Annotated in this window: 43 protein-coding genes and 1 pseudogene (1 of these 44 cut by a window edge); 24 read left to right on the top strand and 20 right to left on the bottom strand. The window is 62.5% G+C overall.

The genetic code is table 11. The features are described 5' to 3' along the window. Positions 1 to 102: 102 nt before the first annotated feature. The gene (locus RPMA_RS11340) at positions 103 to 1188 is read left to right on the top strand and encodes an NAD(P)/FAD-dependent oxidoreductase (RefSeq protein WP_211912897.1); all 1086 of its coding nucleotides are present in this window, start codon (positions 103 to 105) and stop codon (positions 1186 to 1188) included. Positions 1189 to 1215: 27 nt separating this feature from the next. On the opposite strand, the gene RPMA_RS11335 is transcribed toward RPMA_RS11340, so the two are convergent. Continuing rightward, entirely contained in the window at positions 1216 to 3405 is a 2190-nt protein-coding gene (locus RPMA_RS11335; RefSeq protein WP_211912896.1) for a patatin-like phospholipase domain-containing protein, read from the bottom strand. Between the two features lie 246 nt (positions 3406 to 3651). Between RPMA_RS11335 and RPMA_RS11330 the strand changes: the two genes are divergently transcribed. The 4 genes from RPMA_RS11330 to RPMA_RS11315 are packed head-to-tail and all read left to right on the top strand — an operon-like array spanning position 3652 to position 9642. Then, complete coding sequence (locus RPMA_RS11330; protein WP_211912895.1) at positions 3652 to 4509, top strand: FAD binding domain-containing protein; 858 nt, start codon at positions 3652 to 3654, stop codon at positions 4507 to 4509. Next, positions 4506 to 6857: a xanthine dehydrogenase family protein molybdopterin-binding subunit gene (locus RPMA_RS11325; RefSeq protein WP_211912894.1), complete on the top strand. Its 2352-nt coding sequence runs from the start codon at positions 4506 to 4508 to the stop codon at positions 6855 to 6857. The genes RPMA_RS11330 and RPMA_RS11325 overlap by 4 nt, the downstream gene beginning before the upstream one ends. Beyond that, positions 6854 to 7333: a (2Fe-2S)-binding protein gene (locus RPMA_RS11320; protein WP_211912893.1), complete on the top strand. Its 480-nt coding sequence runs from the start codon at positions 6854 to 6856 to the stop codon at positions 7331 to 7333. Before RPMA_RS11325 ends, RPMA_RS11320 begins: the two co-directional genes overlap by 4 nt. Next, a complete protein-coding gene (locus RPMA_RS11315; RefSeq protein ID WP_249225635.1) occupies positions 7330 to 9642 on the top strand; it encodes a xanthine dehydrogenase family protein molybdopterin-binding subunit in 2313 nt (770 codons plus the stop codon). Before RPMA_RS11320 ends, RPMA_RS11315 begins: the two co-directional genes overlap by 4 nt. On the opposite strand, the gene RPMA_RS11310 is transcribed toward RPMA_RS11315, so the two are convergent. The 8 genes from RPMA_RS11310 to RPMA_RS11275 form a co-directional block, all read right to left on the bottom strand. Beyond that, positions 9639 to 10097, bottom strand: coding sequence for a MarR family winged helix-turn-helix transcriptional regulator (locus RPMA_RS11310; RefSeq protein ID WP_211912892.1), 459 nt, complete (start codon positions 10095 to 10097; stop codon positions 9639 to 9641). The genes RPMA_RS11315 and RPMA_RS11310 overlap by 4 nt on opposite strands. Before the next feature lie 71 nt (positions 10098 to 10168). Continuing rightward, positions 10169 to 10897 (bottom strand): ABC transporter ATP-binding protein, encoded by a 729-nt coding sequence (locus RPMA_RS11305; protein WP_249225634.1) that lies wholly within the window; start codon positions 10895 to 10897, stop codon positions 10169 to 10171. Beyond that, the gene (locus RPMA_RS11300) at positions 10894 to 11661 is read right to left on the bottom strand and encodes an ABC transporter ATP-binding protein (protein WP_211912891.1); all 768 of its coding nucleotides are present in this window, start codon (positions 11659 to 11661) and stop codon (positions 10894 to 10896) included. Before RPMA_RS11300 ends, RPMA_RS11305 begins: the two co-directional genes overlap by 4 nt. Further along, entirely contained in the window at positions 11658 to 13544 is a 1887-nt protein-coding gene (locus RPMA_RS11295; RefSeq protein WP_249225633.1) for an ABC transporter permease, read from the bottom strand. The genes RPMA_RS11300 and RPMA_RS11295 overlap by 4 nt, the downstream gene beginning before the upstream one ends. Positions 13545 to 13771: 227 nt before the next feature. After that, on the bottom strand, positions 13772 to 14983 hold the full coding sequence (locus tag RPMA_RS11290; RefSeq protein ID WP_211912890.1) for an ABC transporter substrate-binding protein: 1212 nt from the start codon (positions 14981 to 14983) through the stop codon (positions 13772 to 13774). Between the two features lie 280 nt (positions 14984 to 15263). Next, the gene (locus RPMA_RS11285; protein WP_211912889.1) at positions 15264 to 16073 is read right to left on the bottom strand and encodes an SDR family NAD(P)-dependent oxidoreductase; all 810 of its coding nucleotides are present in this window, start codon (positions 16071 to 16073) and stop codon (positions 15264 to 15266) included. 49 nt (positions 16074 to 16122) lie between these two features. Further along, positions 16123 to 16911, bottom strand: a complete 789-nt coding sequence (locus tag RPMA_RS11280) for an enoyl-CoA hydratase-related protein (protein ID WP_211912888.1) — start codon at positions 16909 to 16911, stop codon at positions 16123 to 16125. A 4-nt stretch (positions 16912 to 16915) separates the two neighbouring features. Further along, positions 16916 to 17776 carry an alpha/beta fold hydrolase gene (locus tag RPMA_RS11275; protein ID WP_211912887.1) on the bottom strand — a complete coding sequence of 287 codons (861 nt, stop codon included), beginning with the start codon at positions 17774 to 17776 and terminating at the stop codon, positions 16916 to 16918. Positions 17777 to 17976: 200 nt separating this feature from the next. On the opposite strand from RPMA_RS11275, the gene RPMA_RS11270 reads away from it, so the two are divergent. From RPMA_RS11270 to pncB, 4 genes are all read left to right on the top strand, one after another. Next, positions 17977 to 18957, top strand: a complete 981-nt coding sequence (locus tag RPMA_RS11270; protein WP_211912886.1) for an ABC transporter substrate-binding protein — start codon at positions 17977 to 17979, stop codon at positions 18955 to 18957. Then, entirely contained in the window at positions 18947 to 19747 is an 801-nt protein-coding gene (locus RPMA_RS11265; protein WP_211912885.1) for an ABC transporter permease, read from the top strand. The genes RPMA_RS11270 and RPMA_RS11265 overlap by 11 nt, the downstream gene beginning before the upstream one ends. After that, positions 19744 to 20526 carry an ABC transporter ATP-binding protein gene (locus RPMA_RS11260; RefSeq protein WP_211912884.1) on the top strand — a complete coding sequence of 261 codons (783 nt, stop codon included), beginning with the start codon at positions 19744 to 19746 and terminating at the stop codon, positions 20524 to 20526. Before RPMA_RS11265 ends, RPMA_RS11260 begins: the two co-directional genes overlap by 4 nt. A gap of 276 nt (positions 20527 to 20802) precedes the next feature. Beyond that, the gene (pncB, locus tag RPMA_RS11255; protein ID WP_211912883.1) at positions 20803 to 22104 is read left to right on the top strand and encodes a nicotinate phosphoribosyltransferase; all 1302 of its coding nucleotides are present in this window, start codon (positions 20803 to 20805) and stop codon (positions 22102 to 22104) included. A gap of 180 nt (positions 22105 to 22284) precedes the next feature. On the opposite strand, the gene RPMA_RS11250 is transcribed toward pncB, so the two are convergent. After that, a complete protein-coding gene (locus RPMA_RS11250) occupies positions 22285 to 24447 on the bottom strand; it encodes an acetate--CoA ligase family protein (RefSeq protein ID WP_211912882.1) in 2163 nt (720 codons plus the stop codon). 189 nt (positions 24448 to 24636) lie between these two features. Between RPMA_RS11250 and RPMA_RS11245 the strand changes: the two genes are divergently transcribed. From RPMA_RS11245 to RPMA_RS11205, 9 genes are all read left to right on the top strand, one after another. Continuing rightward, entirely contained in the window at positions 24637 to 25368 is a 732-nt protein-coding gene (locus RPMA_RS11245; RefSeq protein ID WP_211912881.1) for a GntR family transcriptional regulator, read from the top strand. A gap of 88 nt (positions 25369 to 25456) precedes the next feature. Next, a complete protein-coding gene (gene oxc / locus RPMA_RS11240) occupies positions 25457 to 27187 on the top strand; it encodes an oxalyl-CoA decarboxylase (RefSeq protein WP_211912880.1) in 1731 nt (576 codons plus the stop codon). A 94-nt stretch (positions 27188 to 27281) separates the two neighbouring features. Continuing rightward, positions 27282 to 28559, top strand: coding sequence for a formyl-CoA transferase (gene frc / locus RPMA_RS11235; protein WP_211912879.1), 1278 nt, complete (start codon positions 27282 to 27284; stop codon positions 28557 to 28559). Positions 28560 to 28885: 326 nt separating this feature from the next. Next, positions 28886 to 29023, top strand: coding sequence for a hypothetical protein (locus tag RPMA_RS11230; protein WP_211912878.1), 138 nt, complete (start codon positions 28886 to 28888; stop codon positions 29021 to 29023). A 497-nt stretch (positions 29024 to 29520) separates the two neighbouring features. Continuing rightward, on the top strand, positions 29521 to 30546 hold the full coding sequence (locus tag RPMA_RS11225) for a Bug family tripartite tricarboxylate transporter substrate binding protein (protein WP_211912877.1): 1026 nt from the start codon (positions 29521 to 29523) through the stop codon (positions 30544 to 30546). Positions 30547 to 30640: 94 nt separating this feature from the next. Next, positions 30641 to 31138 carry a tripartite tricarboxylate transporter TctB family protein gene (locus RPMA_RS11220; RefSeq protein WP_211912876.1) on the top strand — a complete coding sequence of 166 codons (498 nt, stop codon included), beginning with the start codon at positions 30641 to 30643 and terminating at the stop codon, positions 31136 to 31138. A gap of 148 nt (positions 31139 to 31286) precedes the next feature. After that, the gene (locus tag RPMA_RS11215) at positions 31287 to 32792 is read left to right on the top strand and encodes a tripartite tricarboxylate transporter permease (protein ID WP_211912875.1); all 1506 of its coding nucleotides are present in this window, start codon (positions 31287 to 31289) and stop codon (positions 32790 to 32792) included. A 218-nt stretch (positions 32793 to 33010) separates the two neighbouring features. Next, positions 33011 to 34297, top strand: a complete 1287-nt coding sequence (gene oxlT / locus RPMA_RS11210; protein ID WP_211912874.1) for an oxalate/formate MFS antiporter — start codon at positions 33011 to 33013, stop codon at positions 34295 to 34297. Positions 34298 to 34607: 310 nt separating this feature from the next. Then, positions 34608 to 35033 (top strand): CBS domain-containing protein, encoded by a 426-nt coding sequence (locus RPMA_RS11205; RefSeq protein WP_211912873.1) that lies wholly within the window; start codon positions 34608 to 34610, stop codon positions 35031 to 35033. A 12-nt stretch (positions 35034 to 35045) separates the two neighbouring features. Here RPMA_RS11205 and RPMA_RS11200 read toward each other — a convergent pair whose 3' ends face one another. Continuing rightward, entirely contained in the window at positions 35046 to 36041 is a 996-nt protein-coding gene (locus RPMA_RS11200) for an IS110 family RNA-guided transposase (protein WP_249225295.1), read from the bottom strand. Between the two features lie 337 nt (positions 36042 to 36378). Here RPMA_RS11200 and RPMA_RS11195 point away from each other — a divergent pair, with 337 nt between their 5' ends. Next, positions 36379 to 37353: a 2-dehydropantoate 2-reductase gene (locus RPMA_RS11195; protein ID WP_211912872.1), complete on the top strand. Its 975-nt coding sequence runs from the start codon at positions 36379 to 36381 to the stop codon at positions 37351 to 37353. Between the two features lie 108 nt (positions 37354 to 37461). Here the strand turns inward: RPMA_RS11195 and RPMA_RS11190 are convergent, their stop codons facing one another. Next, positions 37462 to 37947 (bottom strand): hypothetical protein, encoded by a 486-nt coding sequence (locus tag RPMA_RS11190; RefSeq protein WP_211912871.1) that lies wholly within the window; start codon positions 37945 to 37947, stop codon positions 37462 to 37464. A 302-nt stretch (positions 37948 to 38249) separates the two neighbouring features. On the opposite strand from RPMA_RS11190, the pseudogene RPMA_RS11185 reads away from it, so the two are divergent. From RPMA_RS11185 to RPMA_RS11170, 4 genes and pseudogenes are all read left to right on the top strand, one after another. Further along, positions 38250 to 39250, top strand: a pseudogene (locus RPMA_RS11185) (NAD(P)H-dependent flavin oxidoreductase). 7 nt (positions 39251 to 39257) lie between these two features. Further along, a complete protein-coding gene (locus RPMA_RS11180; protein WP_211912870.1) occupies positions 39258 to 40226 on the top strand; it encodes a zinc-binding dehydrogenase in 969 nt (322 codons plus the stop codon). A 316-nt stretch (positions 40227 to 40542) separates the two neighbouring features. After that, the gene (locus RPMA_RS11175; RefSeq protein ID WP_211912869.1) at positions 40543 to 42867 is read left to right on the top strand and encodes a PAS domain-containing sensor histidine kinase; all 2325 of its coding nucleotides are present in this window, start codon (positions 40543 to 40545) and stop codon (positions 42865 to 42867) included. A gap of 270 nt (positions 42868 to 43137) precedes the next feature. Next, a complete protein-coding gene (locus tag RPMA_RS11170; protein WP_211912868.1) occupies positions 43138 to 44106 on the top strand; it encodes a Bug family tripartite tricarboxylate transporter substrate binding protein in 969 nt (322 codons plus the stop codon). Between the two features lie 53 nt (positions 44107 to 44159). Here the strand turns inward: RPMA_RS11170 and RPMA_RS11165 are convergent, their stop codons facing one another. From RPMA_RS11165 to RPMA_RS11155, 3 genes are all read right to left on the bottom strand, one after another. Next, positions 44160 to 47123 carry a bifunctional [glutamine synthetase] adenylyltransferase/[glutamine synthetase]-adenylyl-L-tyrosine phosphorylase gene (locus tag RPMA_RS11165; protein ID WP_211912867.1) on the bottom strand — a complete coding sequence of 988 codons (2964 nt, stop codon included), beginning with the start codon at positions 47121 to 47123 and terminating at the stop codon, positions 44160 to 44162. Positions 47124 to 47125: 2 nt separating this feature from the next. Next, a complete protein-coding gene (locus tag RPMA_RS11160) occupies positions 47126 to 48559 on the bottom strand; it encodes a sensor histidine kinase (RefSeq protein ID WP_211912866.1) in 1434 nt (477 codons plus the stop codon). A gap of 132 nt (positions 48560 to 48691) precedes the next feature. Then, positions 48692 to 50263, bottom strand: a complete 1572-nt coding sequence (locus RPMA_RS11155) for a winged helix-turn-helix domain-containing tetratricopeptide repeat protein (RefSeq protein ID WP_211912865.1) — start codon at positions 50261 to 50263, stop codon at positions 48692 to 48694. 146 nt (positions 50264 to 50409) lie between these two features. Here RPMA_RS11155 and RPMA_RS11150 point away from each other — a divergent pair, with 146 nt between their 5' ends. After that, positions 50410 to 51153: an SDR family oxidoreductase gene (locus RPMA_RS11150; protein WP_211912864.1), complete on the top strand. Its 744-nt coding sequence runs from the start codon at positions 50410 to 50412 to the stop codon at positions 51151 to 51153. 102 nt (positions 51154 to 51255) lie between these two features. Here RPMA_RS11150 and RPMA_RS11145 read toward each other — a convergent pair whose 3' ends face one another. From RPMA_RS11145 to RPMA_RS11125, 5 genes are all read right to left on the bottom strand, one after another. Continuing rightward, on the bottom strand, positions 51256 to 51936 hold the full coding sequence (locus RPMA_RS11145) for a winged helix-turn-helix domain-containing protein (protein WP_211912863.1): 681 nt from the start codon (positions 51934 to 51936) through the stop codon (positions 51256 to 51258). A gap of 296 nt (positions 51937 to 52232) precedes the next feature. Further along, positions 52233 to 53822, bottom strand: a complete 1590-nt coding sequence (locus RPMA_RS11140) for a Do family serine endopeptidase (RefSeq protein ID WP_211912862.1) — start codon at positions 53820 to 53822, stop codon at positions 52233 to 52235. A gap of 186 nt (positions 53823 to 54008) precedes the next feature. Further along, on the bottom strand, positions 54009 to 55352 hold the full coding sequence (locus tag RPMA_RS11135) for a methyl-accepting chemotaxis protein (protein ID WP_211912861.1): 1344 nt from the start codon (positions 55350 to 55352) through the stop codon (positions 54009 to 54011). Between the two features lie 145 nt (positions 55353 to 55497). Next, the gene (locus tag RPMA_RS11130) at positions 55498 to 55980 is read right to left on the bottom strand and encodes a cytochrome c-type biogenesis protein (RefSeq protein WP_211912860.1); all 483 of its coding nucleotides are present in this window, start codon (positions 55978 to 55980) and stop codon (positions 55498 to 55500) included. Between the two features lie 4 nt (positions 55981 to 55984). Further along, positions 55985 to 57671: the 3' portion of a heme lyase CcmF/NrfE family subunit gene (locus RPMA_RS11125; protein ID WP_211912859.1), read on the bottom strand. The gene runs 296 nt beyond the window's last position; 1687 of the gene's 1983 nt are visible here — the last part of the coding sequence; its start codon lies off the right edge, out of view; its stop codon occupies positions 55985 to 55987.

Below are 57671 nucleotides of genomic sequence, written 5' to 3'. Positions count from 1 at the left end.
CTCGCCTTGGTTCGCCAATCTCCCCCGCCCCAGCGCCACCCGCTCGCCGAAGACATCCGTTGCGACGCGCTGATCGTCGGATGCGGGATTACCGGCGCATTGATGGCCGAGCGCCTGACGCGACAAGGGCTTGACGTGGTGCTGGTGGACCGCGAATTGCCGGGTCATGGCAGCACGGCGGCGAGTACGTCGATGTTGCTGTGGGAAATCGATCGTTCGCTGAGTGAGCTGACCGGGTTCTACGGTTTCGAACGCGCTGTGCGCGCCTATCGCGCCAGCTTCGAAGCCGTCAGCGGATTGCAGGCTCTTGTGCGCGATCTCGCATTGCCCTGCGACTTCAGGGCAAAGTCATCGCTCTATCTTGCCGCCGGCGAGGATGCGAGCGGGCTCATCACCGAGAATATCCTGCGGACACGCGCGGGGCTGCCCGGCACGTTCCTCGATCATCGCGCGCTACTCGGCGCCTACGCGATCACGCGTGCCGGGGCTATCGTCTCGCCCAACTCCGCTGATTGCGATCCGATGCAGATGGCAATCGGACTGCTGAATGTCGCGCGTGGCCGCGGCGCACGGTTCTTCGAAGCGGAAACTGTCTGCTACGATAGTGCTTCGCAGAGCGTCGGTGTCTCCACGTCCGAAGGGCGGATGATCGAGGCGCGTCATGTGATCCTGGCGACCGGCTATGTGATGCCCGACATCGTGGAGACGACCGTGCAATCACCGTCGTCAAGCTGGGCCATCGCGACCGCTCCGCAACCCGACCGGCTGTGGCGCGACGGTGTGCTGATCTGGGAAGACAGCAAGGATTATCTCTATGCGCGCACCACGCGCGCGGGCCGTATCATTATCGGCGGCGAGGACAGCAACACGGTGATCGAGCCGGATGCGCGTGATGCCGAGATCCCCGCCAAAGCGGCCCGTCTCCAGCAACGACTGGCGGCGCTGTGGCCCCGCGCGGATTTGACGATCACCCATCGCTGGGCCGGCACGTTCGACACTACGCGCGACGGGCTTCCGCTGATCGGCCCCGTGCCCGGTCATCCCAACCTGTTCGCCGCTTATGGATATGGCGGCAACGGGATTACGTTCAGCTATATGGCAGCGCAATTGCTCGGCGACCTCATCGCCGGACAGCGGTCACCGCTGCTCGACGATTTCGCCATCGACCGCGATCCACCCTCGGCCTGACGTGTCCTTGGCTGCAGGACGGATGACCTAGAGCGGATCCGGCAGATCGGCAGCTCCCGACCGCGGATCATTGTCGATGCTCGGACGCAAACGACTTCGCATGGTCGGCCATGGCGCCGAACCGCCTTTGGTCCTCTCCGAGCCGTGTCTCGGCAGATCGAAAGTCGCATTCGCATTCCGGCGGGTCTGCTCCGCCATCGAGAGGGCAAGCGTCTCCAGATCCTTTGTCACGCTCACATAATAAGGCCTGGCTTCGCGTGGCGCCGGATACCCGATCTTCCCGCCATCATCGCCATCGATGATGCGCGTGATCGACGGCTTGCCGCGCGCCTGCGCTGCGTCGTCCGACGAACGTCGGGAACGGGCAAACCGTCGCGACAGGTCTTCGAAGGACGCCATGAAATTACGATAGCGCACCCATCGGTGATTGGTGAACATCTCTTCGTTCGGCGAGCCAGTTTCGGGATCTGTCTCCCGTTCCGGATCGAAGCGTGCCGAGATGAGCAGTCCTGCCGCGCGCCCGCGGAAATCCAGATCGGAAATCACGGATGCGGGCATATCGAGATTGAGCCCACCCTCGTTTTCACGCAGGGCAATATTGACCACGCGATCGCGGACACCCGGCGCCATCAGAAGCTGGTTGTCGCTCCAAAAACGCGCCGTATTCAGCAGCGCTGAAAAGAACGAACCGATACCGGCACCCGGCGCCCGGTCGAATGCGGTGAAAAGCGCCGGCACGACCTTGTTGCCCTTGGGCATCGATACATAGTCCCAGACCGCGTGACCGGTCGGCGGCTCCTGATCGGTCGTCGAGGTCGCATCCGCTGCACGACGTTTATCCGCGCGCGGCTCGGCGATGGCCTTGCTCGCATCGATATCGCTGTTGCTTGTCCCCTCGTCGGCATCAGCCTCGTCATCGGGCACGTCCACATTTTCAACGGCGGCGTCGTAGTCGACAAGGTTGAAGCAGAAGGTCGGACGGGTGGGGATTGGACTGTCGAAGAAGTGGATCGGAAAATTCGACGTCAGGCCGCCATCCGAAAACCAGACGTGGCGCAGCGGGATTTTCGAACGACCTTTTCGCGCCTTGGCGAAATCGAGCGTCATCAACGGAATGGCAGACAACAGGACCGGGAAGCTGAGCGACAGACGCGCGCCGAACACGACCGGCAGATCCTGCGGCGGCGGCAGCCGGACCACGATACGATCCGTATCGATCCGGCTGTCGCGCGGGCCCTCTTGGGCGACCATCCATGCGCAGACGGATTCCGGGAAGTAACGTTTCAGCGTCTCGACCTCGACATAGAGCGGTGACGGCGTTTCGATGAAGGGCAGCTGCACCGTGCGATTGCGGCTAATATCGCTGGCGATCATCGAGAGCTCGATGGTGCGCGGCTTGGCGGGGTCGGCCTCTGTCACGGTTGCGCCGGGTGCCAGTGGCGCCGACCACAAATCACCGAAGGTCACCGGCCGATCGGCAATGCCGCGTCCCGCAGCTCGCTGGACATTGGCATGGATCCATTCGGTCAACCCGGCATAGGCCTGCTGCCCGGTTTGCCCCGGTTGCGCGGCCGGCGTTGCCAGCCCCGTGCAGATGCCAAAGCCGTTCTTCCGCCATGCGGGCAACCAGCGAAAGGCGAGCAGAAGACCAACCGCCGCGCCCCATGTGACGACCAGCGATGCCAGCGTCATCACGATGGCGACAAGACCGAGGAGGCAATGGCCGTGGATGAACAGCGACACACTGGCGGCAGCGCCAGCCAACAGCATCACGGCAAACGGAATGCCGATCAGCGGGTTGGTCGTGACGCTTTCAAAAACCACGCGGCCCAGCCGCTTCAGAAAGCTACCCTGCCCGAACAACGGCATCACCAATGCGAGCAGCGGACGCGTCGGCGCTTCCGGCGTGAACAAATGAAACAGCCGCGAATGACCATCGGATGCCTGTTCGCCCAGGCTCTTCGGAACGCGCGCGAGTTCGTCAAATGATGTGGGATTGGCGCCTGTCAGGCGTCCGTATTCGGCGGCTGCCGTCACGGCTGCTGCAATGGCGCCCACCGATGTGCCGCCAATCGAACGAAACGTATAGCGTCGCGCGATCATCGCTGCGGCGCCTGGATAAATGATCCCGCTCGTCACGCCACCGGCCATGACGATGTCGCATTCGAGACGCGGTGCCTGCGCCAATTGCTGATCGGAATTGCCGACGTCACTCATGACATCCTCCCCCAGGACATGGTTGTCGTACGCTGCATTCCGAATGCAACCATAGTGGATATCGATGACGAGTGTGCCGCTCTTGCGCAAGCCATTGTCGGATGCACTGCAGCAAATCAACGGCGTCGCAATGATCAAATGACGGGCGACAAACGCATGGATTTGCAGCACGCGCCGTGATTGACAGGGCGGCGGCGATTGTTAGCATACAAGCGATTTTGAACGCTCCTTATGGGGGTTGATCGGATGAAACCGGCGTCGTTTACACGCCACGTCCCCCGCACGGTGGACGAAGTCGTGAATGCCCTGGCCGAATATGCGCCGCAGGACGGACGCATTCTCGCGGGCGGACAAAGCCTCGTGCCGATCATGGCATTCCGCATGGCGCGGCCGGCGCATCTGATCGATATCAATGAGGTCGAAGGGCTCGATCGCCTCGCTGTGGATGGCGAATATCTCTCGATCGGCGCATGCGTGCGCCATGGCGCATTCCACAAACCGGTGATCGACGGACCGCTCGGCACCCTGCTCGCTTATGTGTCGCGCCATATCGCGCATTATCCGATCCGGATGCGCGGCACCTTTTGCGGCAGCCTTGCGCACGCCGATCCCTCGTCGGAATGGTGCCTCGTCTCGGCAACGCTCGGCGCAGAGCTGTTGGTGAAAAGCGTACGTGGCGAACGCATCGTGCCGATCGACGAATTCCTCGAAGGCATCATGACGACGGCGCTGCAGGAAGACGAGTTTCTCGCCGAGGCACGACTGCCGCTGCTGCCTGCTGATACGAAGTTCGGCTTCTACGAATTCAGCCGCCGCGCGGGTGATTTCGCGATGTCGGCAGCACTGGTCACCTATCGTCTGGTCGATGGCAAGATCATCGACGCCCACGTCGGCATCGGCGGCGCCGAAGATCATGCACGGCGTATTGCCGAAGCCGAAGATACATTGAACGGACAGGCGCCCTCGCCCCGGCTTTTCGTTGCAGCCGGCGAAGCGGCCGCGCTCGCCGTCGATCCCATGGAGGATATCCAGACCACTGCCGACTATCGCCGCGATCTCGTCCGCGCCGTGACGCGGCGTGCGCTCGAACATGCGCAGCAATGACCGTGCACGCAAAGACGGAACATACGAAGGGATCGGGCACGACATGGGTCGGGCGCTCGATCCGACGACTGGAAGACCCTGCGCTCGTCTCGGGCCGCGGACGCTTCACCGCTGATCTGCCGGCCGCCCATTGGGTGCGCTTCGTCCGCAGCCATGTGGCGGCGGGGACCATCGACAGCATCGACGCGCCGGACGGCATCGGCATGGTGACGGCGTCGGACCTGAAGGGCCTGAAGCCGATCAAGCCGATGCTCAGCAAGTTCAACTATGTGCCGATCGGGCAGCCGATCCTGGCCGATAGTGTCGTGCGTTTTACGGGCGAATGCATCGCCGCCGTCTACGCGCCGAGCAAGGATCAAGCTGAGGACTTCGCCGACGAGGTGAATGTCGCGATCACCGAAACGATGCCGCTCACCGATGCGCGCGTCGCGCTCGCCGACGATGCGCCGCGTGTCCATGCCGGCACGCAGCACAATGTCATCGTCGAAGGCCATATCGCCACGCCGAAATTCGAGGATGCGTGGGTGTCTGCCGACCGCATCGTGAGAGTCGAGGCGCGCTCGCGCCGGCAGAACGCGACGCCGATGGAAGCGCGTGCCGGACATGCGGTCTATGATCCCCTCACAGAGCGTGTGACGCTGACCTGCACAACGCAAATGCCGCATCTAACGCGGACCGCCGTGTGCGACATCCTCGGCATTCCGGAATCCGAGTTGCGCGTGATCGCGCCCGATGTCGGCGGCGGCTTCGGGCAAAAAATGTCGCTGGCCCCTGAATATGTGCTGCTGGTATGGCTGGCCCGGCATCTGCGCAGTTCGGTGGCCTGGACGGAAGATCGCCGCGAAAACCTGATCGCGAGCTTTCATAGCCGCGATCAATATGTCGAACTCGAAGGCGCCTTCGACGGCAACGGAAAGCTGCTGGCCCTGCGCGGCGATATCGTCGCCAATATCGGCGCCTATTCCTGCTTCCCCACCACCTGCGGTGTCGAACCATTGATGGCGCTGGCCGAACTCCCCGGCCCCTACGATGTCCGCGCCTACGACTGCCGCTCGCGCGGCGTGATGACCAATACGTGCCCGATGGCGCCCTATCGCGGCGTGTCGCGGCCGGTGATCACCTTCGTGCTGGAACGGCTGATGGACAAGGCCGCCGGCGCCTTCGGCATCGAGCCGACCGAACTGCGCCGCCGCAACCTGATCGACACATTTCCCTATACGTCAGCGACCGGCCTTGTCTTCGACGACGGCACCTATCGCGAGACCATGGAGATGGCGATCAAAGCCATCGGCCTCGGTGCCTTTCGCAAGCGGCAGGAAGCCGCGCGTCTGCAAGGCCGCTATCTCGGCATCGGTTTTGCGACTTTCTCCGAGCGCACCGGCTATGGCAGCCCGGCCTTTGCCGCACGCGGCATGGAGATCACGCCCGGCTTCGAGACCGTGATCCTCACCGTCGATCCCTCGGGCTTCGTCGAGGCGCGTATCGGCTCGTCGCCACACGGTCAGGGCCTGCGCACGTCGCTCGCACAGATCATCGCGGACGAAATCGGCGTCGATCCCCAGTTCATCAAGGTCGTGCATGGCGACACCGATCGCTCGCCCTATGGCTGGGGGACATTTGCCAGCCGCTCCCTCGTGCTGTCCGGTGGCGCCAGCCTGATGGCCGCACAGAAGATCCGCGCAAAACTGCTGAAGATGGCGAGCCATCTGCTGGAGGCATCGCCGGAGGATATCAAGCTCGAAGCGGGCGCAGCGCATGTGATCGGAACGGATCGTTCCGTCACCATCGCCTCGATGGCGCGCGCGGCCTATCATCAGACGCATATCTTTAAAGGCGAGATCGAGCCGGGCCTGTCGGAGAACGCGACCTACGACCCCTCCGGCACTTTTTCCAATGCCTGCCATGTTGCCGTGGTCGACGTGGATATCGAGACCGGCAATGTCACACTCGAAAAATTCCTCGTCGCCGAAGATGCCGGGCTGATCATCAATCCGATGATCGCCGATGGTCAGGTGCATGGCGGCGTCGCCCAAGGCATCGGCAATGCACTGCTCGAAGAGATCATCTATGACGAGACCGGAAACATCATGACCTCCACGCTGGCAGACTTCCTGCCGCCGACCGCGCGTGAGATTCCGGAGATCGAGCTGCATCATATCGAGACGCTGACCGGCAATACGATCACCAAAGCCAAAGGCCTCGGCGAAGGCGGCGCCATCGGCGCGCCGGCGGCGGTGATCTCCGCCATCAATGACGCGCTGAAGCCCTTCGACGTCTCCATCGACGAAATGCCGGCGACACCACAACGCATCCGCGCCGCCCTCCGCAACAGCGGGAAACTGCCATGACCGACAAGAGCGACATCACCCTCACCATCAACGGCAAGGCGCATGCGATCCGCGTCGAAGCGCGCCGCACGCTAGCGGATGCGATCCGCGAGGAATGCGGCCAGACCGGCACCCATATCGGCTGCGAGCATGGCGTCTGCGGCGCCTGCACCGTGCTGGTGAATGGCGAGCCGGTCCGCTCCTGCCTGATGTTCGCACAGCAGGCGGACGGCAAGCAGATCCGCACCGTGGAAGGCCTAGCCCGGGGCGACGAGATGCATGTGATGCAGCGCGCCTTCATGGAGAACCACGGCCTGCAATGCGGCTTCTGCACGCCCGGCTTCCTGATGCTCGCGGTCGGCGTGCTGGAGCGCGAGCTGGATATTTCCGACCACGACCTCGTCGATGTGCTGTCATCGAACCTGTGCCGCTGCACCGGCTATCAGAACATCATCAAGGCCGTGCGCGCCGCAGCCATCGAGATGCGTCAGTCGTGAGCGCGCCTGCCAAACCCGTGCTGGTTGGCAAATCCGTTCTTCGCAAGGAAGACGGGCCGCTGCTGCGCGGGCAAGGCAGGTTCGCCGCTGACATCAATTTTCCAGATCAGATCTATATGCGCGTGGTCCGCTCGACCTATGCCCATGGCCGCATCGTCTCGGTCGATCTCGCCCCTGCCCTTGCAATCCCCGGTGTCGTGGCGGCATGGAGTTTTAAGGACGTGGCGGATATCCCGCCCATCGACTTCCGCCTCACGCGCCTCGAACAGCTCGCCGCCTATCGCCAGACCATTTTGGCGAAAGACAAGGTGCGCTATGTCGGCGATCCCGTCGCCGTGGTGTTTGCCGAAGATCCTTACCTCGCCGAGGACGCCGCCGAGCATGTCGATGTCGAGATCGAGGAATTGCCGGTCATCTTGCATGCCGATGGCGAGGTTGGGGAATTCCGCGATGGGCTGCCGACGGAGACGGCGCTGATCGAGAAGAACTATGGCGATGTGGACGCCGCCTTCGCCGGCGCGCATGCGACCGTCGAACTCACGCTGTCCATCGGCCGGCATTCCGGCGTTCCCATGGAAACGCGCGGGGCCATCGGACGCTACATCGCCGAGACAGACATGCTGGAGATGTACGGCGCCGCGAAAGTCCCGCACTGGAACCGCGATCAGCTTGCAAAGATGTTCGGTCGAACGGCGGCCAATACCAATCTCTTTGAAGGCCATGTCGGCGGCGGCTTCGGCATTCGCGGTGAGATGTATCCCGAAGACGTGCTGGTCTGCCTCGCCGCATTGCGCCTTGGCCGTCCGGTCAAATGGATCGAGGATCGCCGCGAGCATCTGATCGCGGCCAATCACTCACGGCAGCAGACGCATCACATCCGCGCCGCCATCGACATCAACGGCAACATTCTCGCCATCGACGACGAGTTCTTTCACGATCAGGGCGGCTATATGCGCACGCATGCCGCCACCGTGCCTGACCTCGCCGCAGCGATGCTGCCCGGCCCTTATCGCATTCCCGCCTATCGCGCCCGCGGGCATATCCGCCTCACCAACAAGACGCCCGGCGGCACCTATCGCGCGCCCGGCCGCTACGAAAGCACTTTTGTACGCGAGCGTCTGCTCGATGCGGTCGCTGCGAAGGTCGGGATCGATGGCGTCGAGGTGCGTCGTCGCAACCTGATCCCGGTCAGCGAGATGCCGGTGACACGCGCGCTGGAGACGCTGGGCACCGATATCGTGCTGGATTCCGGCGACTACGCAAAACTGCTCGACAAGGCGCTGGACGGCATCGGGTGGTCAACGCTGCTGGCCCAGATCGATGAGCGGCGCAAGGCCGGCGAGCTCGTTGGCGCCGGCATCGGCATGTTTGTGGAGAAAAGCGGGCTCGGCCCCTTTGACGATGTGCGCATCACGGTGGGGATCGACGGCAAGATCGAAGTCGTCACCGGCGCGGCTTCCGTCGGCCAGGGTGTCGAGACAGTCATCGCGCAAATCTGTGCCGAGAAGCTCGGCGCGGGTTATGATGCGATCAGCGTCATCCATGGTCAGACCGACCGCATCGCGCGCGGCCTCGGCGCTTTCGCTTCGCGCGTTTCGGTGATGACCGGCGAAGCGACGCGACAGGCGGCGTTGAAGCTGCGTGACAATGCGCTCGCTGCAGCGTCGGAGCTGATGCAGCTGCCGGCAGATCAGCTAGACATCATCAATGGCGAGATCGTGCGCCTCGACGGCAGCACGGGTCCCTCGATGTCGCTCGCCGAGATCGCCAAGGCGCTGGAGCCCGGCAGCAATCTCGTGGGCGACAAGGAGCCCGGCCTGTTCGCCGAAGCCTCGTTCGAGTCGAAGCACATGACCTATCCTTATGGCGTCCACGTCGCCGTGGTGTCGCTGGCGCGCGATACCGGTGGCGTCACGGTGGAGCGCTATCTGGTCGCCTACGACATCGGCAAGGCCATCAACCCGATGCTGATCGACGGCCAGATCGTCGGCGGCGTCGCGCAGGGTCTTGGCGGCGCGCTGTATGAGGAGTTCAGCTATGACGACCGCGGTGAGCCGCTGGCGGTGACCTTTGCGGATTACCTGATGCCGACGGCTCGCGAAGTACCGCAAGTGGACGTCATCATCACCGAGGATGCGCCGAGCCCGCTCAATCCGATGGGGCTGAAGGGCGCCGGCGAAGGCGGCGCCAATGCCGTGGGAGCTGCAATTGCTGCAGCGATCGATGATGCACTCGGTCAACCCGGCGCGATCACACGGTTGCCGGTGTCGCCGCAGCGGGTGAGAGAATTGATCAACGGGATTGCTTAGGTAATCTTCTTCAACAGCCGCGTCAGCGTCCGCTGCTCATCCACGGTCAGCGGGCGCAACGTCTTGGTGGTGACATCAGCGGCGACCCGGATCGCGGCCTCCACGACGCGGCTCCCCTTCTCCGTCAATGACACCGCGCGACGGCGGCGATCATTGGGATCGGCGCCGGTGGCGACGAAGCCGCGCAGCCCGAGACGATCGACCACCCCCTTGATGGTGGCGGCATCGAGATAGACCAGACGGCCGAGATGGTTCTGCGAACTCGGACCGACTTCATGCAGCTTCGCCATGACGGCGAATTGCGTCTGGGTCAGCTCATCGACCATGTGCGACATGAAGATCGAGGTGTGCCGCTGCATGGCGACGCGAAGCAGAAAGCCGACCTGGGCATCGAGCTCATAGCCGCCTGGCGCTTCGGTGCCCGCTTGCGACTTCACTTTGCCCGACTTCTGCATCACCACGATCCCGCTCTCTGATCTCAGTTATGAACGATCCGCAGCGAGAGGAACAGGCCAAGTTTTGATCGCTAGACGGTGAGATAAGCCCGCTGGAGTTCGACGTTTTCCGCCAGCTCCGCCATGGTCCCATTCCATCGAATTTGACCTTTCTCGAGCACATAGGCGCGATCGGACACTAGCTCGGCGAAATGGACATTCTGCTCAGACAGCAGGATCGAAACGCCGGCCTTCTTGAGTTCGACAATGGTGTTGGCCATCATCTCCACGATCACGGGTGCAACGCCCTCGGAGGGCTCATCGAGCAGGATCAGCAGCGGATTGCCCATCAGCGTACGCGCGACCGTGAGCATCTGCTGCTCGCCGCCGCTCATGCGTCCGCCCGGCCGGTTCGGCATTTCGCCGAGATTGGGAAACAGAGCGAGCAGCTTCTGTTCGGTCCAGACCGGCGCAGCAACGCCATCGCTAAATGTGCGCGGCGGCTGGCGGCCGATATCGAGATTTTCCAGCACTGTGAGATCGGAGAAAATACGGCGATCTTCCGGGACGAAGCCGAGACCGAGCCGCGCGATCTCATAGGGCTGGCGGCCCGAGATGTCGTGGCCATCAAAACTGACCTTGCCGGTCGACTGCGCCATCAGGCCCATGACGGCCTTCATGGTCGTTGTCTTGCCGGCACCATTGCGGCCCATCAGCGCCACAACCTCGCCGCGACCGACTTCGAGCCCGAGATTGTAGAGGATCTGCGCAGCGCCATAGGAGGCGCGCAGCCCCTCCACTGTCAGCATCGGCGTGCTCATGCCCGCGCCTCCGCTCGAAACGTCTTACCGGTGCCGAAATAGACTTCCTGCACCTGCGGATTGTCGCGGATCGACCTGGCATCGCCATCCGCAATCAGCTTGCCGCGCGCCAGCACGATGATGCGGTCGGCAAAGGCGAAGACGACATCCATCGAATGTTCGGTGAACAGCACCGAAATGCCTCGCTCGATCACCAGACGCTTCACCAGTGCGATCAGGTCATTGCGTTCCTTCGGCGCCATGCCGGCGGTGGGCTCGTCCATCAGCAGCAGCCGCGGATCATTGGCGAGCGCAATAGCGAGTTCGACGCGTTTGACGTCGCCATAGGCGAGTTCGCGGCTCGGCCGGTCGGCGGCATCCTGCATGCCGACCTGGGCGAGCAGTTCGAGTGCGCGCTCGCGATGCTGAGCGCGCGCCGGCTGCCACAGCCGATAGATCTGGTTGGCGTGCGACAGCAGCGCCATCTGCACATTCTCGACCACGGTCATCGAGTTGAACGTGGCCGCGACCTGGAATGTGCGGCCGATGCCGAGCCGCCAGATGTCGCGCGGCTTGCGGCCATTCAGCTTGTTGCCCTCGAACCAGATCTCGCCCGCATCCGGCGGCAACTGGCCATTGATCATATTGAAGCAGGTGGACTTGCCGGCGCCATTCGGCCCGATCAATGCGAGGAATTCGCCGCGCTTGATCTCAAACGACACGTCATTGACCGCGCGCACGCCGCCGAACGACTTCGAGAGCTGACGGATGCTGAGGTCGCTCATGACGCCGCCTTCCGTCGCACGAACAGTTTTGACAGGCCGCCGACGATACCCGCCGGGAATGCCAGCACCAGCAGCAGGATGACGCCGCCCAGCAGCGCGCGCCAATATTCGGTGGAGCGCATGATGCTGTCCTGAAGCACGGCAAAGACGGAGGCGCCGACGACAGGGCCGGTCAATGTCTGCAGGCCGCCGAGCAACACCATCACAAGGCCATCGATGGATCGGCCGACGGCGATCGTTTCCGGCGAGATCGATCCCTTGGCGAAGGCAAACAACCCACCGGCGACGCCGCAGATACATCCAGCGATGGCGAAGGCCAGCCAGTGGATGCGTTTGACGTCGAGGCCGATCGCCTCGGCACGCAAGGGCGAGTCGCGCCCTGCCCGCATGGCGTAGCCGAAGGGCGAGAACAGGAATCGCCTGATCAGGAACACGCCAAGCGCCGCCAGCGCCAGCGTGAGATAATAGAAGGCTGGCCGGCTCTCGAACGGCGCGGATGGCCAGACACCGAGGACGCCATTGGAGCCGCCGGTGAGTGTTTCCCACTGGAACACGGCGGCCCAGACGATCTGCGCAAAAGCCAGTGTCAGCATCGCGAGATAGACGCCGGACAGGCGCACGGCAAACCAGCCGAACAACAACGCACCAACCAGCGCGACCAATGGCGCCGACAGAAGCGCGATGCCCATGGGCGCGGCGAACCATTTCACCAGCAACGCGGCACCATAGGCGCCAAGCCCGAAATAGGCGGCATGGCCGAACGAATGCATGCCGCCCGGCCCCATGATGAAATGCAGGCTGGTGGCAAACAGAACGGCGATCAATACGTCGATGCCCAGCACCAGCGTATAAGGCGAGTTCTTGGCAATGAGCGGCATACAGATCAGCACGAACAATACGACCATGCTGCCGATCTTCACGGCCGTCGTCGCGGGACGCATCGGCTCCTCGGGCTCGGCGACGCTGCGCACCACGCCCTGTTCACGACCGAGCAGGCCATAGGGGCGAACGATCAGGACGATGGCCATCACGAGGAATTCGGCGACCAGCGTCATCTTGGAGAAATTGACGGTGAACCCGCCGAAATCGATCACGCCAAGCGCGATGCACAGCGCCTTCACTTCGGCGATCAGCACAGCCGCGACATAGGCACCGGTGATCGAGCCCATACCGCCGACGACGACCACCACGAAGGCGTCGCCAATCACGTTGAGGTCCGTCGTCAATGTCGCGGGCTCACGGGCGATCTGCAGCGCTCCGCCGAGACCGGCCAGCATCGCGCCGAGGGCAAACACACCGGTGAACAGCATCGCCTGATTGACGCCGAGCGCGCCGACCATTTCACGGTCCTGCGTCGCCGCCCGCATCAGGCGGCCGAAGCGTGTCCTGGACAGCGCCATGTGCAGCAGCAACAGCACCACAGGTCCGACCACGATCAGGAAGATGTCGTAAGTCGGCAGCCGCCGTCCGAGAATTTCGATGGAGCCCTTCAGCCCTGGCGCGCGCGGGCCGAGCAGATCTTCCGGCCCCCAGATCCACAGCGCCGCATCGTTGAAGACGAGAACGAGGGCGAATGTCGCAAGCAACTGGAACAGCTCGGGTGCGCGATAGATGCGCCGGAGCAGCAGAACCTCGATGATGGCTCCGAGAATGCCGACCAGGATGGCGGTCAGCACGATGCCGCCCCAGAAGCCGAGCGCGCCGCCGAGCTTGGTGGCGAGGCTATAGGCGATATAGGTCCCCAGCATATAGAGGGACCCGTGGGCGATATTGACGATCCGGGTGACGCCAAAGATCAGCGACAGGCCGACGGCGACCAGGAAGAGGCCCGATGCCGCCGACAGCCCATTGATCGCCTGGAATACGAACGCATTCAGATTCATTGCAGACTTGCTCGCCGCATGGCGGGAAGGACGACGCCAGCAATCAACACACCGCTGTCATCCCCGCCTAGCACGCCGAAGGCGTGCGCGGAGCGGGGATCCATAACCACCGCCACACACGGCGGCGCTCCGTAGACCGCCCCAGTCTCGCTCCAACCATATCTTCGGAGGTTATGGGTCCCGCTTTCGCGGGGACGACATCGGAGCGGACCATCGCGCTGATTGCCTTACTCAGCAGCCGGACGAAGCTTCTTCACTTCGGCATCGCTGGGCAGCACGGTGGCGCCATCGACATATTTGATGTCGGTCATCGTGCCCTTGCCGTTCTCCAGCGCGATCTTGCCGACAAAGGCGCCCGCCGTCGCCTGATGATCGCTGGCGCGATAGGTGAACGGTCCGAACGGACCGACGACATCGAGGCCACGGAACGCCGTGATCAGTTTCTCGGTATCCGTCGATCCCGCCTTGGCGATGCCTGCAGCAAGCGACTTCATGGTGGCGTAGCCGACGATCGAGCCGAGGCGCGGATAGTCGTTATATTTCTTCTGATAGGCTGCCAGGAAGGTCGCGTGCTCGGGAATCTTGATCTTGTCCCAGGGATAGCCGGTCACGATCCAGCCGACCGGCGCTTCTTCCTTCACCGGATCGAGATATTCCGGCTCGCCGGACAGCACGCTCACCACCGTGCGATCCTTGAACACGCCGCGCGTGCCACCCTCTCGCACCAACTTGGCGAAGTCGGCGCCGAACAGTACGTTGAAGATAGCATCCGGCTTGGCGTCGTCGATCGCCTGCACGACAGCGCCGGCATCGACCTTGCCGAGCGGCGGCGCCTGTTCGGTGACGAATTCGATATCGGGCTGCTTGGCCTTCATCATCTCCTTGAAGGTCGCAGCAGCCGCCTGTCCATATTCGTAATTCGGATAGACCAACGCCCAACGCTTCTTCTTCGCCGCCAGCGCTTCCGGCACCAGCATAGCGACCTGCATATAGGTCGTCGCGCGCAGGCGGAACGTGTAGCGATTGCCGTTCTGCCAGGTGATCTTGTCGGTCAGCGGCTCGGCGGCGAGGAAGAATACCTTCTTCTTGCCGGCGAATTCGGTGACCGCGAGGCCGGTATTCGATAGAAACGTACCGGCGAGAATGTTGACGCCTTCACGCGTCACCAGCTCTTCGGCGACCCGCACCGCATCGCCCGGCGACGAGCCGTCATCGCGCGAGATCACTTCGAGCTTCTTGCCGAGCACGCCGCCCTTGGCATTGATCTCTTCGATCGCAAGCTCCCATCCCTTCTTGTAGGGATCAAGGAAGGCCGTCTGCGTCTTGTAGCTGTTGAGCTCGCCGATCTTGATCGTGTCCTGCGCCGAGGCAGCCCGACCGAAGGTGAGCGCCACTGCGCCAGCGAAAGCGAGTGAACCGAGTGCACGAGCCGTGATCATGATCGAACTCCCGTTATGATCCACATCTGTGTGATCAGCGATTGCGTCAGATTGATATCGTTGAATATCTGGTCTTGGAGGTCTCGTCGGCTGAAGCGTGAATTAGTTTGCACGCAAATAGTCCGGCGCACCTATTTTCTTGTCAAGGCTGCACTTACAGCAACACGCCCGGCATGTCGCTGAAGTTTTGATCATGCGCGGCAGGCCGCGCGTGAGTCGAAGGCACACACAAAGCAGCACGCGGCGACGAAATCAATCTCGCCGCGTGCGTGTGCCGCGACTACCGGTCGCGGAAGCGATCCATCAGCGCCTTGTCCTGGCCGCCATCGATCTCGATCATGGTGCCGTTCGCCATCTGAACCAGCGGCGATGCCAGCATCACCACGAGATTGGCGACCTCCTCCACCTCGGCAATACGGCCGAGCGGGATAGAAGCCGGCGCGAGCTTGTCCGCATCCTCATAGGAAATCTTCATGTCGCGCGACATGGCGCCGACGAGGCCCGCCCAGCGCTCGGTGCGCACCGGTCCGGGGTTCACGGCGCAGAACGAGATGTTATGGCGACCATATTGGCCGGCCAGCGACAGGGTCATGTTCTGTCCAGCGGCATTGGCCGCGCCCGGCGCGATTTCCCAGTAAGAGGGTTTGACGCCGTCATTACCGATCAGATTGACCACGCGGCCGCCGCCCTGCTTGACCATGATCGGCAGCGCGTAGCGCAGGCAGCGCACATAGCCCATGAATTTGAGCTGCAGCGCCTGTTCCCAGTCGGCTTCCGTGAGCGTCTCGATCACGCCGCCCGGCGCCGAACCGGCATTGTTGATCATCAGGTCGATGGCGCCGAGCTTCTTATGTGCGGTTTCGACGAAATTCTTGGCGTCGGCATCCTTGGTCAGGTCGGCCGGGATGGCGACCACGGTGACGCCAGTCGCGCTCTTGATCTCTTCCGCCGTCTTCTCCAGCGGCTCCTTGCGGCGGGCGCAGATAGCGACATTGACACCCTCCTTCGCGAGCGTCATCGCAATGCCCTTGCCGATACCCTCGCTGCCACCGGTGATGAGAGCGCATTTGCCTTTGAGTTGGAGGTCCATGAGATCGTCCTTCTGGGTTGGAAGAGAGGAAATCGAGTGGTCGGTCGTGTCAGCTCCCGGTAAAGCACGGGGGCCGCTTCTCGGCGAAGGCCAACCGGCCTTCGGCGTAGTCGGCGCTGGCGTCGGCGGCAGCGTAGAAACGCTCGGCCTCGGCCATGAGATCGGCATCATTGGTGGCAAGTGCACGGATCGCGGCTTTTGCAGCCTTGATCGTCAGCGGCGCATTACCCGCGATCTTCTGTGCAAGCGCTGCGGCGAGCGCCGTTACCTCGGCTTTCGGCGCCAGCATATGCACGGCACCGAGCTCGTAAGCGCGGGATGACGGCAACCGATCCGCTGTGAACAGCACCTGCCGCGTGGCGCCAGCGCCGAACACGCGGATGAAACGCGTGATCCCGCGCGGATCATAACCAAGGCCAAGCCTCGCGGCCGGCACGGCGAAGAACGCGTCGGAAGCAGCGATCCGCATGTCGCAGCTTGCGGCGACTGACGAACCGGCACCCATGCAGCCGCCAAAGATCACGCCGATAGTCGGCTGCGGGATCGCCTCGATGGCGCGGCAGGTGTTTTCGACGAGGTCGTCGTAAGCCCTTGCATTGCCCTCGCCTGACCGCGCCGTCGCGAAATCGGAGATGTCGGCGCCGGCCGAGAACATGTCCTCGCCCTCGCCGCGGATGATGACGACGCGGACATCCCCGCGCGTCGCCACCTCCTGTGCGAAGGCGGCGATCTTGTTCCACATGACCGTGGAGATCGCATTGCGACGCGCAGAATTGGCGAGCCGCAGCGTTGCGATGCCGTCTGCAATATCGATGCTGATATCGCCGGGCGCTGCCATCGGATCAGACCGCCGGCCGGTGTGACATCCAGCGACCGCTTTCGGCCGCCGGGAAAAGCTCCGCCAGTGCGGCATTGAAAGCCGCGGGCTCCTCGCTAGTGATCGTGTGACCCGCGCGCGGCAGCACCAGCAAGCCCGCCGTCGGCACCGTGCGCTTCAGGAAGATGCTGGGATCGAGGCACCAGTCGTCCTCGTCGCCGACGATGATGAGCAGCGGCGGCGTGAATTTTTCCAGCTGCGGCTTCATCTCCCACAGCATCGGCCGTTTGGCCTGTAGCTCGCGCATGGTGAGCGCATGGCCGATCGGCGAGTGATCTGCCAGCATTCTTGCGAATTCCGCAAAACCGCGCGGGTCCTTGTTCTTATGCGTCTGCCGCGTCGCACCGTCGGCATAACGCGCCGCCGCTTCCGGCCAATCCACCGTCTCGAACATCTTTGCGGTTTCGCGCGACGCCGCTCGCCCCTGCTCGACAAAGGCGGGATCGGGGCTTGACCCATAGCCGCAGCTCGCCGCCGTGACCGACAGACAGCGGTCGGGAAAATGAATGCCGACATGCAGAGCTGTTGACGCGCCCATGGAGTGACCGACGACATGCGCCTTGTCGATACCCAGCCCATCCATCAGCGCGATCACGTCGTTGCGCGCGATGTCCTGTCCGTATTTGGCGGGATCTGTCGGCACATCCGATGGCGGATAGCCGCGCTGGCTATAGGTGACGCAGCGATAGGAGCGCGAGAAGTAACGGAGCTGCGGCTCCCAGGTGCGATAATCGCCGGCATATTCATGCACGAAAATCACAGGACTCCCGGTGCCGACCTCCTCATAATAGAGCTTCGTTCCGTCCGGCGTCGTGAGGTGCGGCATGTTCGCCTCCTGCAAAGCCAAAAGCAGATTTCATTTGCGCACATACAAAATGCTAGTAGCGTTAGTTGAAGTGAGCAAGAGGATTCAGTGAATGTAATTTTGGCATATCGTTTGCTTACAAACGAATGCCGCACTGCCGCATGAAAGTGATCGAAAAGCTGACCGCCACAACGTTTGCCGCCATTTCGAGGGAGATGTTTATGACCGGACTTTCACGACGCGCCTTTGCCTTGGGCACCGCTGCTACACTGCTAGGCACGACACAGATCACAATTTCATCGGCGCAGGCACTGCCGAAAATTCGCGTCGGCAGCCTGACGCTTCCAGTCTTTGCACCAATCATCGTCAACATCATGAAGGCGCAGAAATTCGATACCAAGAATGGTTTCGAAGCCGAAGTGCAGACCTATCCGTCTTTCTCCGCTTATTATGCAGGCCTCGCCACCGGCGAGATCGACACGCTGATCGGCGGCCCCACCTATTTCCAGAAGCTCCGCCTCGAAGGCGTGCCGCTGCGCATCGTCGCCACCGGCGCGACGCTGGCCGACCTCGTGATCATCAGCAAGGATCCCGCGGTCAAGTCGCTTGCTGACCTCAAGGGCAAGCAGCTCGCGGCCGATATGGGCAGCGGGCAATTCCAGATCCTGTCGATCTACGCAAAGTCCAAGGGCATCGACCTCACCAAGGACATGACGCTGGTGAATGCGAACTTCGCCGTCGCCCGTGCCCAGCTCGCAGCTGCGCGCGTCGATGCTGCGATGATCATCGAGCCGATCGCCACCATGATGATGAAAGAGGACGCCGGCCTGAAGATCATCTTCAACGCCAATGATGCCTGGAAGGAGATGGCGGGCGTCACGGGTTGGGAGCTCGTCTATGCCATGCGCGAAGACAGCATCAAGAAGAACGCCAATGCACCGAAGCAATTCGTCGCGGCGCTCGCGGATGTCACGAAATATCTGCAGACCGATCCCGATGGCGCCGACAAGATCGCCGTCGAAACGGTGAAGCTGCCGCCGGGGATCCTGAAGGAAGCCGTCCATGCCAAGCGCTGGGTGTTTGACGCCAAGCCAGCCTGGGATCCCGCTGAAAAGAAGAGCATCTGGGATACGTTCGAGCGCGCGGTCGCCGCGGGCTTCCATCCAAAACTGCCTGACGACGCGATCATCTATGCCCCCTGACGAGGCACGCACCCCGACGCCGTTCGAGGAACCGCGTCGCAAGTCGATGATGCCCAGCCTGCCGCGCGAGACGATCATCTCGATCATGCTCTTCGCCGCGGTCTGGCAGGGCATGTCCTATCTGGCGCCGTCGCTCGGCATCCCGGCCTTCGCGATCCCCGGTCTTGGCCGGATCGGGGAAAGCCTCATGAAGATCACGCCCATCGATGTCGCAGTCACGCTCGGCCGCGTGTTGCTGGCGCTGTTCGTCTCTTTCATCATCGGCATCTTTGTGGCCGTGCTGATGTATCTGTCCGACAGCGTCGAGCGCTATCTGCGGCCGATGGTCCGCATCCTGATGGCGGTGCCCGTCGTGTCCTGGATCCTGTTCGCGGTGCTCTGGTTCAAGGGCGTCGAATTCCGCATCATCTTCGTGCTGGTTGTTGTCTGCGCGCCGGTCTTCACCGTGGATGCGCTCGACAATATGCGCGAGGTGTCGCGCGACCTGAAGCAGATGATCCGCTCCTTCCGTCCGACGCCATTCCAGTTCTTCTATAAACTGATGCTACCGGCGATCACGCCTGGCATCCTCACCAGCTGGAAGATCACGCTCAGCCTCGCCATCCGCGTCGTCACCATCGCCGAACTCGTCGGTGCCGTCACCGGCATCGGCCATCGCCTGTCAGTCGCACAGGAGCTGTTCTCCGTCGCCGACGTCTTCGCCTGGACGCTGGTACTGGTCGTGCTGCTGTTCCTGCTCGAAGCGCTGATCGTTCAGTTCGAGACCCGTGTACTGAGGTGGCGGGCATGACCGGCGCATCGGCTCCCATCGAGATCGCAGGATTGCGAAAGGTGTTTCGCCAGACGACGACGGGCGAAACCATCGTCGCCATCGATCAGCTCACGCTGCGCATCGCGCCGGGTGAACTGGTTGCCATCGTCGGCAAGACCGGCTGCGGAAAATCGACGCTGTTCGATCTCTTGATCGGCCTCGAACACCCCACCTCGGGCAGCATCACCATCGGCGCGAAGATGCCCTATGACGACTTCAACGACTTCCGCGGCAAGATCGCGACGATCTTCCAGCAGGACCGGCTGTTTCCGTGGCGCTCGGCCATCGACAACGTAAAACTTCCTCTGGAGTTGATCGGCATCGCTGATGACGTCCAGCAGGAGCGCGCCATGTTCTGGCTGAACCGGCTCGGCCTTGCGAATTTTGCCAATGCCTATCCGCGCGAACTCTCCGGCGGTATGCGCCAGCGCGTGGCCATCGCGCGGGCCTTTGCCGTGCAGCCGGAAATCCTCCTCGCCGATGAATCCTTCAGCGCGCTCGACGAAGTCACAGCCAATGACCTGCGCCAGACCTTCATCGATCTCGCGCGCGAATTCCGCTCGACCGCGATCTTGATCACGCATCAGTTGGAAGAAGCCATGTCGGTCGGCGACCGCATCGTCGTGTTCGGCAAGTCAGCGGCTCTGCTCGCCGATATCCGGATGAAGGACTGGGACCGCAGCGATCACGCCACGCTGCGGTCGGCGATCCAGAATACATTGCAGATGAATGCCCCGGACGAGCGCCTGAAACGCTGAACCTCTTCCCGTCATTGCGAGGAGCGTAGCGACGAAGCAATCCAGAAAGCCGCAAGCGAGAAGGACTGGAACGCTTCGTCGCAAAGAGCTCCTCACAATGACGGCTGAAAAGCCGCTGATCAATCACGGATTCCGGATTCAGCCATTGCGTTGACATCCTTTTGGCTCGCGGATACGCCAGTTTCCATTGATTAGCCGCTCAGGCTCCGCCATCGGCGCGGCCGGCCGCGCAAGGATAAGTGCCGTGACAGGCATGTTTTGGGGAGTGGCGTTGCCATGATGGATTTCGCCACCCGGGTCCATAACCACAATTACCGGCTCGACCCGATCATCCGGTCGCTGCTGGACACGGATTTCTACAAATTCCTGATGCACCAGTTCGTCTGGATGCTCTATCCGAAGGTTCCGGTCACCTTCAGCCTGATCAACCGCACCAAGACCGTACGGCTTGCCGAGATCATCCCGGAGGCGGTGCTTCGCGCGCAGCTTGATCACGCCCGCACCCTCACCTTCCGCGAGAACGAACTGATCTGGCTGGCCGGCAACCGCTTCTATGGCCGCCGCGACATCTTCCGCCCCGAATATATCGAATATCTCCGCACCTTCCGGCTGCCGGACTACCACCTCGAAGTCGTCGATGGCCAATATGTCCTGACCTTCGAAGGCGACTGGGCCGCAGTGACCATGTGGGAGATCTACGCTCTCGCCATCGTCAGCGAGCTGCGCTCGCGTATCGCCATGGCGACGCTGGACAAGTTCGAACTCGATATTCTTTACGCCCAGACCAAGACCAAGATCTGGAACAAGATCAAAAAGCTCAAGTCCTATCCCGACATGCGGCTAGCCGAATTCGGCACCCGCCGCCGCCACGGGTTCCTCTGGCAGGAATGGGTGACCGATGCGATGGCCAACGAGCTGGGCCGCAGCTTTGTCGGTACCTCGAATGCCCTGCTCGCCTTCAAGCATTCCTTCGAGGCCATCGGCACCAATTCGCATGAACTGCCCATGGTGTTCGGCTGTTTGGCCGACAGCGATGAAGCGCTGAAGACCGCGCAATATGACGTGCTGGCCAAATGGCAGGAGGTCTATGACGGCGAGCTGCTGATCATCCTGCCCGACACGTTTGGCATGACCCAGTTCCTGCGCGATGCGCCCGCCTGGGCGTCGAAATGGACGGGCATGCGCATGGATAGCAAGGAGCCGGTCGCCGCCGGCGAGGAAGTCATCGCCTGGTACGCCATGCGTGGCGAGGATCCGCGCAAGAAGCGCGCGATGTTCTCGGACGGGCTGGAAGTCGATCTGATGATCGACCTGCATCAACGCTTCCGTGGCCGTATCCGCGAAAGCTTCGGCTGGGGCACCATGGCGACGAACGATTTCCGCGGCGCGCATCCGCGCGGGCTGGATACGCTCGATCCCATCAGCCTCGTCTGCAAGATCACGGCAGCCAATGGCCGGCCGGCGGTAAAACTGTCGGACAACCCGGCCAAGACCACCGGCGGCAGCAAGGAAGAGATCGATCGTTACCTGAAGATTTTTGGCCGCGAGGGCGTGGCTGAGCAGAAGGTTATTGTGTAGGCCGCCGCAAGCGCTGCCTTGTAGCCCGGATGAAGGGAAGCGTAATCCGGGAACAGCAGAGTTAGTTGAAACGCCGGTCCCCGGATTGCGCTGCGCTCCATCCGGGCTACGGCTTCTCACAAAGAAAACGCCGCCCGGTTTCCCGAGCGGCGTTTCTTTTTGATCGCTACAAAACGAGCCTTACAGCAGCCCCGCCCCGCGCGCCCACTTGTATTTGGCGCCGAGCACTTCCACCGGAAGCTCCGTCGAATAGGCGTAAGCCGGAATACCATTCTGGTAGAGATATTCCGCGGCCTCTTCCACTTCGATATCGCCTGCGAGCGAAGCGACGATGGGCTTGTCGATGCCCTTCTTCTTCATCTCGTTCTTGATCTCGACCATGTTCTTCGCGAACACCATCGGCGGCGTCACGATCGTGTGCCAGTAGCCGAGGATCAGCGAATGGATGCGCTCATCCTCGAGGCCGAGCTTCACCGTATTCACATAGGTGATCGGAGGTTCGCCGCCGGTGATGTCGACGGGATTGCCGGCAGCACCGAAGGGCGGGATGAACTTGCGGAATGCGGCATCCAGATCCGGCGGCATCGCCATCAGCGACAGGCCGTTATCGACAACCGAGTCCGACAGCAGCACGCCCGAACCACCGGCACCGGTGATGATCAGCACGTTCTCGCCCTTCGGCGTCGGCAGCACCGGAATGCCGCGGGCGAATTCGAGCAGCTGGCGCAGCGAGCGGGCGCGGATGACACCCGATTGCTTCAGCACGTCCTCATAGATCTTGTCATTGCCGGCAAGCGCGCCGGTATGCGACGAGGCCGCCTTGGCGCCGGCCGAGGTACGGCCCGCCTTGAGCACGACAACCGGCTTCTTCTTGGAGACGCGTTTGGCGGCTTCCGCGAAGGCACGGCCATCCTTCAGGTCTTCGCAATGCTGCGCGATGATCGTGGTGTTCGGATCCTGTTCGAAGAAGGCGAGCAGATCGTCCTCGTCGATATCCGACTTGTTGCCGAGGCCGACGATGGCCGACACGCCCATCTTGGCCGAACGCGAGAAGCCGATGATCGCCATGCCGATGCCACCGGACTGCGACGACAGCGCCGCCGAGCCCTTCACGTCGTAAGCGGTGCAGAAGGTCGCGCAGAGATTCGATGGCGTATAGTAGAAGCCGTAGATATTCGGCCCCATCAGGCGGATATCGTATTTCTTGCCGACGGCGACGATCTCTTCCTGCAGCTCAGGCGCGCCAGCTTCGGCGAAGCCCGACGGGATCAGCACCGCACCCGGAATTTTCTTCTCGCCGCATTCGGTGAGCGCAGCGGCGACGAATTTCGCGGGGATCGCGAACACTGCGGTATCGATCTCGCCCGCGACATCCTTGACGCTCTTATAGGCCTTGAGGCCCATGATCTCGTCGGCCTTGGGATGGATCGGATAGATCTGCCCCTTGTAGCCGCCATTGATCAGGTTCTTCATCACGGAGTTACCGATCTTGCCGTCCTCCGCCGAAGCGCCGATCACGGCGACGGCCTTGGGCTGCATTATGCGGTTCATGGCAGTGACGATTTCAGCGGTCGGGCGCGGCGCCGGACGCGGCTTGTAGTCGAAATCAACGACGATGCGGACGTCAGCCGCGATCGCATCCTTCTTGGTGGCGAACACCGGATTGAGATCGAGCTCGACCATCTCAGGGAAATCGGAGACGAGCTGCGAGACCTTGACGATAATGTCGGCCAGCGCCTCGCGATTGGCGGGATCGCCACCGCGCACGCCGTGCAGCATCTCGGCCGCCTGGATGCCATCGAGCATCGACAGCGCATCCTCATTGGTCGCGGGCGCAAGACGGAATGTCACATCCTTCAGAACTTCGACCAGCACGCCGCCGAGACCGAAAGCCACCAGCTTGCCGAACGAACCGTCGGTGATCGAGCCGATGATCACTTCGGTGCCGCCCATCAGCATCTGCTGAACCTGGACACCCTCGATCTTCGCATCGGATTTGTACTTCTTCGCATTGGCCAGAATGGTGTCATAGGCCTTCTGCGCGTCTTCCGCCGTCTTGACGCCGACGATGACACCACCCGCTTCGGTCTTGTGGAGAATGTCCGGCGAGACGATCTTCATGACAACCGGAAAGCCCATGCCGCCGGCAAGCTTCGCAGCGTCGGCCGCCGAGGTCGCAACGCCCTCTTTCGGAACGGGAATGCCATAGGCGTCGCAGACGAGCTTGCCTTCCGGCGCCGTCAAACTGGTGCGCTTGTCCGCCTTGACGGCGTCGAGCACTTTTCGCACGGCGTCCTTTGCCGAGGCGGGCGCAGCTTTGACGGCGAGATTCGATTGAGACATGGCCTTCTCCCATTGCGTTTCTTGACGCGGACGAATTGATGGCATTTGGTATGCCAGAAACTTGAAAGTCAAGGCGCGTTGCAGCGCAAAAATGCTGAAATCGCGGTCAGCTTGACACGCTGGCATCTGGCATGCCAAAAATTCTGGACGTTGTTTCTGTGGTACGACATCTTCGACCGGAGATGATTCATGCCCACGCGAAAACCAACCAAGGCGCCGTCCATTATGTCCGATGCCGATCTTGCGATCGTACGGATCGCACCCGAGACCAGCTTCAAGACCAAGGCCTATGAAGCCTTGAAAGAAGCCATTCTTAAGATGGACATCTATACGACGCCGGATCCGGTGATGCTCGACGAGCGCGCCCTCTCCGAACGTCTCGGCGTCAGCCGCACGCCGATCCGCGAAGCCATCGCAATGCTGGAACAGGACGGTTTCGTCAAAACCGTGCCACGCCGCGGCATCGTCGTGGTGCGCAAGACCAAGAACGAGATTGTCGACATGATCCGCGCCTGGGCGGCGCTGGAAAGCATGGCCGCGCGCCTGATCACCACGACGGCACGCAAGAAAGACATCTCGGCGCTGCGCGACTTCTTCAAGGATTTCGGCAAGGACCGCCTGCCGCAGGATCATGTCGAAGAATATTCAAAGGCGAACATCGCCTTTCACCAGGCAGTGCTGTCGCTCAGCGAAAGCCCGGTCCTGATCGATATGACCAATGACATCCTGCTGCATGTGCGCGGCTATCGCCAGCTCACCATCGGCCGGGTCGACCGTACCGCGACCTCCCTGCCCGAGCATCTCGCCATCATCGAGGCGCTCGAGGAACGCGACACCGAGCGCGCGGAGAAGCTCGCACGTGATCACACGCTGGGCCTCGCCTCCTATGTCGAGGCGCATGGCCAGGAGCTTTTTACTTAGAGAACTATTCACGTAACGCCGTCGCGCGGCACGCCGCGCGACAAAGTCCAACAACCATACGAGTTCAGAAACGTCAGGGGAGAGCGGAATGTCCGCAGTTCACAGCATCGACACCTCAAACGAACAGGAACTGACAGATGGCTTCCATCTGATCATCGATGCACTCAAGCTGAACGGCCTCAACACGATCTACGGCGTCCCCGGCATTCCGATCACCGACTTCGGCCGCATGGCGCAGGCTGAAGGCATTCGTGTTCTCTCCTTCCGCCACGAACAGGCTGCCGGCTATGCCGCATCCATCGCCGGCTATCTCACCAAGAAGCCGGGCGTGTGCCTCACCGTGTCGGCGCCGGGCTTCCTGAACGGCCTCACTGCCCTGGCCCACGCCACCACCAACTGTTTCCCGATGATCCTGATCTCCGGCTCGTCCGAGCGTGAGATCGTCGACCTGCAGCAGGGCGACTATGAGGAAATGGACCAGCTCGCGATCGCCAAGCCGCTGTGCAAAGCCGCGTTCCGCGTGCTGCATGCGCAGGATATCGGCATCGGCCTCGCCCGCGCCATCCGCGCGGCGGTGTCGGGCCGTCCCGGCGGCGTCTATCTCGATCTGCCCGCAAAGCTGTTCGGCCAGGTGATGAATGCCGACGCCGGCAAGAAGTCGCTGGTCAAGGTGATCGATGCCGCACCGGCGCAGATCCCTGCCCCGGACAGCATCAAGCGCGCGCTAGACGTGCTGAAGTCTGCGAAGAAGCCGCTGATCATTCTCGGCAAGGGCGCTGCTTACGCGCAGGCCGATGAGGCCGTGAAGGCGCTGGTGGAAACCTCAGGCATTCCCTTCCTGCCCATGAGCATGGCCAAGGGCCTCCTCCCCGACACGCATCCGCAATGCGCCGGTGCTGCACGCTCCACCGTGTTGAAGGACTCGGACGTCGTCATGCTGATCGGCGCGCGCCTCAACTGGCTGCTGTCGCATGGCAAGGGCAAGGCCTGGGGCGATGCGCCCAAGAAGTTCATCCAGATCGACATCGAGCCGAAGGAAATGGATTCCAACGTCGAGATCGTGGCACCCGTGGTCGGCGATATCGGCTCCTGCGTGGCGGCCCTGCTCGATGGCATGGGCAAGGGCTGGACGAAGGCATCGGCCGACTGGACCTCTGCGGTCATCACCAAGCGCGATGACAACATCGCGAAAATGGCGCCGAAGCTGCGCAACAACAACTCGCCGATGGACTACCACGGCGCGCTGGGCGTTCTCCGCACTATCATTGCCGAGCGTCCGGATGCGATGCTGGTCAATGAAGGCGCCAACACGCTCGATCTCGCCCGCGGCATCGTCGATATGTACAAGCCGCGCAAGCGCATCGATGTCGGCACCTGGGGCATCATGGGCATCGGCATGGGCTATTGCATCGCCGCCGCCGTCGAGACCGGCAAGCCGGTGCTGGCCATCGAAGGCGACAGCGCCTTCGGCTTCAGCGGCATGGAGGTCGAAACCATCTGCCGCTACAATCTGCCGGTCTGCATCGTCGTCTTCAACAATGACGGCATCTATCGCGGCACCGACGTCAATCCGACCGGTGGCCCGGACGTCGCCCCCACCGTCTTCGTCAAGGGCTCGCGCTACGACATGATGATGCAAGCCTTCGGCGGCGTCGGCGTGAACGCGACTTCGCCCGACGAGCTCAAGCGCGCCGTGAACGAGGCGATGGATTCCGGCAAGCCGACGCTCATCAACGCGGTGATTGATCCGGCCGCCGGCAGCGAAAGCGGCCGCATCGGCAACCTCAATCCGCAAAGCGTTCTCAGCAAGAAGAAGTAATTCTGAACACGCGGGGTCGCGAGACCCCGCTCATTTTCTCCAAGTATCAATCTCCAAGTGCCGAGCCGGCAAAAAATAGTACGGGAGCATAGCAATGACACAGGCGCTCAAAGGCGTTCGCATTCTCGACTTCACCCATGTGCAATCGGGCCCGACCTGCACGCAGCTTCTCGCCTGGTTTGGCGCCGATGTGATCAAGGTCGAGCGACCCGGCGTCGGTGACATCACCCGCGGCCAGCTGCAGGACATCCCGAATGTGGACAGCCTGTATTTCACCATGCTGAACCACAACAAGCGCTCCATCACCCTCGACACCAAGAATCCGAAGGGCAAGGAAGTGCTCACCGCACTGATGAAGCAGTGCGACGTGCTGGTCGAGAACTTCGGACCGGGCGTGCTCGATCGCATGGGTTTCCCGTTCGAAAAGATCCAGGAGATCAACCCGAAGATGATCGTCGCCTCGATCAAGGGTTTCGGTCCCGGCCCCTACGAAGACTGCAAGGTCTATGAGAACGTCGCACAGTGCACCGGCGGCGCCGCCTCCACCACCGGCTTCCGCGACGGCCTGCCGCTCGTCACCGGCGCGCAGATCGGCGACAGCGGCACCGGCCTGCATCTTGCGCTCGGCATCGTCACCGCGCTGTATCAGCGCACGCAGACCGGCAAGGGCCAGAAGGTCACCGCTGCGATGCAGGACGGTGTGTTGAACCTGTCGCGCGTAAAAATGCGCGACCAGCAGCGCCTCGCCCATGGCCCGCTCAAGGAATACAGCCAGTTCGGCGAAGGCGTTCCGTTCGGCGATGCCGTGCCGCGCGCCGGCAACGACTCGGGCGGCGGTCAGCCGGGCCGCATCCTGAAGTGTAAGGGCTGGGAGCAGGATCCCAACGCCTATATCTACTTCATCACCCAGGCGCCGGTGTGGGAGAAGATCTGCGACGTCATCGGCGAGCCCGGCTGGAAGACCGACCCGAACTATGCGAAGCCGGCCGTCCGCCTGCCCCGCCTCAACGAGATCTTCGCCCGCATCGAACAGTGGACGATGACCAAGACCAAGTTCGAGGCGATGGAAATCCTCAACAAGGACGACATCCCCTGCGGTCCGATCCTGTCCATGAAGGAAATCGCCGAGGACAAGTCGCTCTACGCCACCGGCACCATGGTCAAGGTCGATCATCCCGAGCGCGGCGAATATCTGTCGGTCGGCAATCCGATCAAGCTGTCGGACTCGCCGACCAAGGTCGAACGTTCGCCCCTGCTCGGCGAACACACCGACGAAATCCTCAAGCAGGTGCTTGGCTTCAGCGATCACCAGGTCGCCGAGATCCACGACAGCGGCGCACTGGATCCGCCGCGCAAGGTCGCTGCCGAGTAACGAAGCCGACATCAAAGAAATGCGAAAGGCCGCCCAATGGGCGGCCTTCTTTCGTTGGCCTCTCCGCGTCATTGCGAGGAGCGAAGCGACGCGGCAATCCAGAGCGGCAGGGACCGGGAGACTGGATTGCTTCGTCGCAACTGCTCCTCGCAATGACGACCGGGGGTCCAGAGCGGAGCTTCGATAAGAAATTCCAATCGTTCAATTTTGCGTTGCAAAATTTTCTTGCTGCTATGCAAACAAACGACTGGTCCGTGGCATCTGGTATACGTAGATTAACCCCAGATCAGAACACGGCGCGTGGCGCCATCTGGAAGGGAATACCGATGTCTAAGACTGCTTCGATCGTCATCAGCGCCAATTCCAGCCTGTTCGGCCGCCTGCTCGCCTCGATCGATCGTGCGCTGATGGCCAGCGCAAAGATCTCTATCAGGAACGGCGACCTGCCGCGTTTCGGCCTCTGATTTTCGAGTTTTGCGGGCTTCGGCCCGCTCTGACTTCTTGCGTTCCTCCCGAACTGGCCCCGGATTTCCGGGGCCTCTTTTTTGCCCTCAAGGTTGCATTGCAGCGAAAGCTCCCGCTCCCTGCGACATATTGGCATCCCCTGCTTTTAACGGCTCTAATCGCTTGCTGTCTGGCATATCGCATACCAAACTGCGTCAACGGTAATGCTTCAGGTTTGAATAGAAGGCATACCGGGGGAGGACAAAGGCCGAGCGGCCCTCAGCGGGTACGCGACGCCGTATGCGCTATGAGACAGCGATCCAAACCCACCCACCCAATCTGCAGGCGAGCCATTCCGGCTCAACAGTCTGACGTGCGCATGTGGCGCGCGCAAGGTCCTGTTCGCCAGCCAGCCAATTGGAAACTCGAAGGACCATCGACCACGCACTGACGCCTTTGCACTGACGATGACAAGTCGGCGAACGACCGACGCATCAAAACGAATGGGAGAGAAACAATGAAACGCTTTGCCACAAGACGCTTGGCTTCATGTCTCACGCTGGCCGCCGCGGCGTCCATTCTTGCCTTGGGGACGAGTCTACCCGCTTCGGCGGCATGGGAGCCAGTCAGGCCGGTGGAATTCATCGTGCCGGCAGGCACCGGCGGCGGCGCCGACCAGATGGCGCGCACCATCCAGGGCATCATCACCAAGCACAATCTGATGAAGCAGCCCCTCGTCGTCATCAACAAGTCGGGCGGCGCCGGCGGTGAAGGTTTTCTCGATGTGAAAACCGCCAACAACAATCCGCACAAGATCATCATCACCCTGTCGAACCTGTTCACGACACCGCTCGCCACCGGCATCCCCTTCAACTGGAAGGACATGACCCCGGTCGCCATGCTGGCGCTCGACGAGTTCGTGCTGTGGGTGAATGCCGACAAGCCCTACAAGACGGTGAAGGAATATATCGAGGCCGTGAAGGCCGCGCCTCCGGGCACGATGAAGATGGGCGGCACCGGATCGAAGCAGGAAGACCAGATCATCACCGTCGCCATGGAAAAGGCGATCGGCAGCAAATTCACCTACATCCCGTACAAGGGCGGCGGTGAAGTCGCGGTACAGCTCGTCGGCCAGCACGTCGATTCCACCGTCAACAATCCCATCGAGGCCGTCGCCCAGTGGCGCGGCGGCAAGGTGCGTCCGCTCTGCGTGTTCGACAGCAAGGTGATGGCCTATGACGAGCCGGTCGCAGACGGCAAGGCCTGGAAGGATATTCCGACCTGCAAATCCCAGGGCCTCGACATCGAATATGTGATGTTGCGCGGCATCTTCATGTCGCCCAAGGCCACCAAGGATCAGGTCGAGTATTATGTCGAGCTGTTCAAGAAGGTTCGCGCGACGCCTGAGTGGCAGGACCTGATGAAGAGCGGTGCTTTCAACACCACCTTCATGACCGGCGGCGAATATGCCGGCTGGGTCGGCACGGAAGAGAAGCGTCACGAGACGCTGATGAAGGACGCAGGCTTCCTCGCGAGCAACTGAGCCCGCGCCGAACTCAAGACGCACATGTTGCGCCGGCTCACGTCACTGAGCCGGCGGCTCCCAGCCCGATCCGCAAGTTCGAAATGGACGTCTCATGACCACGCAGAATTCCCACACCACAGGTCCGACTCATAAAGCCGTCGAGGCCGGGGTCACCACTATCATCGGTCTGCTCGGCGGCCTCGTCGTCTATGGCAGCGTCAAGGCCGGCATCAATTGGGGCGCCGAAGGACCGAAGGCCGGCTTCTTCCCGTTCTATATCGGCCTGTTCATCATCATCTCCAGCCTCATCAATCTCTTCAACACGCTGCGAGAGGAAGACGGCCCGATCTTCGCCGAATGGGGCCAACTCCGTCAGGTGTTCAGCGTCATCATTCCCACCGGCATCTATGTGGCGGCCATGCCTTTCATCGGGCTCTATCTGGCATCGATGATCTTCATCGCCTGGTTCATGCGCTGGCTCGGCAAATACAACTGGCCGATCATCGCTGCGATTTCGCTCGGCATGCCTGTTGTCACCTATCTCATTTTCGAACGCTGGTTCCTCGTTCCGCTCCCCAAGGGGCCGATCGAAGAATGGCTTGGCCTGTAAAACACAACATCACCTCCGTCATTGCGAGCGGAGCGAAGCAATCCAGTCCTTTCTTCACTCGGTCTTCTGGATTGCTTCGTCGCTACGCTCCTCGCAATGACGGCCTTGGAATTCCGCATCTGTCAGTTGTCTTCAAGGACTTTTCGACATGGAAGAACTCGTCAATCTATTCCACGGCTTTGCGGTCGCGCTGCAGCCCTTCAATATTGCGGTGATGGTCCTTGGCATCGTGCTCGGCGTGATCATCGGTGTGTTGCCCGGTCTCGGTGGCGCCAATGGTGTCGCGATCCTGCTCCCCCTCACCTTCAGCATGCCGCCGACCTCGGCCATCATCATGCTGTCCTGTATCTATTGGGGCGCATTGTTCGGAGGTGCGATCACCTCGATCCTGTTCAACATCCCCGGCGAGCCATGGTCGGTCGCCACCACATTCGACGGCTATCCCATGGCCCAGCAGGGCAAGGCTGCTGAGTCTCTCACCGCCGCATTCACCTCGTCTTTCGTCGGCGCGCTGTTCGCCGTCATCATGATCACGCTGGTGGCGCCGTTGGTCGCAGGCTTCGCCTTACGCTTCGGGCCCGCGGAGAAATTCGCGGTCTATTTCCTGGCCTTCTGTAGCTTCGTCGGCCTGAGCAAGGAGCCGCCCTTCAAGACTATCGCCGCCATGATGATCGGCTTTGCGCTTGCCGCTGTCGGCCTAGACTCCATCACCGGCCAGCTCCGCCTCACTTTCGGCTTCACCGAAATGCTGAACGGTTTTGACTTCCTGATCGCAGTCATCGGCCTGTTCGGTCTCGGCGAAATCTTCCTGACCATGGAAGAAGGTCTCAACTTCCGCGGCGGCAAGGCGAAGATCGATCTTCGCGTCGTGCTGCGCACCTGGATGAGCCTACCGCAATACTGGATGACGTCGCTGCGCTCCTGCATCATCGGCTGCTGGATGGGCGTCACGCCCGCAGGCGCAACGCCGGCCTCCTTCATGAGCTACGGCATCGCCAAGCGCGTCTCGAAGAACGGCAAGAACTTCGGCAAGGGTGAGATCGAAGGCGTCATCGCGCCGGAGACCGCAGCGCATGCCGCCGGCACCTCGGCGCTGCTGCCGATGCTGTCGCTCGGCGTCCCCGGCTCGCCCACCGCAGCCGTGCTGCTCGGAGGCCTTCTGATCTGGGGTCTGCAGCCCGGCCCGATGCTGTTCGTCGAGCAGAAGGAGTTCGTCTGGGGCCTGATCGCCTCGATGTATCTCGGCAATCTCGTCGGCTTGATCATCGTGCTGACTTGCGTGCCGATCTTCGCCGCGATCCTGCGCGTCCCCTTCAGCATCATCGCGCCGCTGATCCTCGTGCTGTGTGCGATCGGCGCCTACTCCGTGCATAACTCCACTTTCGACGTGGTGATGATGCTGGTGTTCGGCGTGATCGGCTACGCGCTGAAGAAGTGCAACTATCCGCTGGCGCCGCTGGTGCTGGCCATCGTGCTCGGCGACAAGGCCGAAGAAGCCTTCCGGCAGTCCCTGCTCGGCTCGCAGGGTTCGCTCGGGATTTTCTTCTCCAACCCGCTGGTCTCGACCATCATGGTCCTTGGTCTGATTGCCCTGTTCTGGTCGGTGATCTCCAACGGCCTGACGCGGATGCGCGGTCGCACTGCAACAGCGTAACGAGAGTTCAAATAACTGTTCAAAAACAAAAGCCGGCGGATGTCTCCGCCGGCTTTTTGCTATCAACGCACTGCCGATCCTTGTGCAGCACAACATTCAGCTATGCGAAACTAGCTGCGACAAACTGTCAAGATTTCGCTTGTGAATTGGCATATCATATACCAAGCTCACGACTGCAGCTGTCGAACACGCAATAGAACAGCGCATTAGGAGGAAGTATGACTGATGCAGTTCACGGAGCGGCGCCCACTGCCGCGCGCGTCAGCGATGCCTATCGCTGGACTCAATTGGCCATCGGTGTCGGCGCGATGGTGATGATCGCCAACTACCAATATGGCTGGACGTTCTTCGTCCCCGACATCCAGAAGAAGTTCGGCTGGGACCGCGCCTCGATCCAGTGGGCCTTTACGCTGTTCGTGCTGTTCGAGACTTGGCTAGTACCGGTCGAGGGCTGGTTCGTCGACAAATACGGTCCGAAGATCGTCGTGCTCGTCGGCGGCATCCTCTGCGGCCTCGGCTGGGCCATCAACGCAAAGGCGGAAACGCTCAACGGTTTCTATCTCGGCATGATCATCGCCGGCATCGGCGCTGGCGGCGTCTACGGCACCTGTGTCGGCAATGCGCTGAAGTGGTTTCCGGACAAACGCGGCCTTGCCGCCGGCATCACGGCTGCGGGCTTTGGTGCAGGCTCTGCGCTCACGGTGGCGCCCATCCAGGCGATGATCAAGGACTCCGGCTTCCAGACCACCTTCCTTTATTTCGGTCTGGGCCAGGGCATCATCATCGTGATCCTCGCCTTCTTCCTGTTCGCGCCGAAGGCCGGTCAGGTCCCCTCCGTCGTCGCCAATGCCAACATCATCCAGACGCGCCGCAACTACGCGCCGACCGAAGTCATCCGCCATCCCATTTTCTGGCTGATGTATTTCATGTTCGTCATCGTCGGCGCCGGCGGCCTGATGGTCACCGCCAATCTGAAGCCCATCGCCGCCGACTGGAAGATCGACAATGTGCCGGTGACGCTGATGGCCATGACGATGACGGCCGTCACCTTCGCCGCCACCATTGACCGCGTGCTCAACGGCCTGACGCGCCCGTTCTTCGGCTGGATCTCCGACATGATCGGCCGCGAGAACACGATGTTCATCGCCTTCGGCATGGAAGGCCTCGGCATCTGGGCGCTGTATATGTGGGGCCAGGATCCGCTCTGGTTCGTGCTGCTGTCGGGTTTCGTATTCTTCGCCTGGGGTGAAATCTATTCACTCTTCCCATCGACCTGCACGGACACGTTCGGCTCCAAATTCGCGACCACCAATGCCGGCCTGCTCTACACCGCCAAGGGCACGGCAGCACTTCTGGTGCCGGTCGCGAACTACATGCAGCAGTCGTCGGGCAATTGGGATAACGTGTTCCTGATCGCCGCAGGCGCCAACATCCTTGCCTCGCTGCTCGCGATCGCGGTGCTTAAGCCATGGCGCAAGGTCGTCGTCGCGAAGGCAATGGGCTGATCTTCACAACGCCGTTCGACAGCCAACCAAATGCGCTCATTCGCAAGAATGAGCGCATTTTTTCTTAGTTGATGGCCAGACAAGATGTTCGCTGGCGCGCGCCTTCCCGGCCGCTAGACTGGCATACCAAGAAGGATCACAGCTCTATCCCTTCGTCAAAATGTCAGCCTTATTGGCCTATTTTACCGCATATCCCGGCTATTTCATGCGTTGACAACTGGCATACCATATACCAATCTTGTTGTCGCGAGCTCGATCCTTAGCCGGTCAGCCAAGGGATAATTCGAGCGACAACTCGAGGGAGGTTGCCATGCAAGTCGGAGACGTTCTGCGTCGTAAGAGCACCCGTATCGCCACGGTCCGTATGAATGAAACCGTTGCCATCGCCGCCCAGCTTCTCAGAACCGGCAATATCAGCGCCCTGGTCGTGAAGGATGTCTGCCGCACCGAGGGCAACACTGCGGTCGGCATGTTTTCCGAACGCGACGTCGTCCGCGCCATTGCCGAACACGGCGCCGCCGGCGTCAATCGCAAGGTGTCGGAGATGATCTCGGTGCAGCAGCTGATCTCCTGCACCTCCACCGACACGCTTGAACATGTGCGCCGCCTGATGAACCGGCATCACATTCGCCATGTCCCGGTGATCGACGACTACACTTTGGTCGGCGTGATCAGCATCCGCGATATCAGCCGCGCGCTCGATCACGAGGACGCGCCGCAGCTTCACGTGGCATGACCGTAGCAACCATTAAAGCGCGGGACTTTTGATCCACGGAGTTCCGCGCTGGACGACGGTGTTAGCGTAGACGATGAGCTTCCTGGCACAGGCGATGAGTGCGGCCTGGTGGGCTTTCCCACGGGCCATCAATCGTCGGTAGAGGTCGATCAGAGCCGCATTCCACCGGAATGAAGCCGGCAAAGCGGCCGCGTACAGCGACCGGCGCAGCCGATCGCGCCCGCCGGCAATATGGCGTTGGCCACGGTGCTTGCCGCTGTCGTTATCAAACGGCGCAAGGCCAGCCAAAGCTGCAGCTTCCTCGCGGCTGATCTGGCCGAGCTCAGGCATGCGGATGACGATGGCAAGCGCGGTGCGTTCGCCGATACCGGGAATGCTAAGCACCAAGGCGAGGCGCCGCGCCAGATCATCATGCTGGCGCAGCAGAGCAGCAATCCGCTTGAGTTCGGCCCGGCGCCGCGCCTGCAAACGCGCAATGTCGCGAAGATAAAGACGTCGCTGCTGTGGCTCGCCAATATGCTCGAGGCGGATTTTGAGACGGGCGATGTCCTCCTCAGTCTGCTCAACAAAGGTGAGTTGGCCCGCTAATCCCGTCAGTCTGGCGTCCGGCGCAATATCGCGCGGCTCGGCCTGCGCGGTGTAAGCGGCGATCAGTTCGGCATCGAGAGCGTCATTTTTGGCGCGGCGTAGCCGTGACTTTGCAAAGTTTTTCACCTGTAGCGGTTGCAGCAGCAGAACCACAAAGCCGGCTCCCCGCAAATAGGCAACGACGCCGCTTTCGTAGCCGCCGGTGGCTTCGATTCCGACCTTGTTGACGCCAGCTCCGGCGAGGCGTGACGCCAGATCCCGCCATCCACTGACGCAATTCTCGATCTGCCATCGCTTTGACTGGCCGTGCAGCGCGATATCGAGCTTGTGCTTGGCCGTATCGATACCGGCCACCTGTGTGATAGTCTGTGTCATCTTCCTCGACCCTGCCTTGTGAAAGCGAACCTTGAGTTCCGGCAACCATCCGGGTCCGATGAAGGTGCTGGCGCGATCCCGCTACGAGACAGTCTCAGACGACTCAGGGCGGATACGATCCGATCGCCAGCGCTCTGCCGCGGATTGCACTCCGCGGCAGAGCATTCCTCTCGGAATGGCCTCACAATAACAGGTCGGGCTATTACAAGGGCGGATTAGGCGCAGCCGTAATCCGCCGCGGAGTTTCAACTATTAACTCGGCCGGCGGATTACGGCTTCGCCTAATCCGCCCTACAGCTGAGCTCATCAACGCGGACCGCACGCGGTCCGCGACGCAATCTCCTTTGTCATTTCTCCGCAACGCCTGCTCCGGAGACATCGCATGAAGATTTGCATTTACGGCGCCGGCGCCATCGGCGGCTATCTCGGCGTACAGCTCGCACGCGCTGGCGCCGATGTCAGCCTCGTCGCCCGCGGTGCCCATCTTGCGTCGATGCGCGCCAACGGCCTCAGGCTGCTGATCGGCGATGAGGAGCGCGTGGTGCATATCCCCTGCACTGACGATCCCGCCGATCTCGGCGAACAGGATTTTGTCATCATCTGCCTCAAGGCGCATTCGATCACCGGGGTGATCGAGACGATGCAGCCGCTGCTCGGCCCGCACACGCGCCTTGTCACCGCGGTCAATGGCATCCCGTATTGGTACTTCCACCGCCACGGCAATCGCTATGAAGGCACGGCGCTGGAAAGCGTCGATCCCGGCGGCCGGCAATGGAATGAACTCGGCGCACACCGGGCCATCGGCTGCATCGTCTATCCCGCCACCGAGATCGAGGCGCCCGGTGTGATCCGCCATGTCTATGGCGACAAGTTTCCGCTCGGTGAGCCCTCGGGCGAACGCACCGCGGATGTCGAGCGCCTCGCCGCGATGTTCGAGCGCGCGGGGTTGAAGGCGCCGATCCTCGACCGCATCCGTGACGAGATCTGGCTGAAGCTGTGGGGCAATGTCTGCTTCAATCCGATCAGCGCCCTCACCCATGCCACGCTCGACGTCATCTGCACCGATCGCGGCACGCGCGCACTCTCGAAGGCGATGATGCTGGAGACCCAGGCCATCGCCGAAAGCTTCGGCATCGGCTTTCGCGTCGATGTGGAGCGCCGCATCGAGGGCGCGCGAAAGGTCGGCGCGCACAAGACATCGATGCTGCAGGATCTCGAACGCGGCCGGCCGCTGGAGATCGATCCGCTGGTGACCGTGGTGCAGGAAATGGGCCGCCTCACCGGCATCCCGACACCCGCCATCGATTCCGTACTGGCGCTCGTGGCCCAGCGCGGGCGCGTGGCGGGATTGTATTGAACGTTCGCAGCCGTAGGGCGGATTAGCCGAAGGCGTAATCCGCCGCGGAGTTTCAGTTAAGCAATCGGCCGACGGATTACGCTACGCGTATCCGCCCTACGGCTGCGATCAGCTCTTCACCATCGCAATCGACACCTGACGAATATCGCCCTGCGACGTGATCGTTACCGATTGTTTGTTGCCCGTTGTCGTCAGCACGATATTCGCGGTGAAAACCGGCGAGTCGGCGACGACATTAATGCGTCCGCCGCTGGCGCGGCCCTGCAGGCTGCCGCTGACACCGCGGGAGGTCTCGCTCCACGAGCCGGAGACACGGCCGCCCTCGCTCACCACGTCGCTGCTCAGCTCGAACTTGTAGCTGTCGCTGGCGCAGCGCAGCGACTGTTGCAGCGAGCTGTCGCCCGCAGAAACACGGTAGCTGGCGCGGCAGCGCAGCCGCTCCTTCGATCCGTCGGAGAGCGAGATCGTGCCCGACCCCGACCATGCGCCATGCATGCCCGCGAAGGCGGATTGCGCGAAGGCCGGTGCGGCCATCGCAAAGGTGCACATCGCCAGACCGGCGATGGCCACGAAAGCTTTCTGCGAAGTCTTCATGAAATATGTCCCCTGGACTGACGCCGGTCGCGTCGCTTGATGTGTCCCGGAACCCTGCCGAATGGTTCATTTCACAGCCCGAAGCTTTTTCTGCACACGACCGACAGGTCTCCGTCAGACGGAAGCCGGCCGCCCATATGGGGCAAATCGCGAACGCGTGGACTGCGCCCACCGCTCCCGGATGCATGGGGCCATGCTCCCGGGCGGTAGACTTTGCCCCGCGCCACCGGCATCCTCCCGCCCGAACAGCAAGAACCAGAACGGCGGCCGATGCGCCGCGGGGAAACAAAAAAGGACCCATCATGATCAAGACACGCTTCACCGAACTCGTCGGCGTCGAGCACCCGATCGTCCAGGGCGGCATGCAATGGGTCGGCCGCGCCGAGCTGGTCGCCGGCGTCGCCAATGCCGGCGCGCTCGGCCTGATCACCGCCCTCACCCAGCCGACGCCGGAAGACCTCACCCGCGAAATCGCGCGCACTCGCGACCTCACCGACAAGCCCTTCGGCGTAAACCTGACGATCCTGCCGACCATCAAGCCGCCGCCCTATGCGGAATATCGCCAGGCCATCATCGAGGCCGGGATCAAGGTGGTGGAGACCGCCGGCAACAAGCCGCAGGAGCATGTGGACGAATTCCGCAAGCACGGCATCAAGGTGATCCACAAATGCACCAGCGTGCGCCACGCGCTCTCCGCCGAGCGCATGGGCGTGGACGCCATCTCCATCGACGGCTTTGAATGCGCCGGGCATCCGGGCGAGGACGACACCCCCGGCCTGATCCTGATCCCGGCCGCCGCCAACAAGATCAAGATCCCGATGATCGCGTCCGGCGGTTTTGGCGATGGCCGCGGCCTCGTGGCGGCACTCGCGCTCGGCGCCGAGGGATCAATATGGGCACGCGCTTCATGTGCACGAAGGAAAGCCCGATCCATCAGCTGGTGAAGGAGCGCATCGTCGCCAATGACGAGCGCGCCACCGACCTGATCTTCCGCACCATGCGCAACACCTCGCGCGTCGCCAAGAACACGGTGAGCCAGCAGGTGGTGGCGATGGAGAAGGAAGGCGCGACCTTCGAGCAGATCAAGGACCTCGTCGCCGGCGCCCGCGGCAAGCTGGTCTATTCCACCGGTGACAGCGAGGACGGCATCTGGTCGGCCGGCCAGGTCCAGGGCCTGATCCACGACATCCCGTCGTGCCAGGAGCTGGTGTCGCGCATCATGCATGAGGCCGAGACCATCATTCGCGGTCGCCTCGATGCAATGATGTCGGGCGGCCAGCGCCAGGCTGCGGAGGCGGAGTAAGCCCGCCATGAAGGCTTATGTCTTTACGGAAAAGGGCGCGGAGATCGTCGAGATCGCCGCGCCAAAACCCACGGGCACGCAGGTGCTGATCGAAGTGAAGGCCTGCGGCCTCAACCGCGCCGATCTCGGCATGACCAAGGGCCAAGCCCATGGCGCGGCCGGCGGCATCGGCACCGTGCTCGGCATGGAATGGGCCGGCGAGATTGCCGAGCTCGGCCCGGACGCCAAGGGTTTCACGGTCGGCGAGCGCGTGATGGGCTCGGGCGGCGCGGCCTTTGCGGAATATACGGTGACCGATCACGGCCGCCTGTTCCACATCCCGCCCGGCATGGGTTTTGACACCGCCTGCACCCTGCCCGTCGCGCTCTCGACGATGCACAATGCGCTGGTCACGGTCGGCGGTTTGCAGGCCGGCCAATCCGTGCTGATCCAGGGCGCCAGTTCCGGCGTCGGCTTGATGGCCTTGCAGATCGCCAAGCTCAAAGGCGCAAAGCCGGTGATCGGCTCGTCCACCCATGCCGCACGCCGCGGCCGGCTCGGCGAGTTCGGCGCCGATCTCGCGGTGGATTCGAAGGATGCCGGCTGGGTCGATGAGGTGCTGAAGGCCACCGGCGGCAACGGCGTCGATCTGATCATCGACCAGATTTCCGGCCCCGTCGCCAATCAGAATCTGAAAGCGACGAAAGTGCTCGGCCGCATCGTCAATGTCGGCCGCCTCGGCGGGACGCATGCGGATTTCAATTTCGATCTGCATGCGGCGCGGCGCATCAGCTATATCGGCGTCACCTTCCGCACGCGGTCGATGCAGGAGATTCGCGATATCTTCAGTGCCGTGCGTGCCGATATCTGGCCGGCGGTCGAAAGCGGCAAGCTGAAGCTGCCGATCGACAAGGTGTATCCGTTCGCGGATATCGGAACGGCGTTCGATCACATGGAAGCCAACAAGCATCTCGGCAAGATCGTGGTGACGCTGTAGTGGCGTAGCCCGGATGGAGCGAAGCGCAATCCGGGGACCGGCGCTTCAATTCATCTGCTGTTCCTGCATGACGCTTCGCTCCATGCAGGCTACACAGAACGACAAAACGCCGCGCATGACCTGCGCGGCGTTCGCGTTTCGGACTCGTTTTTGAGTCCGAACACGCACTGAGTTTCCATTGGATAGCATTTATTTCACGTTAACGTTTCGTTGACTCTCGACACTGTGGGCAAAGTGGATTCATATAGCTTTGTCGATTCGAAGTGGCGGGGCGTTTGGGTTCGGTCGACATTCAAATTCTCCAGAGGGGCAAAGTATGTCGCGTGCGCATGCGGACAACGCATGCGTCCAATCCGATTCGATTAAAGGATTGGCGCAGTCGATGGCAAAGCCGGCCTATCACCGGCTACTGATCGCAGAGCCCGCGCTCCGTCGTGCTGTCCCGACGCTCATCATCGCATTCCTCATCACCATCTTCTTCGGCGCCTTCGTGCAGGTGGTCGATCACAGCCGGCAGAAGCAGGCATCGATCAAGCGCGACCTCGCTTCGCTCTCCGACCTGCTGTCGGAACGGCTCGAACGCAACGGCGCCGTCCGCCAGGATCGCCCGGCCGCGATCGAACGCCTGCAGGCACTGTTGCCGAGTCTCCTTCCCGCATGGGCCATTGCGCCCGGCCGCCATGTCATAGTGCTCGGTGCCGACCAGAGCATTCTGGCGCGCGTGCCCATCGACCTGCCGCAGGCCAGTGATCGCCGCGTGCTCGATGTCCTGAGCGCGACGCAGAACATGTCGGCGCAGAGCCAGCGCACCGACGTCTTCGATGTCGCATTGCCCGACGGCACCCAGGCGCTGGCGACCCGCCGCATCATCAAGGCGCTGCCCGGCCAGATCATCGTGGTGCAGGAGAACAACGAGCCGATCTGGCGCTCCGACTCCGCGCTGTCGATCACCCTCTCCGCCACCACCGGTTTCGTGGTGCTGATTCTCGGCTTTGCATTCCACTGGCAATCGACGCGGGCCCGCGAGGGCGATGCCATCAACGACGCCGTGCGTGGACGCATCGACACCGCGCTGAACCGCGGCCGCTGCGGCCTGTGGGACTGGGACCTGTCGCGCGGCCGCATCTTCTGGTCGCAATCGATGTTCACGATGCTCGGCCTCGACAGCCGCAGCGACCTCCTCACCTTCGGTGAAGTCAACGCGCTGGTGCGGCCGGAGGACATCAACCTGTTCGAGATCGCCGATCAGCTCGTCTCCGAAAAGCTCGACCACATCGATCAGACCTTCCGCATGCAGCACAGCGACGGCCACTGGATCTGGCTGCAACTGCGCTGCGAATTGGTGCAGGGCCAGAGCGACAGCAGCCAGCATCTGATCGGCATCGCCATCGACGTCACCGAACAGAAGAGCCTCGCGCAGAAGACGGTCGAAGCCGACGTCCGCCTGCGCGACGCCATCGAGACCATTCCCGAGGCCTTCGTGCTGTGGGATGCCGACGACCGCCTCGTGCTCTGCAATTCCCACTTCCAGCGCCTGCACAAACTGCCGGAGTCGGCGGTTCGTCCGGGCACGCCGTATGAGACCGTGCTTGAAGTCGGCAGCATGCCGGAAGTGCGTTCGCGCCTCGCCGAAGCCGGCCCTACCGAACCCGGCGCCCGCACCTTCGAAGCGCAAATCGAGAACGGCAACTGGCTGCATATCAGCGAGCGCCGCACCAAGGATGGCGGCTACGTGTCTGTCGGCACCGACATCACGCGCATCAAGGAGCACGAGCAGAAACTCGTCGACAACGACCTGCGCCTGCGCGCCACCGTCATCGATCTCAAGCACTCGCAGGCCGCACTCGAGAAACAGGCGCTCGAACTCGCAGACCTCGCGCAGAAATACTCTGTCGAAAAAACACGCGCCGAAGAAGCCAATGCAACGAAATCGAAATTCCTGGCCAATATGAGCCACGAGCTGCGCACGCCGCTCAATGCCATCATCGGCTTCTCCGAGATCATGGGATCAGGCATGTTCGGCCATCTCGGCTCGGAAAAATATGCCGAATATTGCCACGACATCCTGACCAGCGGTCATTATCTGCTCGAAGTGATCAACGACATTCTCGACATGTCGAAGATCGAGGCCGGCCGCATGAAGCTCGATCTCGAGCCGCTCGACCTCGACCAGATCCTGTCGGAATCGCTCCGCGTCGTCTCCGGCCGCGCCGAGGCCAAGGCGCTCGAACTGACCGCGGAGATCGCGGCCGACGTTCAGGTCGTGGCCGACCGCCGCGCCATCAAGCAGATCCTCGTCAACCTTCTATCCAACGCGGTGAAGTTCACGCCGGACGGCGGCCGCGTCACGGTGCGCAGCTGCGTGATGCAGAATTCCGTTGCCCTGATGATCGCGGACAACGGCATCGGCATCTCGCCGCATTCCCTCAAGCGCCTCGGCCGTCCGTTCGAGCAGGTCGAGAGCCAGCTCACCAAGACCTATCACGGCTCCGGCCTCGGCCTCGCCATCGCCAAGTCGCTCACCACCTTGCATGGCGGCTCGATGAAGCTGCGCTCCAAGCTCAATGTCGGCACCGTGGTCTGCATTTCGCTGCCGCTGGAAGCCCGGGAATGCGCCCTCCCGGTGTCCGAAGCCGCCTAGCCACCGCCGCCTACCCGACACCGACAATCCCCGACCGCCGCGTCGAAATAGCCGCTTGGATGCACCAAGGCAGGTCTATACTCTAGATTGCAGAACTCTGCGATCGGCGTGCCCCTCTCCCTTCCCGGTTGGGACATTCATCAAGCTGAGAAGAGCTCTGCGCCCCATCGCGTAAGCGATGGCCGGCGCGCGACGAAAGGACAAAGCGACCACGACGTGAGAGCGGCACGAAGATGCTGCCTGACACACGCCATCAACGGAGGAAACACTATGAAGATGAGCCGCCTCGTCATCGCTGCACTCTGCCTGACATGGTCAGCACACGCAGCCGCCCAGGATTACCCCGCAAAAGCCGTGACCGTGATCGTGCCGTTCACGCCCGGTGGCGCGAGCGACAATGTCGCGCGCATGACGACGCAGAAGATGCAGGAGACCTTCGGCCAGTCATTCGTTATCGAGAACAAGGCCGGCGCCAATGGCTCGATCGGGGCGAGCCAGCTCGCCCGCTCCAAGCCGGATGGCTATACGCTGATGGTGGGATCGATCGGCGTCATCGCCATCAATCCCGTGCTGTACAAGGAGCCGGGCTATCACCCGATGAAGGATTTCGACCTTCTCTCGGTGGCGGTGCGCAATCCCAATGTGCTGATCACCCGGCCGGATTTCCCGGCCAGCAACGTGAAGGAATTCACCGACTATCTGAAGAAGAACCCGGACAAGGTCACCTTCGCCTCTTCGGGCGTCGGCTCGTCCGATCATCTCTCGGCCGTGCTGTTCTGGCAGAAGACAGGGACCACCGGCATCCATACGCCGTATAAAGGCGGCTCGCAGGCGCACACGGACCTGATCGGCAGCCATGTGGATGTCTCGTTCCAGAATCTCGGCGCCGTCGCCAATTACATACGCTCCGGCAAAGTGAAACTGCTGGCCGTCACCAGCGACACGCGTTCCGATACATTCCCGGATACACCGACCTTGAAAGAGCTCGGGATCAACGACCTCAACATCTATTCGTGGCAGGCCTTCGTCGCCCCCAAAGGACTTCCAGCCGACGTGAAGAGCAAACTGGAAAAATCCATCACCGGCGCCCTTACCTCGGCCGACCTGAAGAAGAAGCTGAACGACAACGGCTTCGAGGTCGTTGCAAATTCGGGTGCGGAGTTTCAGGGATTCCTGGAAAAGGAGCTCGATCGCTGGAAGACGGTGGTGGAGGTCGGCAAGGTCAAGCCGGAGCAGTAAGTTCGACACCGACGAATGCAAAGACCGCCGCGACATCGTCGCGGCGGTCTTGACTATGCGTGTCCCTCGACAACCCTGCGGAACACTTGCCGCACATCGAGCTGCATCTCGCGGACCCGCGCTTCCAGTGACGAGAAGTCCGGCTCGTTGCTCACACGCGCGAGCATGCGCAGCAGGTCGGCCCCTGCTGTCTCCGGCTTGAAGCCCTCGCTCACGCACAGGCGCAGGATCTGCGTGAGGTCATGATAGAGACGGAACGCACGCCTTAACACGTCAAAACTCTCGCTGGGCAGGATGCCAAGCTTGGTCGCCTTTTCCAGCACCTGTTGCGTATTGACGCTGAGGATGTCGGGATGTTCGGCGGCGTGAACGAGTTGCAGATGTTGTGCGATGAACTCGATATCGACGATGCCGCCGGCGGCATATTTCAGATCCCAGAGATCGTCCTCGCCCTTTTCTTCGGCGATGGCCTGGCGCATCTCGGCGACGTCATTGGCGATGATGGTGTGATCGCGCGGCCGCGTCAGCACGTCGCGGATGACCGCCTCGACCTTGTCGCGAAACGCGGGCGATGCCGAGATCACACGCGCACGCGTCAGCGCCATATGCTCCCAGGTCCAGGCTTCGGTTTCCTGATATTCGGCGAAGGAGTCGATGCGTGATGCCAGCGGGCCGGAGCGGCCCGACGGACGCAGCCGCATATCGACTTCATACAACACGCCGTAATTCGTTCGCGTCGTGAATGCGCTGATCAGGCGCTGCGTCAGCCGCGCGAAATATTGCGCACCATGCAGCGAGCGCGCCCCGTCGGAATCCGGCGCATCATGATCGAAATCGTAGATCAGGATCAGATCGAGATCGGACGACGCCGTCATTTCGCGGCTGCCGAGCCGCCCCATGGCGACGATCGCCGTCTCCTGATCCTTGACGCGCCCATGCTGGGTCACGAACTGATCGAGCACGAGACCGTGCAGCGTCTGCGCGATGCCTTCGGCCACATCGGCAAAGGCGGTGCTCGCCTGCGGCGCCGTCACCGTCCCGGACAGGATGCGCGTGCCGATCAGGAACAGGCTTTCCTGGCCGAACAGGCGCAGGCGATCGAGAAACTCCTCGTAGGAATTCGCATCTTCGAGCGTGGCTGCGAGCCGCAACGACAACTCGCCGCGATCCGGCATGGCGCCGAAGAAGCGCGGATCGATCAGGCCATCCACCAGCTGCGGCTGCCGCGCCAGCATGTCGGCCAGACGCGGCGCAGCACCCAGCACGAGGGCCACGAGCGCCACGAGATCGCGATTCTGGCTGAGTAGCGAAATCAGCCGGCCGCCGCGCTGTAGCGCCTCCAGGAAGCGATCGAAAGAGTTTACGGCACTGTCGGGATCTTCCGCATTCGCCAGCCCGACGATCAAAGCCGGCACGAATTCGAGAAAGGCCTGACGCGTGCTGTCGATACGCAGCGCGCGGTAGTCATCCGTCATCCAGTGCTGGACCGTCTGCGCCACCATCGCCGGCTTGCGGAAGCCGAGCTTGCCGAGATGCTCGAGCAGGCGCTGATCGGCGGCTCCAGCCTTGTAGTCGACGGCCGGCAGATGCGTGTCGTCCGTCGCATCGCCTTCGAACAGCCGGGCGTAATGCCCTTGCACGCAGTTCAGGTGCATCAGCAGATCGCGCGCAAACGCCTCGCGGCTGTCATAGCCGAAGAATCGTGCGAAGCGCTCGACGGCATCCACTTCGTCCGGCAGCGCGTGGGTCTGCTCGTCCGCGATCATCTGCAGCCGGTGTTCGACCCGCCGCAGGAATTCATAGGCGACCGTCAGCTCGTCGCGAACGTCAGCGGTGATCCACTTGCTGTCCGTGAGGATGCCAAGCGCCTCCAGCGTCGGCCGCACGCGCAGCTCGGGATGCCGTCCGCCCGCGATCAATTGCTGGGTCTGCGCGAAGAACTCGATCTCGCGAATGCCGCCGCGGCCGACCTTGACGTTGTGGCCTTCGACCGAAATCTCGCTTTGCCCGCGATAAGTCTGCATCTGCCGCTTCATGTCATGGACATCGGCAAGTGCTGCGAAATCGAGGTGCTTGCGCCAGACGAAGGGCGCGATATCGGCAAGCATCCGCTCGCCGGCCTTGGCATCGCCGGCGCAAGGCAGCGCCTTGATCATGGCGGCGCGTTCCCAGGTGCGCCCCTCGCGCTCGTAGTAATGCAGCGCAGAGAGGGTCGATACCGCAACCGGTGTCGAGGCCGGATCCGGCCGCAGACGGAGATCGACGCGGAAAACATAGCCATCGCCGGTGCGCTGCTGCAGCAGGCGCGACATGCCCTGCGCCACCCGCACGAAGAACGTGTTCGGCTCGACATCCTCGGCCAGCGTATGGTCTTCCAGCTCGAAAAATACGATCAGGTCGATATCGCTGGAATAATTCAGCTCGCCCGCGCCCATCTTGCCCATCGCGAAGACGATGAGCCCGCTGCCCTCTTCCGGCTTTGCCGGATCCGGCGGCAGGATGCGGCCGCGCGCCGCCTCCTGGGTCAGCAGGAAGCGGATCGCGGATTGCACGGAGGTGATCGCGAGATCGGTGAGCGCCCGCGTTACCCGCATCACCGGCCAGACACCGCCGATATCGCACAGCGCGGTCATCAGCGCCGCCTCGGATTTCAGCCGGCGCAGCGCATGCATCACGTCGGCTTCGCTCGATGCCGCGGCCACCAGATCACTGGCCTGCGCAATCAGTCGATCAAACGCGGTGTCGGGATCGCCACGCAGCAGGCGCAGCGTGCGGTCGGCATCGGCGCGGATCAGATCGAACAGATATGGGGACGCCTCGGCGATGCCGAACAGGATCGACCTGGCATGCGGATACTGATCGACCATGGCCTGCAAAGCGCTGGCCTGATCGGGCGTGATATCCGTGAGCCACCCGGCAAAGCGACGTTCGGCCTCGGCGGCATCGAACAGCTGCGGCCCGCTCACGAATCGAGCGGCCAATACCGGTTGGCCCTCGCCTGTTGCGGCAGAAATCATGCCTACTTCTGTGGCACATTCCCGCTTTGGGCCGCAAGGGCCTCGCCGGTTGCAGCCGGTAATACCAGGGTCACGCGCAGGCCCGGTGCATTGTCATCCAGCCGTAATTCACCGCCATGCAGCGTCGCCACCGCCGATGCGAGGCTGAGACCAAGGCCCGAGCCCGGCAGCGTCCGGCTCGCTTCCAGCCGCACGAAACGCTGAACGGCATGCTTGCGATCGGCTTCCGGGATGCCCGCGCCGTGATCGGAGACGCTGAGCAGCACCTGATCGCCCTCGCGCCGCGCATCGATCACGATTTCCGCGGCAGCAGCGCCGTCCGCCGACACCGGCTTGCCATATTTGATGGCGTTTTCGACGAGATTGGCGAGCGCCTGGCTGATCAGCTCGCGATTGCCATGCACCGGCGCCGGCGACGTCACCACCTTCAGCGTCAGCTCGTCGTCCTCCGCCAGCGGCTCGTAGAGCTCCTGGATGCCTGCGGCGACATCAGCGGCGTCGAAATCATCCATATTGCCGCGCGCCTGACCAGACTCCGCACGGGCGATCATCAGCAAGGCGTTGAAGGTGCGGATCAGCCCGTCGGATTCCTCGATGGTCCGCTCTAGCGCGGCACGATATTCCGCCTCGTTGCCGGCCCGCGCCAGCGCCTCTTCCGCGCGGTTGCGCAGCCGTGTCAGCGGCGTCTTCAGGTCATGCGCGATATTGTCGGAGACTTCCTTGAGGCCGCTCATCAGCGCCTCGATCCGCTCCAGCATGATGTTGAGATTTTCCGCCAGACGGTCGAGTTCATCGCCGCTGCGGCCGACCGGCAACCGACCGGACAGGTCGCCGGCCATGATGCGCTGGGTGGTGCCGGTGATCGCGTCGATCTTGCGCAACACACGGCGCGACACGAAAATGCCACCGCCGAGCCCGAGCACGAAGACGATCAGCACCGACCACTTCGCGGCATCGCCGACAATGTCGAACAACCGCCTCCGCTCTTCCAAATCGTGGCCGATCAGCAGGCGAAAACCGCTGGAGAGCTGCTCCACTTTCACCAGCGCACGATGGTTCGGCGAGTCGGGGTCATCGAGCCGCCGATACGGCGTCTCCGACCAGCCGGTCTTCTCGATGACGCCCGGCGCCAGCGACGACACATTGCCGGCGACCGACTGTCCTGTCGGGGACGTGATGAGATAGAGATTGGCACCCGGCCGCAATGCCCGGTTCTCGATCGCAAACACGATCCCGCGCAGGCCGCGGCGCTGATAGAGCTCGCTGAGCTCGCTCATCTCGGCATCGACCGTGGTGGTGATCTGGTCGTTGATCAGCCGGTTCGCGTTCCAGGCGAAATAGCCGAGCAAGGCCGCGGCGAACACCGCAAATATCAGCAGATATGCGAGCGTCAGCCGAAATGCGGTGGTGCGAAACAATTTGCCGATGGCCGTCACGAAACGTCTCTGACTGGATGTATCCGCCCCGGGCGGAAGTGAGGCATCCGTTGTATCAGGCACCGCACGCTACATACAGGGCCGCAAGATTATGTCTTCGTAACCTCGCGGGCGCGTCGCCCGTTTGCGCTGCTATTCCGGCATTCCGGCCAGCCGCAGGCCCTCCGATGCCAGCGCAAAATCCTGCGGTCGCCGCACCAGAAGCCAATCGTCGATATTGCCGAGATTGAGGCTCGGATCGAGCCGGCGGACATGGCCCATCGCCTCGCGCGCCTCATCGAGCTGTCCGGCCAGCGCATGGGCCATGGCCTGGAAGGCTGCGACCCGCAGGATGTTCGGCAGCTCCTGCCCCGCCTGCTGCAATGAGGCCAGCGCGGCGTCGAAACGCCGCGAATAGAGATGCGACATGGCGATGCCGGTATGCATCTGGAACGTCTCGGGATCGCGCGGGCTGAGCCGCATCGCGCGCGAGAAATAGGCGATGGCATCGTCATGCTCGCCAAGCGACACCCGCTGATAGCCGCCGAGATACCAGGTCGTGGAGAGATTGGGATTGAGCACCAGCGCGCGGTCCACATAGGCCACGCATGTATGGAGATCGCCGCCAAAATGCGGCCATGCATGACCGCCCCGCGTCAGCGCCACCGCATCGTTGCGGCCGAGCGCAACCGCCCGCTCGCAAAGACGCGCCGCCTCGGCACCGTCGGCCGCGCGGTCATCGAGCCAGCGGTTCATCTTGCGCCAGTAGAAGCATCCCGCCGCCATGCCATAAGCCGCGGCGAAATCGGGATCGCGTTCGATGGCCTTGTAGAATTTCGGCAGCGCCTCATCGATGCCTTCGCGCGTCGATAGGTGAAACTTCGTCAGCCCGCGCAGATAGTAGTCATAGGCATCGAGGCTCTCGGTCGGCTTGCGCTTGGCGCGCTCGATCTCGGCGAACTCCACTTGCGGCGCAATGGCGCCGACCACGCTCGCGGTGATCTGGTCTTGCAGCTCGAAAATATCATCGACCACGCTTTCGAAGCGCTCGCCCCACAGATGCATGCCGGACGTGGTATCGATGAGCTGCCCGGTGATCCGCACGCGATTGGCGACGCGCCGCACGCTGCCTTCGAGCACATAGCGCACGCCGAGCTCGCGCCCGACCTGCCGCACATCGACGGCACGGCCTTTATAGGTGAAGCTTGAATTGCGGGCGATGACGAACAACCAGCGGCTACGTGACAAAGCGAGGATGATGTCCTCCACGATGCCATCGACGAAATAGTCCTGCTGCGGATCGCCGCTGAGATTCAAAAACGGCAGCACCGCGATGGAGGGGCGGTCCGGCAGCGCCGGATTGGACACCTCTCCGGCTTGCACCGACGACAACACGGCGGGTGCCTGAACCATATCGATCTCGGCGACATCGCCGACGAACCGAAATCCCTTGCGCGCCATGGTCCGCAACAGCCGCTGCTCGGAGCCGCTGTCGCCGATCGCCTTCCTGACCGCATTGATGTGGCTGGCCAGCGTCGATTCCGACACGATCCGCCCTTCCCAGACCGCATCGAACAGGTCGTCCTTGCTGATCACGCGCTCGCGATGGCGCAGGAAATACAGCAACAAATCGAACACGAGCGGAGCGACGGCCAGTGTCTCGCCGTCACGCCGTAATTCGCGGCGGTCAGGGTCGAGAACGAAGCCATCAAACTCATATCGCACAGCGTCCCCCGATGCTTGCCCGACCCTTTCTGGACGATCCGGCAGGGCAAACTCAAGAGAAAACCAAGCCGCCCGCAAAGCAAGGGAACCGCGTCTGCGACATGCTGTCCGTCGCGTCATGGCATCGGATGCAAAGGAGCGAGAAGATGAAAATTGTCGTTATCGGCGGATCCGGACAAATCGGATCCAGGCTCGTCAAGGCATTGCAGGCGCAGGGCCATCAGATGGTCGCCGCCTCGCCGTCGTCCGGCGTGAACACCATCACGCGCGAGGGGCTGGCGGAAGCCATGAATGGCGCGGATGTCGTGGTCGATGTGTCGAACGCACCATCCTGGGAGGATGCAGCCGTGCTGGCCTTCTTCCAGACCTCGACACAGAACCTGGTCGCCGCCGCCCGCGCACATGGTGTGGGCCACTATCTGGCTCTGTCCATCGTCGGCACCGACGGCATGGCCGACAATGGCTATATGCGGGCCAAGAAGGTCCAGCAGGACCTGATCAAGGCTAGCGGCCTGCCTTACACCATCGTTCAAGCCACCCAGTTCTTCGAGTTCCTCGATCTGATCATCCAGGCCGGCGCGGATGGCGATGTCATTCGCCTGTCGCCGGCACTGATTCAGCCGATCGCCGCCGATGACGTGGTCGCAGCCCTTTCCGAATTGGTCGTCAGCACGCCGCAAAACGAGACGATCGAGCTCGCAGGTCCCGAACCGTTTCCGCTCGATGCGCTGGCGCGCAACCTGCTGGCACGCAAGGGCGACAAGCGCGCCGTCATCGCCGATGTGCATGCGCGCTATTTCGGCGTTCAACTCACCGACAAGTCGCTGACACCGCAAAGCCCTTCGGCGCGGCTCGCCCCCACCAAGCTCGACGATTGGTTGAAGCGCTGATCGTAGCCCGGATGGAGCGAAGCGCAATCCGGGGACAAGCGAGATGGTTGAAACGCCGGTCCCTGCATTGCGCTACGCTTGATGCGGGCTACCGGCCCGCGTTCACTTCACGCCGTCGCGCACCATGTAGCCGGCGCCGCGGATCGTGTGCAGAAGCGGGCGATCGAAGCCCTTGTCGATCTTCGAGCGCAGGCGCGAGATATGGACATCGATCACATTGGTCTGCGGATCAAAGTGATAGTCCCACACATTCTCGAGCAGCATGGTGCGCGTCACCACCTGCCCCGCATGCTTCATCAGATATTCGAGCAAGCGAAATTCGCGCGGCTGCAGGATCAGCTCCTGGCCACCGCGGGTGACGCCGTGCGAGAGGCGATCGAGTTCGAGATCGCCGACGCGATAGCTCGTCTCCTCGGCTGGCCCGCCCTGGCGGCGCGACAGCACTTCGACGCGCGCGAGCAGTTCGGCGAATGAATAGGGTTTTGGCAGATAGTCGTCGCCGCCGGCGCGCAGGCCCTTGATGCGATCATCGACCTGGCCGAGTGCGGAGAGGATCAGCGCTGGCGTGCGGTTGCCCTTGTCGCGCAGCCCGCCGATCACCGACAGGCCATCGCGCTTCGGCAGCATGCGATCGACCACGAGCACGTCGTAATCGCCGCTATCGGCGAGCGCAAAACCTTCTTCGCCATCGCTGGCGTGATCGGCGATGTGGCCGACCTCGCGAAAGGCCTTGACCAGATAGTCGGCGGATTCGCGGTCGTCTTCGATGATGAGCAGGCGCATTGCGGGAACGGCTCTGGACTGAACAGCGTCGCTGTGGATCGGTTGAACTTCGGTCACCATGGCGTGCACTCGGCTCTCATGCAAGGCGGTGGATCGTCACTCGCCTCAAGGGCTTTCACCCGGAATGGGGATGGGCGATGAGGCTTGGGGGAAACCTCATCGCCCACAGGCCTTCCGACGGAAGGGGGCACATCCTCCGGAAGGAAGCAGTGGGAGCGAGTTTGTGGCTCGCTCCCTGGAAAGAGCCGTCAGCGGGGGCGACTATGCCGGCGACACTCTCCGTCTCAGCGCGATGCTCAGCCCTTGGCGAGCGGCACCGCGACGAACTTGGACGAACCACCCGAGCGAACCCGGATCAACACGCTGTTCTTCTTGTCGGCATGGGCTGCGACGATGGCCTCGCGCACTTCGCCCGGCGTCGTGACATTCTTGCCGGCGACTTCGAGAATGACGTCGCCTTCCTTAAAGCCACGCTCGGCAGCCGCCGACTTCGGATCGACGCCGGTGACCACGACGCCTTCCTTGCCGGCACCGGCCACGCTCGACGCCGGCGAGACCGTGAGGCCAAGCTTCGGCACGTCGGAGCCGCGTGCGGAGTTGCCGCTGTCACCATCGATCGCAGCCTTGGCTTCGACCGTGTTCGGCAACTGGCCGAGGGTCATGGACAGAACCTTGTCCTCACCCTTCGACAGCACGTTCAGCTTCACCGTATTGCCCGGCGCGAAGCCGCCAATGGTGCGGGCGAGTTCGCGGGCATCCTTCACCGGCTGGCCATTCACTTGCGTGATGACGTCACCCGACTTGATGCCGGCCTTCGCCGCCGGACCATCCGCCTGCGGCTCGGCGACCAATGCGCCTTCCGCTTTCTTCAGGCCGAGACTGTCGGCGATATCCTGCGTCACCGGCTGGATCTGGACGCCGATCCAGCCACGCGAGACCGAGCCCTTGTCCTTGAGCTGCGCGACCACCTGCTTCACGGTCGACGCCGGGATCGAGAAGGCGATGCCGACACTGCCGCCCGAAGGCGAATAGATGGCGGTGTTGACGCCCATCACTTCACCGGAGACGTCGAAGGCCGGACCGCCGGAATTGCCCTTGTTCACCGCTGCGTCGATCTGGATGAAATCGTCATACGGGCCGTTGCCGATGTCGCGGCCGGACGCCGAGACGATGCCCGAGGTCACCGTGCCGCCGAGGCCGAACGGATTGCCGACCGCCAGCACCCAGTCACCGATGCGCGGCTTACCATCGGCGAGCTTGGCGAACGGGAAATCGGTGCGGCCATCAACCTTGATCAGCGCGAGATCGGTGCGCGGATCGGTGCCGATCACCTTGGCGGAATAGGTCTTGCCGTCGTCGGTATTGACCTCGACCTTGTCGGCGCCATCGACCACGTGGTTGTTGGTCACGGCATAGCCGTCAGCCGAGATGAAGAAGCCGGAGCCCTGCCCGCTGACGACGCCACGGCCGCCGCGCTGACCGGGACCACCGCGCATGCCGGGCGGCACGCCGTTCTCGCCGAAGCGCTTGAAGAAGCGCTCCATCGGCGAACCCGGCTGGAACGGCGAGTCGCTGTTGTCGTCGTCCTTCGCCGCGGTCTTCTCTTTCATGTTGACCTTGACCGAAATGACCGACGGCTTCACGCGCTCGACGATATCGGCAAAGCCCATCGGCTGCGCGGCCTGCGCCTTGACCTGCTTGTCCACCTGCGCATGCGCGGCGGTGGTGAAAGCGATGCCGTCCTTCGACGGCGAAATGCCGTAGGCGGCAACGCCGAGGCCGGCGACGACGGAGGCCATCAGCGCAACCTTGCGCAGGGACAGCAGCGAACGGCGCGGCGCCTTGTAGGACGGGAGCGTGAAAAAATCGGTGGGACGGTCGGACATCGAAGAAATCTCCAGAGCACGGCGTGGGGGGCAAGGCGCCTTGTGTGATCCGAAGATGGCAGCCCGAACCTTACCGCGCGCTGGCAGGGGGATTAAGGTTTTGTAATTTGGCGGGGATAGGTGCGGCGGGGTGACGCGGGAGATCTAACCTGAGGGTTCCTGAGTGCCGGAAACGCCAGAAATCCCTCACATCGCCTTCACACTCGCAATAAACCCATCGACCTCGCGCTTCAGGGTCTCGGCCTGGCGGGACAAGTCGACGGCGGCATCGCGGGCGTTGCTGGCCATGCGGCCGGTCTCGGATGAGGTCGATGAGATCAGCTCGATATGGTTGGAAACATCGAGTGTGCCGCGCGCGGCGTCCTGAACGCTGCGGGCGATGTCCTGCGTGGCGTTGCGCTGCTGGGCGGTGTCGATCTCGATGCCGGTCATTATCTCGCTGATCTCGGCGATTGTGTTGGAAATGCCGTCGATGGCGCCGCGGGTCTCGCTGGTGATGCCTTGGATATTGGCGACCTGCTGCGAGATTTCCTCGGTGGCCTGGCTGGTCTGATGCGCGAGGCTCTTCACCTCGGAAGCGACCACCGCAAAGCCCTTGCCGGCTTCGCCTGCCCGCGCCGCTTCGATGGTCGCATTGAGCGCCAAGAGATTGGTCTGCGACGCGATCGCCTGCACCAGCTGCACCACCGCGCCGATCTTGTCCGCCGCTTCCGACAGCGTGTGGATCGTATCGCGGCTCTTGCGCGCCTGCGCGGCCACGCCTTCGGCCCGGTGGGTGGCATCGGTGACGCGGCGGCTGATGGTGCCGATCGAGGTGGTCATTTCCTCCGTCGAGCTCGCCACCGTCTGCACGCTGCTGGAGGCCTGGCTGGCGGCATTGGCAACGGCATTCGCCTTCGCCGTCGTGTCATTGGCAGCCTGGGACAAGGTCTCGGCATTGCCCTGCAGCGATGTCGCCGAGCGTGCGACCGTGTTGACCACATTGGTCACCTGCGCATTGAAGCGCTGGATCTTCTCGTCGAGATAAACGGCGCGCTCGCCTTTGTGCTTGGCGTCGTCCAGCTCCTGCGCGGTCAGACGCTGGCGCTCGATGCCGTTGGTCTTGAACACGTCGAGCGCCGCCGCCAGCAGGCCGACTTCGTTGGACTTTCCGGATCCGGGAATGAAGGTGCTGTAGTTCTGGTTCGCCACTTCCCGCATCGCATGCACGATCGCCGCCAGCGGCCCCATGATGCCATTACGAACGACGAAATAAGTCGTGACACAGACGATCGAGGCCAGCACGCCGATCGCGGCGCAAGCCATCAGGAAATAGGAAAACGCCGCCTGCGCCTGGTGATAGATCTGCATCGCATTGTCACGACCTGGGCCGCTCAAGGCCGCGAATTCCGACGACAGCTTCGTGATCTCGCTATTAAGATACAGCACGGCGATGAAGCCTGTGCCGCCGCCGATGCCAAGCAGCACCAGCAGCGCGGCGACCACGGCGACGACCAGAAAACGGATCGTGAGATTGCTGTCGGAAAACATCGGATCGCCCACGCAGAATGACAATTGAAGCGACCGCGAAGGTTTCAGAAAATCCTCAAGAACTCATGAAATAACGGGCAAAAGATCAATTGATATAAATCAACTACACATCCCGCCACGAACATGCACGCTGGCACAACTTTCTTTAGTTGGACTTGTCCTGCGCCTGCAGCAGCCGCTCGATCCGCGCCTCTTCGTCGGCCGTGAGCGCCACGCCGGCATCACCGGCGGCGCGCCTGTTGCGGCGGCGGTTGTGCCACCACAGGGCTCCCGCGCCCGACAGCAGCACCAGCGGCGTCAGCAGCCACAGCAGCAGCGTGTGCCCTTCGAGCCGCGGCTTGAGCAGCACGAATTCGCCATAGCGCGCCACCAGAAAATCCATCACCTGCTTGTCGCTCTCGCCGGTGGCGATGCGCTCGCGCACCAGCAGACGCAGGTCGCGCGCCAGCGGCGCATCGGAATCGTCGATGGACTGGTTCTGGCAGACCATGCAGCGCAGCTCCTTGGAAAGGCTGCGCGCACGCGCTTCCTGCGCAGGATCCTGCATCACCTCGTCCGGCTGCACCGCATAAGCGGGCGCACCGATCACAAGGGTCAATGCCAGCAGGCCGGCCGCAATCCGCCGCATCGCCTTACTCCGCCGCCTGCAGCGCACGCGATGCCTTTGCCGGCTTCGGCGCGCCCACCCGCAAGCGGCGATCCGACAGCGAGAATACACCGCCCAGCGCCATCAGCACCGGCCCCCACCAGATCATGAGCACCAGCGGCTTGTGATACATCCGCACCGCGACGGCGCCATCGGTGGTGTCGTCGCCGAGCGAGATATAGAGCTGGCTCGCGCCGCGCGACAGCAAGGCGGCCTCGGTCGTCGCCATCTGGCGTGCCGAGAAATTGCGCTTCGATGGCACCATCTCGCCGATCTCGTCGCCGCCGCGCGTGATGCGGAAACGCGCGATGCTTTCGCGGAAATTCGGCCCCTGCCGTTGCGTCACTTCTTTCAGCGTCAGCTCATAGCCGGCGAGCTTCGCCACGTCATTCGGCTTCAGCGTGCCGATATATTCGGTATTCCACGTCGTCTCGCAGACGATGCCGATCAGTGCGATGCCGAGACCGGCATGCGCGAAGGCCGTGCCCCATGCCGCACGCGGCAGGCCGACCGCGCGCCGAAGCGACACCGCCAGCGGCAGCCGGAACAGCATGATGCGCTCGGCAATATCGATGATGGCGCCGAGCACGACGAACACCGCGAGGCCGATCGCCAGCGGCGCCAATGCGGCTCCGCCGGTTGTCCATGCCCAGACCATCGCAATGGTGAGCAGCGCCGCGACGCCGGCGGCGAGCAATCGCTGCGCCACGCCGCGGATGTCGCCGCGCTTCCAGGCCAGCATCGGGCCGAACGGCACCGCGATCAATAGCGGCACGAACAGCGGACCGAATGTGAGATTGAAGAACGGCGCTCCCACCGAGATCTTGTCGCCGGTCAGCATTTCCAGCGCCAGCGGATACAGCGTGCCGACGAACACGGTGGCACAGGCGGTGGTGAGGAACAGATTGTTCAGCACCAGCGCGCCCTCGCGCGAGATCGGCGCGAACAGGCCGCCCTGCTTTAGCGACGAGGCACGCCACAGATACAGCGTCAGGCTGCCGCCGATGAACAGGCAGAGAATGACCAGAATGAATACGCCGCGTGACGGATCGGTGGCGAAGGCGTGCACCGAGGTCAGCACACCCGAGCGCACCAGGAAGGTGCCGAGCAGCGACAGCGAGAAGGTCAGGATTGCGAGCAGAATTGTCCAGACCTTCAGCGCGTTGCGCTTCTCCATCACGATGGCGGAATGCAGCAGCGCGGTGCCGGACAGCCACGGCATCAGCGAGGCGTTCTCGACGGGATCCCAGAACCACCAGCCGCCCCAGCCGAGTTCGTAATAGGCCCAATAAGAGCCCATCGCGATGCCGAGGGTGAGGAAGATCCACGCCACCAGCGTCCATGGCCGCACCCAGCGCGCCCAGGCCGCATCGATGCGGCCTTCGATCAGCGCCGCGACGGCGAAGGAGAAGGCGACAGAGAAGCCGACATAGCCGAGATAGAGCATCGGCGGATGCACGGCGAGGCCGATATCCTGCAACACCGGATTGAGGTCGCGCCCTTCCAGCGGCGCCTGCGCCATCCGCGTGAACGGATTCGAGGTCGCCAGGATGAACAGATAGAACGCGGCGGCGATCCAGCCCTGCACGGCCAGCACGAGCGCGCGCAGCGACAGCGGCAGATTGTTGCCGAAGCTTGCGACCAGCGCGCCGAAGAAAGCGAGGATCGCCACC

The sequence above is a fragment of the Tardiphaga alba genome, from assembly GCF_018279705.1.
Taxonomy (GTDB): Bacteria; Pseudomonadota; Alphaproteobacteria; order Rhizobiales; family Xanthobacteraceae; genus Tardiphaga; species Tardiphaga alba.
This window is presented reverse-complemented; position numbering and strand designations above follow the sequence as displayed.

Coding starts and splice junctions, on each gene's coding strand:
- RPMA_RS11340 (WP_211912897.1), top strand. CDS start 103: ATGGCCGAGCGCCTGACGCGACAAGGGCTTGACGTGGTGCTGGTGGAC.
- RPMA_RS11335 (WP_211912896.1), bottom strand. CDS start 3,405: ATGAGTGACGTCGGCAATTCCGATCAGCAATTGGCGCAGGCACCGCGT.
- RPMA_RS11330 (WP_211912895.1), top strand. CDS start 3,652: ATGAAACCGGCGTCGTTTACACGCCACGTCCCCCGCACGGTGGACGAA.
- RPMA_RS11325 (WP_211912894.1), top strand. CDS start 4,506: ATGACCGTGCACGCAAAGACGGAACATACGAAGGGATCGGGCACGACA.
- RPMA_RS11320 (WP_211912893.1), top strand. CDS start 6,854: ATGACCGACAAGAGCGACATCACCCTCACCATCAACGGCAAGGCGCAT.
- RPMA_RS11310 (WP_211912892.1), bottom strand. CDS start 10,097: ATGCAGAAGTCGGGCAAAGTGAAGTCGCAAGCGGGCACCGAAGCGCCA.
- RPMA_RS11305 (WP_249225634.1), bottom strand. CDS start 10,897: ATGAGCACGCCGATGCTGACAGTGGAGGGGCTGCGCGCCTCCTATGGC.
- RPMA_RS11300 (WP_211912891.1), bottom strand. CDS start 11,661: ATGAGCGACCTCAGCATCCGTCAGCTCTCGAAGTCGTTCGGCGGCGTG.
- RPMA_RS11295 (WP_249225633.1), bottom strand. CDS start 13,544: ATGAATCTGAATGCGTTCGTATTCCAGGCGATCAATGGGCTGTCGGCG.
- RPMA_RS11290 (WP_211912890.1), bottom strand. CDS start 14,983: ATGATCACGGCTCGTGCACTCGGTTCACTCGCTTTCGCTGGCGCAGTG.
- RPMA_RS11285 (WP_211912889.1), bottom strand. CDS start 16,073: ATGGACCTCCAACTCAAAGGCAAATGCGCTCTCATCACCGGTGGCAGC.
- RPMA_RS11280 (WP_211912888.1), bottom strand. CDS start 16,911: ATGGCAGCGCCCGGCGATATCAGCATCGATATTGCAGACGGCATCGCA.
- RPMA_RS11275 (WP_211912887.1), bottom strand. CDS start 17,776: ATGCCGCACCTCACGACGCCGGACGGAACGAAGCTCTATTATGAGGAG.
- RPMA_RS11270 (WP_211912886.1), top strand. CDS start 17,977: ATGACCGGACTTTCACGACGCGCCTTTGCCTTGGGCACCGCTGCTACA.
- RPMA_RS11265 (WP_211912885.1), top strand. CDS start 18,947: ATGCCCCCTGACGAGGCACGCACCCCGACGCCGTTCGAGGAACCGCGT.
- RPMA_RS11260 (WP_211912884.1), top strand. CDS start 19,744: ATGACCGGCGCATCGGCTCCCATCGAGATCGCAGGATTGCGAAAGGTG.
- pncB (WP_211912883.1), top strand. CDS start 20,803: ATGATGGATTTCGCCACCCGGGTCCATAACCACAATTACCGGCTCGAC.
- RPMA_RS11250 (WP_211912882.1), bottom strand. CDS start 24,447: ATGTCTCAATCGAATCTCGCCGTCAAAGCTGCGCCCGCCTCGGCAAAG.
- RPMA_RS11245 (WP_211912881.1), top strand. CDS start 24,637: ATGCCCACGCGAAAACCAACCAAGGCGCCGTCCATTATGTCCGATGCC.
- oxc (WP_211912880.1), top strand. CDS start 25,457: ATGTCCGCAGTTCACAGCATCGACACCTCAAACGAACAGGAACTGACA.
- frc (WP_211912879.1), top strand. CDS start 27,282: ATGACACAGGCGCTCAAAGGCGTTCGCATTCTCGACTTCACCCATGTG.
- RPMA_RS11230 (WP_211912878.1), top strand. CDS start 28,886: ATGTCTAAGACTGCTTCGATCGTCATCAGCGCCAATTCCAGCCTGTTC.
- RPMA_RS11225 (WP_211912877.1), top strand. CDS start 29,521: ATGAAACGCTTTGCCACAAGACGCTTGGCTTCATGTCTCACGCTGGCC.
- RPMA_RS11220 (WP_211912876.1), top strand. CDS start 30,641: ATGACCACGCAGAATTCCCACACCACAGGTCCGACTCATAAAGCCGTC.
- RPMA_RS11215 (WP_211912875.1), top strand. CDS start 31,287: ATGGAAGAACTCGTCAATCTATTCCACGGCTTTGCGGTCGCGCTGCAG.
- oxlT (WP_211912874.1), top strand. CDS start 33,011: ATGACTGATGCAGTTCACGGAGCGGCGCCCACTGCCGCGCGCGTCAGC.
- RPMA_RS11205 (WP_211912873.1), top strand. CDS start 34,608: ATGCAAGTCGGAGACGTTCTGCGTCGTAAGAGCACCCGTATCGCCACG.
- RPMA_RS11195 (WP_211912872.1), top strand. CDS start 36,379: ATGAAGATTTGCATTTACGGCGCCGGCGCCATCGGCGGCTATCTCGGC.
- RPMA_RS11190 (WP_211912871.1), bottom strand. CDS start 37,947: ATGAAGACTTCGCAGAAAGCTTTCGTGGCCATCGCCGGTCTGGCGATG.
- RPMA_RS11180 (WP_211912870.1), top strand. CDS start 39,258: ATGAAGGCTTATGTCTTTACGGAAAAGGGCGCGGAGATCGTCGAGATC.
- RPMA_RS11175 (WP_211912869.1), top strand. CDS start 40,543: ATGTCGCGTGCGCATGCGGACAACGCATGCGTCCAATCCGATTCGATT.
- RPMA_RS11170 (WP_211912868.1), top strand. CDS start 43,138: ATGAAGATGAGCCGCCTCGTCATCGCTGCACTCTGCCTGACATGGTCA.
- RPMA_RS11165 (WP_211912867.1), bottom strand. CDS start 47,123: ATGATTTCTGCCGCAACAGGCGAGGGCCAACCGGTATTGGCCGCTCGA.
- RPMA_RS11150 (WP_211912864.1), top strand. CDS start 50,410: ATGAAAATTGTCGTTATCGGCGGATCCGGACAAATCGGATCCAGGCTC.
- RPMA_RS11145 (WP_211912863.1), bottom strand. CDS start 51,936: ATGCGCCTGCTCATCATCGAAGACGACCGCGAATCCGCCGACTATCTG.
- RPMA_RS11140 (WP_211912862.1), bottom strand. CDS start 53,822: ATGTCCGACCGTCCCACCGATTTTTTCACGCTCCCGTCCTACAAGGCG.
- RPMA_RS11135 (WP_211912861.1), bottom strand. CDS start 55,352: ATGTTTTCCGACAGCAATCTCACGATCCGTTTTCTGGTCGTCGCCGTG.
- RPMA_RS11130 (WP_211912860.1), bottom strand. CDS start 55,980: ATGCGGCGGATTGCGGCCGGCCTGCTGGCATTGACCCTTGTGATCGGT.